General features: G+C 70.4%; 27 protein-coding genes (1 of these 27 running past the window's edge). 16 read left to right on the top strand and 11 right to left on the bottom strand.

Annotation, left to right across the window (positions count from 1 at the left end; all coding sequences use genetic code 11):
* From ABFX54_RS08595 to ABFX54_RS08580, 4 genes are all read right to left on the bottom strand, one after another.
* Positions 1-1,503, bottom strand: the 5' portion of a protein-coding gene (locus tag ABFX54_RS08595) for a CARDB domain-containing protein (protein WP_346102964.1). The gene continues 1,260 nt to the left of window position 1, outside the view; the window shows 1,503 of its 2,763 coding nt (coding positions 1-1,503); the start codon lies at positions 1,501-1,503; its stop codon lies off the left edge, out of view.
* Between the two features lie 223 nt (positions 1,504-1,726).
* Complete coding sequence (locus ABFX54_RS08590; protein WP_346102962.1) at positions 1,727-2,608, bottom strand: TIGR03854 family LLM class F420-dependent oxidoreductase; 882 nt, start codon at positions 2,606-2,608, stop codon at positions 1,727-1,729.
* A gap of 73 nt (positions 2,609-2,681) precedes the next feature.
* Positions 2,682-2,993, bottom strand: a complete 312-nt coding sequence (locus ABFX54_RS08585; protein ID WP_346102960.1) for a hypothetical protein — start codon at positions 2,991-2,993, stop codon at positions 2,682-2,684.
* A 91-nt stretch (positions 2,994-3,084) separates the two neighbouring features.
* Complete coding sequence (locus ABFX54_RS08580) at positions 3,085-12,150, bottom strand: SpvB/TcaC N-terminal domain-containing protein (RefSeq protein ID WP_346102959.1); 9,066 nt, start codon at positions 12,148-12,150, stop codon at positions 3,085-3,087.
* A gap of 698 nt (positions 12,151-12,848) precedes the next feature.
* On the opposite strand from ABFX54_RS08580, the gene ABFX54_RS08575 reads away from it, so the two are divergent.
* The 11 genes from ABFX54_RS08575 (at position 12,849) to ABFX54_RS08525 (ending at position 34,885) form a co-directional block, all read left to right on the top strand.
* Entirely contained in the window at positions 12,849-13,742 is an 894-nt protein-coding gene (locus tag ABFX54_RS08575; RefSeq protein WP_346102957.1) for a multicopper oxidase domain-containing protein, read from the top strand.
* Positions 13,743-13,878: 136 nt separating this feature from the next.
* Positions 13,879-17,865 carry a ThuA domain-containing protein gene (locus ABFX54_RS08570; RefSeq protein WP_346102955.1) on the top strand — a complete coding sequence of 1,329 codons (3,987 nt, stop codon included), beginning with the start codon at positions 13,879-13,881 and terminating at the stop codon, positions 17,863-17,865.
* 130 nt (positions 17,866-17,995) lie between these two features.
* On the top strand, positions 17,996-19,594 hold the full coding sequence (locus tag ABFX54_RS08565; RefSeq protein ID WP_346102953.1) for an OmpL47-type beta-barrel domain-containing protein: 1,599 nt from the start codon (positions 17,996-17,998) through the stop codon (positions 19,592-19,594).
* A gap of 195 nt (positions 19,595-19,789) precedes the next feature.
* The gene (gene dnaE / locus ABFX54_RS08560; RefSeq protein ID WP_346102951.1) at positions 19,790-23,341 is read left to right on the top strand and encodes a DNA polymerase III subunit alpha; all 3,552 of its coding nucleotides are present in this window, start codon (positions 19,790-19,792) and stop codon (positions 23,339-23,341) included.
* A gap of 281 nt (positions 23,342-23,622) precedes the next feature.
* On the top strand, positions 23,623-25,098 hold the full coding sequence (locus ABFX54_RS08555; RefSeq protein WP_346102949.1) for an FG-GAP-like repeat-containing protein: 1,476 nt from the start codon (positions 23,623-23,625) through the stop codon (positions 25,096-25,098).
* A gap of 69 nt (positions 25,099-25,167) precedes the next feature.
* A complete protein-coding gene (locus tag ABFX54_RS08550; RefSeq protein ID WP_346102947.1) occupies positions 25,168-26,577 on the top strand; it encodes an FG-GAP repeat domain-containing protein in 1,410 nt (469 codons plus the stop codon).
* Between the two features lie 132 nt (positions 26,578-26,709).
* Positions 26,710-29,724, top strand: a complete 3,015-nt coding sequence (locus tag ABFX54_RS08545; protein ID WP_346102946.1) for an AfsR/SARP family transcriptional regulator — start codon at positions 26,710-26,712, stop codon at positions 29,722-29,724.
* 87 nt (positions 29,725-29,811) lie between these two features.
* Positions 29,812-30,486, top strand: coding sequence for a M15 family metallopeptidase (locus tag ABFX54_RS08540; protein ID WP_346102944.1), 675 nt, complete (start codon positions 29,812-29,814; stop codon positions 30,484-30,486).
* 147 nt (positions 30,487-30,633) lie between these two features.
* Entirely contained in the window at positions 30,634-32,151 is a 1,518-nt protein-coding gene (nhaC, locus tag ABFX54_RS08535) for a Na+/H+ antiporter NhaC (protein WP_346102943.1), read from the top strand.
* Positions 32,144-33,589 carry a basic amino acid/polyamine antiporter gene (locus ABFX54_RS08530; protein WP_346102941.1) on the top strand — a complete coding sequence of 482 codons (1,446 nt, stop codon included), beginning with the start codon at positions 32,144-32,146 and terminating at the stop codon, positions 33,587-33,589. Before nhaC ends, ABFX54_RS08530 begins: the two co-directional genes overlap by 8 nt.
* Positions 33,590-33,625: 36 nt before the next feature.
* Complete coding sequence (locus ABFX54_RS08525; RefSeq protein WP_346102939.1) at positions 33,626-34,885, top strand: arginine deiminase; 1,260 nt, start codon at positions 33,626-33,628, stop codon at positions 34,883-34,885.
* Between the two features lie 27 nt (positions 34,886-34,912).
* Here ABFX54_RS08525 and ABFX54_RS08520 read toward each other — a convergent pair whose 3' ends face one another.
* Together ABFX54_RS08520 and ABFX54_RS08515 are read right to left on the bottom strand one after the other, a co-directional pair.
* Positions 34,913-35,377 (bottom strand): nuclear transport factor 2 family protein, encoded by a 465-nt coding sequence (locus ABFX54_RS08520; RefSeq protein ID WP_346102938.1) that lies wholly within the window; start codon positions 35,375-35,377, stop codon positions 34,913-34,915.
* A 14-nt stretch (positions 35,378-35,391) separates the two neighbouring features.
* Positions 35,392-36,915, bottom strand: a complete 1,524-nt coding sequence (locus tag ABFX54_RS08515; protein ID WP_346102936.1) for an FAD-dependent oxidoreductase — start codon at positions 36,913-36,915, stop codon at positions 35,392-35,394.
* 95 nt (positions 36,916-37,010) lie between these two features.
* On the opposite strand from ABFX54_RS08515, the gene ABFX54_RS08510 reads away from it, so the two are divergent.
* Positions 37,011-37,847 (top strand): TetR/AcrR family transcriptional regulator, encoded by an 837-nt coding sequence (locus ABFX54_RS08510; RefSeq protein ID WP_346102934.1) that lies wholly within the window; start codon positions 37,011-37,013, stop codon positions 37,845-37,847.
* On the opposite strand, the gene ABFX54_RS08505 is transcribed toward ABFX54_RS08510, so the two are convergent.
* Together ABFX54_RS08505 and ABFX54_RS08500 are read right to left on the bottom strand one after the other, a co-directional pair.
* Positions 37,789-38,145 (bottom strand): ArsR/SmtB family transcription factor, encoded by a 357-nt coding sequence (locus tag ABFX54_RS08505; protein WP_346102932.1) that lies wholly within the window; start codon positions 38,143-38,145, stop codon positions 37,789-37,791. The genes ABFX54_RS08510 and ABFX54_RS08505 overlap by 59 nt on opposite strands.
* Positions 38,146-38,204: 59 nt before the next feature.
* Positions 38,205-39,239 (bottom strand): cation diffusion facilitator family transporter, encoded by a 1,035-nt coding sequence (locus ABFX54_RS08500; protein ID WP_346102930.1) that lies wholly within the window; start codon positions 39,237-39,239, stop codon positions 38,205-38,207.
* Between the two features lie 547 nt (positions 39,240-39,786).
* On the opposite strand from ABFX54_RS08500, the gene ABFX54_RS08495 reads away from it, so the two are divergent.
* The gene (locus ABFX54_RS08495) at positions 39,787-45,921 is read left to right on the top strand and encodes an RHS repeat domain-containing protein (protein ID WP_346102928.1); all 6,135 of its coding nucleotides are present in this window, start codon (positions 39,787-39,789) and stop codon (positions 45,919-45,921) included.
* 394 nt (positions 45,922-46,315) lie between these two features.
* On the opposite strand, the gene ABFX54_RS08490 is transcribed toward ABFX54_RS08495, so the two are convergent.
* The 3 genes from ABFX54_RS08490 to ABFX54_RS08480 all read right to left on the bottom strand — a co-directional run bounded on the left by ABFX54_RS08490 (position 46,316) and on the right by ABFX54_RS08480 (position 49,168).
* Positions 46,316-47,278: an MBL fold metallo-hydrolase gene (locus tag ABFX54_RS08490; protein WP_346102926.1), complete on the bottom strand. Its 963-nt coding sequence runs from the start codon at positions 47,276-47,278 to the stop codon at positions 46,316-46,318.
* Positions 47,279-47,390: 112 nt separating this feature from the next.
* Positions 47,391-48,161 carry a helix-turn-helix domain-containing protein gene (locus ABFX54_RS08485; RefSeq protein ID WP_346102924.1) on the bottom strand — a complete coding sequence of 257 codons (771 nt, stop codon included), beginning with the start codon at positions 48,159-48,161 and terminating at the stop codon, positions 47,391-47,393.
* A gap of 428 nt (positions 48,162-48,589) precedes the next feature.
* Positions 48,590-49,168 carry a hypothetical protein gene (locus tag ABFX54_RS08480; RefSeq protein WP_346102922.1) on the bottom strand — a complete coding sequence of 193 codons (579 nt, stop codon included), beginning with the start codon at positions 49,166-49,168 and terminating at the stop codon, positions 48,590-48,592.
* Positions 49,169-49,664: 496 nt separating this feature from the next.
* Between ABFX54_RS08480 and ABFX54_RS08475 the strand changes: the two genes are divergently transcribed.
* The 3 genes from ABFX54_RS08475 to ABFX54_RS08465 are packed head-to-tail and all read left to right on the top strand — an operon-like array spanning position 49,665 to position 57,564.
* On the top strand, positions 49,665-51,155 hold the full coding sequence (locus tag ABFX54_RS08475) for a class I adenylate-forming enzyme family protein (RefSeq protein WP_346102921.1): 1,491 nt from the start codon (positions 49,665-49,667) through the stop codon (positions 51,153-51,155).
* Between the two features lie 26 nt (positions 51,156-51,181).
* Positions 51,182-56,863, top strand: coding sequence for an amino acid adenylation domain-containing protein (locus ABFX54_RS08470; protein ID WP_346102919.1), 5,682 nt, complete (start codon positions 51,182-51,184; stop codon positions 56,861-56,863).
* Entirely contained in the window at positions 56,785-57,564 is a 780-nt protein-coding gene (locus ABFX54_RS08465) for a phosphopantetheine-binding protein (protein ID WP_346102918.1), read from the top strand. Before ABFX54_RS08470 ends, ABFX54_RS08465 begins: the two co-directional genes overlap by 79 nt.
* Positions 57,565-57,671 lie beyond the last annotated feature (107 nt).

Raw genomic sequence — 57,671 nt, 5'->3', positions numbered from 1 at the left:
GAAGTTCAGGTGCTCCCAGTCGTTCCACGCGCGTAGCCGCTGGCCGGGGGAGGCGGGGCAGGACTCGGTGTCGCCCTTGAGCTCGATGCGGTTGACGTCGCCCGTCGCACCCTGCTCGTTCCTGCCGTCGCCGTTCCAGTCGACCGCGAGACCGCCGTCCGTGGTCTTCGGCTTGCCCCCCACGCCGTAGACGATCGTGCGGTTGCCGGCGCCGGGGACGGCGGCGCTCGTCTCGTCCAGACCCCCGTCCTCTTCGAGATGGGCGCGCTCGTGTTCCTGGTAGTCCAGCGGCCTGCCGGGGTTGTCGGCGCCGGCGAACTGGTGGGTGTAGTTCATCACGCTGAGGTAGTTCGGCTTGCAGTTGAAGCTGTCGACGCCACCGTGCTGCAGGCCCAGCGTGTGGCCGAGCTCATGCATGAAGGTCCCGGCCTCCACCGAGACCAGGCCCTCCCGATCGTTGATCTCCTTGCCGTCCCAGAGGCCCAGGGTGATCGCGAAGTCGTTGCCGCCGGGCAGCGCGATGCCGGCCAGGGTGGAGGCGTTCACCCTGTCTCGGGAGTCGTCGCCGACCTCGGCCTGCCCCGACTGGGTGCCTTCGCCGGCCAGCCCGTGCGCGGAGACGGCGTAACGGAAGACCAGCCGCTTGGCCCCGAGGATGTTCTCGCAGTTGCGTGAGATCCGGTCGAGCACGTCACCGAAGGCGCCGTCGCACGGGTAAGCCTCGGAGCCGGTCCTGATGTCGTCGAAGTCGTCCCAGGTCCCGGGAGCCTTGGCGTCGAACGAGATGCCCTCCGTCTCGGGGATCTGCTCGCTCTCGAGGACGTGCAGGGTGATGCCCCGCCAGGCGAACGCGTCGACGACCTGCCTGATCGCCGCGGCCGACAGCTCGCGCGGGCGCTTGCAGGACCTCGTCTCGCAGCGCATCCAGTCCAGCTCGACGAAGATGTCCTTGCGATCGGGGTCCGCGTTGTACGGCGCCGCGTTCAGCGCCAGGTCGACCGTGCCGTCACCGTCGTAGTCGATGCCGTCGCGCTCCCAGGAGTCCAGCAGCCCATCCTGATCGCCGTCCGGGGCCTGCCGGACGCGCAGCATCGTCGCGCAGGTCCCGATCGTCGTGTCGCCGGTCTGCGACGAGGTGATCTTCACCCGCAGCCCCGTCGTCTCGCCCGGTCCCTGGCCGTACGCCGGGGGCAGGTCGATCTCGGTCTGCACCAGCCCCGTCTCCTTGGCCAGGAGCTGGCGGTGGAAGACGGTGGATCGCCAGTAGTGGAAGTTCGCCTCCACCCTCGACTCGAACCATGCGCTCTCGTCGCTGCTGTTCAGGTACGTGATCCGGATCCGCGGTCCCTCTCCCTCTTTGACGACGGCGAGGGTGGGGTCCAGGAACGTACAGTCCGCGCCGGCCGATCCGGCGACGGCATGAGCGGCGTGTACGGCGTGGGCGGCGGGCACGCCGGATAAGCCGGCCGCGGCGATCAGAAGCAGGGCGAGGAGAGTGCGCATGACCGCGAGTGTCGGCCAGTCGGACCCGGATCGCCTGAGTAGCCCCTACTCAGATCCCACGACAGCACGGCTGGCAGACGTTCTGGTTCGAGCGGGGCGCCAAGCGTCGAATGCAGCGATTCGAGGACGAGAGCATCGCCCGCGCATCCTTCTTCGACCAGGTCACGCGACGAGCGTTCTGAGCTGGGCCATGAACGGCCGGGTCTGGCCGCCGCGGCGGTGCTCAGCTCTGCAGTGGCATGAGGTGGCCGGCGAACTCGTCGAGCCAGCGCTCGGCCGAGGGCACGGGCGCGGCGGGCCGTACGACGAACTTGGTGATCCCGGCCTCGACGAAGCGCTCGATCAGGTCGCGCGCGGCGGCCCAGCCGACTGGGACGATCTCGGCGGGGTCGGCGCCGGGGTTGCGCCTGGCGATGGCGTCGATCGCGCTGGCGGGGATCTCGGTCGCGGCCACCGCGAGGCTGGTGCCGTAGTGGTCGGCCTCGATCTCGCGGCCCGCCTCGACCGCGTGCGCCGCGATCGCCGTACGGCCGGCGGCGGCCTGGTCAGGGGTGAGGAAGCTGGCCAGCCAGCCGTCGGCGAGCCGCCCGGCCCGGCGCAGGGCGCGCTCCCCGCTGCCACCGACCCAGATGTCGAGCGGCTTGGCCGGCAGCGGGCCGACCCCGGCGTTCTCCACCGTGAAGAACTCGCCGTGGAAGGTCACCCGCTCCTGCCGCAGGAGCAGCCTGAGCAGTTCGAGCGACTCGTCGAACACCGCACCGCGCGGCCCGGGAACGGGGAACGCCTCCCGCTCGGCGGGCCTGGCCGGGGTCAGCCCGAACGCCGGCAGCACCCGCTTGGGGGCGAGCGCGGCCAGCGACGCGAGCTGCTTGGCCACCCGCACCGGGTGACGGCCCGGCAGAATCGCCACCCCCGTGCCGACCTTCAACCTGCGGGTGGCGGCCAGAGCGTAGGCCATGCCGACCATGGGCTCGACGGCCGGCCCGTGGACGATCTCCGACAGCCACAGGGAGTCGATCCCGAGCGCCTCGGCCCGCTCGGCGAGCCCGGCGAGGTGGACGGGGGTGTCTCCAGGGGGCGGCGCTATCCCGATACGTACCTTCATCCGCCCATTATCGGTTGCCCCGGGGTTCACTGCTTGTGTGAGGCGGCCGGTGCGCCGGATGAGGACCCCCAGGTCAGCGGGTGGGCAGTGTCCATGTGCCGCCGTCGCAGGCGGGTGGGCCGAAGGTGAAACGGCGTCCGCCGGCCGTGTCGGCCACGAGCACGTCCTCGGCTCCCATGCGGAGGCAACCGCCTGACACGACCGGGATCCGGGCCGACTCTCCGGCGGGAACCTGCCGGCCGTGGCTCACGTCGCCGAGCCATTTCACCGTCACGGTTTCGCCGGTGCGGTTCTGGAGCTCCACCCATCGGCTGACGGGTGGCTGGCAGGCGGGGAGGACGAGGATCGACACCGCGACTGCCGCCGACCTGGTGATCTTTTTCACGGTCCTCCAGGAGAGGGTGTTGCAATTTGTACAGCCCCGGCAGGGCCGTCGTGGGGCCTGCCGGGGCTGCGGGTTCGGTGGGTTCGGTGGGTTACTGGTTGCGGGCCAGGAAGTCCCGGGCGGCTCGCAGGTAGTCGGTCAGCTTGACGTGGTCGTCGCTCACCGCGGCCCGGTCGGCGAGGATGGGCTTGTAGTAGTTCTCGACCAGTTTCTCCAGGCCGTGTCTCTCGTTCAGGTCGTCCGTCCGGTAGAGCACCACCTGGCGCAGGTCGGGGAAGGCACGTCCGTGCTTGCCGAGCCGGTCGCGCAGGTCGGTGGCCATGCCGGTTCTGACCACCTGTCCGTTCGGGGCCACCAGGGCGTAGACGCCGCCCTTGGCGTTGGGGTCGCCGACGGTGCGCCACTCTCCTGGGGGGATTCTGTCGGGCAGGTTGAGGCAGTTGACGTTGTGGACGAGGACAGGGGTGGCGTCCGCCAGCACGTAGTAGGTGTGCAGGCCGTCGACGGTCAGGTTGTGCACGCGCCGCGGCGCGCTCCACTCGCTGACCGCGTCCACCTCGACGTAGTCGCCGGCCGAGGTGCGCAGCCACATGCCGGGCTGGAGCAGGTCGGCGTCGACCCAGCGGCCCAGGCTGGAGGCCCAGAAGGGGTGACCATCGGTCGCGGTGACATCGGCGGTCTTGTCGCCCTGGTCGCCGTCCACGTCGACGGTGACCTTCACCAGGCTCTTCTCGCCGTCGCCGGTGATGACGCCGGTGACGAGCCTGGGTTCGGTACGCCCGGTCTCCGGGTCGGTGGCCAGGACGCTGTCGCCGACGACGACCTCTTCGATCGGCTTGGCGGTGCCGTCGGCCATCAGCACCCGGGTGCCGGGGACGAAGCTGTTGAGGGTGCAGCCGCCGGGGGTGTCGGTTCTGCGGAATCTCTGGGCGACGTCGCCCGCCCGGTCGGACACCCAGTCGGCGGCTCGCCGGCCGACGCCGGTGTTGCCGACGAACTCGGCGGCGCGTTCGACCACCCTGAGCTTGCCGAGTGCGGCCTCCGCGCCCGCTTCCGCCACCGCCAGGCCGGCTTCCGCGGCGCCCTCCTGCCAGGTCTTGCGGCCCTCGGCGACGTCGCTGACCGTACTGGCCACCGCTCTGGCGCCCTGGTAGGCGCTGTACGCGGTCATGCCCCACATGACGCCCTTGCCGACCAGGATGGCCGCGGGGACGAGGAAGACCAGGTTGCCGTCGGGGTCGGAGTTCTGGACCGGGTTGTTGTAGCCGTAGCCGTACAGGTTGAGGTTGCCCGGGTTGTAGACCCCGTCGTTGCCCTCGCCGTCGAGGTAGTCGTCGATGATCGGATCAGGGGACTTCCACAGGCCCATGCGGGGGTCGTAGTAGCGCGACCCGTGGTAGTAGTAGCCGGTTTCGGGATCGAGCTCCTTGCCGGTGAACTGGTACGGGTTGAACTGGCCCGGGCTCTCCTCGACCCAGGTCTCGCCGCCGGGGAAGTAGTTGAGGTGCTCGGCGAGGCGGCCGTTGCCGTCGGTGCCGAAGGTGGTGGAGCCGATCTGGTCGCCGTGGTAGAAGAACTGGTCCTTCTCGAAGACGGACGGCGGTTTGGTGGTCTTCGTGGCGATCCGGGTGGTGCCGACGAAGACGTGCTTGAACTCGGTCTGGTTGCGGGCGGTGTAGTTCTGGTTCGGGTACAGCGTGATCTGTGAGCTGTCCTTGACCACCCGCCGGCCCTGGTCGTCGTAGGTGAAGCGGACGGTGGGCGGCTTGCGGTGGTCGTCGCAGGCCGACGGGTCCTGCGGCTGGGTGTCGTTCTTGGTCGTGTCGTGCACGCAGGCCAGCCGGTTGTCCTCGTCCCAGATGAGCTGGCGGCGGGGCCGGCCGTGCTGGTCGGACTCCTGGTTGACGAGGTTGCCGTTGGCGTCGTACTTCATCTCGTCCGGGCCGACCTCGGTCGGCGCGTGCGGGCGGGAGCCGAAGCTGTAGACGTGGGAGTAGGTGGTGTTCTGCTGCACCTGCTCGCTGCCGTTGCTGGCGACGATGGCGTGCCGCTGCTGCTTGCCGACGATGTTGTGCACGGTGTCGTACGTCAGCCGGAACGCGTAGGTGTCGGTGCGGTGGATGTCCGGCGTGTACTGGCCGGTGGCCTGGGTCAGCCGGTAGAGGTTGTCGTAGACGTAGGTCTGGGTGGACGGTCCGCCGAGCTTGGGCGTGGTGGAGCCGTCGGGGATGTCGGTGTCGTTCTGCAGCCGGGTGATGTTGCCGACGTCGTCGTAGCTGTAGCGGTAGCGCTGGAACTCGTACCCGCTGGGCAGGGTCGAGCTGAGCAGCGCGAGGCTGCGGTCGGCGGCGTCGTAGCTGAACGTGGTCGTGGTGCCGTTGCCCATCGTGATCTTGCTGCGTTGCTCGAACTTGTCGTACAGCAGGTCACGCAGGTACGGGTAGGTGTGCGCGCCCTTGACGCCGGTGGCCGAGATCACCTGGCCGCCGGAGTCGTACCCGTAGGTCAGCACCTCCCCGTCGGGATAGGTGAGCTGGAGCACCCGGCCGAAGCTGTCGTACCGGTAGCCCGTGGTGAAGGTCTTGTCGTGGTGGCCGGAGCCGGGCAGGACCTTGGTCTCGGAGACGATCTCGCCGAGCGGCCCGTACTGGCGGGTGGTCACGCCGCCGGCGTCCTCGATCTTGGTCAGCCTGCCCGCGCCGTTGTGGGCGGCACCGGGGGCGCCGTAGGTGTAGCGGACGTCGTTGTCGTGGAAGATCGGGTAGTCGATCTTCACCAGCCGGTTGAAGTCGTACTCGTAGGTGATCTTCTTGTCCCGGTCGTCCAGCTTCGCGGTGACCTTGCTGATCACGTTGCCGGCCAGGTCGTAGCCGGTGCTGGTACGCCCTGAGTCCGGGCTGGTCACGGTCGTGCGCCGGCCGAAGTCGTCGTAGGCCGAGGTGGTGTGGTTGTTCTGGTCGTCGGTGACCTTGGTGAGCTGGCTCAGCGGGTCGTAGACGTAGCTGGTCCACAGCGGCGGGCCGCCGTTGACCGGGTTCGGCTCCCGCACCGAGGTCAGCTGTTTCCGCACGTCGGTGTAGGTGACCTTGGTGTTGCCCTCGGCGTCGGTCACCGCGGTGGAGAACTGCCGGGTGCCGGAGCGGTCGTCGCCGAAGCCGTAGGCCGTGGAGCTGCCGGTGCCGTCGGGCAGCACGGTGCGCACCGTCCGGTCCAGCACGTCGAACTCGTTCGTGGTCGGGTACACCCGGTCGAAGGTGGTGTTGAGCCTGGTGTTGGCCGCGCCCTTGGCCTCGTTGACCGGGTAGTACTGCTCGGCCGCGCGGCCGAACTCGTCGTAGACGGCCCGGCCTGAGACGGTCATGCCGTCGGTGCCGTTGATCCGGGCGTCCTTCTTGGTCTGCACGACCCGGTTCAGGCCGTCGGTGAAGGTGACGGTGTCGATGGTGTCGGGTTTGACCGTTCCGTCCGCTGCCCTGTCCAGGTGGCGGGTGACCGCGTACGGGACGGTCGCCTCAGGGTGGTACTCGACGGCGATGGTCGGCCGGCCGGCCCCGTGGTCGTGCGGCCCGGTCACGGTGGCGACGCGGCCGGCGTCGTCATAGGTGTGGACCGTCCGCTGGTCGTTGATGTCGACCGTGGTCTCGGGCCGGCCGAACTTCAGGTTGTAGCCGGCGGTGGAGGTGTAGCCGTGGCTGTCCTGGATGGAGGTGACGTAGGTGCCGGTCACCTCGTCGTAGGCGTAGGTCAGCTTGAAGCGCTGCCCCTTGTGGTTGGCCGGCCCGGTCAGGGTGGCCAGCGTGCCGCCGGGGTTGTACGTCGCGTCGGTGACCGCGATCTTGTCGTCGCCCAGCTTGGCCCGGTGCCGGGTCATGTTGCCGGTGGCGCAGTCGATGTCGGCGTCGGTGCGCCGCATGACCTTGCCGCCGCCGCGCACCTCGGACCTGTCGGCCGCGTCGAGGATGTGGGTGGCGGCGCAGTCCGCGAAGCCGACCGTGGTGACCACGTCGTCGGCGCCGCCGCTCTCGCCGTGGTCGGTCGTCTTGACGATGTTGCCGTGCTTGTCGTAGACCAGCTCGACCCGGGTCTGCTTGCCCGGCTGGGCCTGGCCCTCGTACCAGCGCTCGTCGGTCCTGACCAGCATCGGGAAGATCGCCGCGGTGGTGCTGGCGGGGTCGCCGGCCGCGCCGGTGGCGACGTCGCGCAGCTCGTACGTCCGCACTTCCTCGGTGAACGGCTTGCCCGCGCCGTCCGCGGTGAGCGTACGCGTGCCCAGGCCGCGGGTGTAGTGGCTGCTGGTGTCGTACGAGGCGGTGATGGTCCGGTACACGGCCCCGTCGCGGTCCCGGCCCTGGGTCGTCACCGTGGCGTAGCCGCGGAACTCCCGCTCCAGCCGGTCGTACACGCCGCCCGCGTAACCGATGGTGGCGTGCTGGACGTCCTCGCCGTCCCCGGCCAGGCCGTCGTGGGTCTTGACCGAGCTGAGCACGAAGCGGGAGCTGGGCAGGTCGTAGGTGTTGCCGTCCCGCGCGTAGTCCAGATCGATCGTCGCGCCCAGCGGGCGTTTGACCGTCCTGAGCAGGTTGGTGCGGCCGGTCTGGTTGGCCGCCACCGTCAGCTGGTCGTCTGCGCCGGAGGAGAGGTGGTCGGCGAAGCCGTCGCCGTTGATGTCCCGCAATTGCTGCGCGGCACGCGAAGCGCCGGTCGAGGTGTCGGCGCCGGGGTTGATGATGATGAACCCGCCGATGCCGAACGCGATCGGGATCGAGATGGTGAAGTACGCCCCCGCGCCCAGCCTGGCGTTGACGTCGCCGCTCACCCCGGACAGGCTGCCGCCGAAGGGGACAGAGGCGGCGAACCCGCTGCCGGTGTTGATCGCCACCCGGATCGGGGAGCCGGCGAACACCCGGTCGGCCAGGCCGTCGCCGTTGACGTCCGCGAGCGTGGCCGAGGTGGTGCTGTCGCCCTGGTTCAGCGACGCGCCCCCGGCGAAGCCGTAGAAGTCGGTGTTGAAGCCGATGTTCACGCCGGCGTTGTCGCTGCTGCCGTCGTTCAGCGGCCCGCCCGGCCACGGCTCAGGCGCGGCGAACCGGTAGCCGAGGTTGAGCGCCGCGCGCCCGTCCTCGAACACCCGGTCGGGCAGCCCGTCGCCGTTGATGTCCAGCAGGTCGCTCTCGGCGTCTGAGGTGCCCGTCCCCAGGCTGCCGCCGATGCCGAGGGGCGGCATGTCGTTGCCGGACGACGAGGTGTTGGCCGTCGCCGTCCCGCTCGGCGCGGCGTCGCCGCGGCCGGTGGTGATGGTCCTGGCCGCGCTGCCCGCGCTGGCGTTGCCCGAGCGGTTGTCCGAGGAACGCACCGTGCCGCCCGGCGTGTCACCGCGCGTGCGGCCGAGCACTCCTGACGGGTCGGTGTACTGGATGCCGCCCGCGCCGACCACGTCGGGGAAGCCGTCGCCGTTCATGTCGAAGTAGTCCAGCTCGCCGCTGGAGGTGCCGGTGGCCACGCTGCCGCCGACACTGCCGACCCCGCCGCCGACGCTGCCGGTCACCGAGATCTGCTGGGAGCGGGACATGCGCGGCACCGCGCGTACGCCGGACACGTCGGCGGCCGTGGGCAGCCCGATCGACTGCCCGCCCAGCCGGGAACTGGTCACCGTGGCGCCGGAGACCGTCAGGTCCGCTCCCGAGGCCCAGCCGTCGCGGTCCGGCTCGGCCACGAACAGGATCGCGTTCGGCGGGGTGACGCGCGGGTCCTGCTCGAACTCAGGCCGGTCGCGGTCCACGTCCACGTCCTGGGGCAGCTCTGACTGCAGGTCCTCCATGCTGTCCAGGTCGCTCTGCCTGATCGGCCGGGTGGCGCGGTCGCCGTTGCCGTTGTAGCCGACATAGGCCCAGCCGCGGTACGGCCGCCCGTACACGCCCTCGGGCGCCGGGCTGTGCACGGTCGCGGCCTCCTCGACGCCGCCGACCAGCACGGAAGCCCCGCTCAGCAGCCCCGCGGGCGCGGTGAACTCGAAGAACAGCCTGTCGTCCGCCGTGGTCTCGACCTGCAGCGGAACCGGCTCGGCGCCCAGGGTGACGCTCTGCTTGGCCAGCAGCGCGCCCTGCTTCTTGACCGAGAAGATCACCTGGCCGGTGGCGCCGTCGGCGGCGACCGGCTGCGGCGTGACGGTGAGCGTCCCGCCGGGCGCCGTGTACGGCTGCGGCGGGGCGGTGGCGCTGGAGACGGTGTAGGTGTCGATGTCGTACGGCGCGGCGAACTCCTGCCCGAACTCGTCCGGCACGGGCGAGGTCTCGGTGTAGGCCGCCGTGGGCGTCCACTTCAGCGCGGTCACATCGATCGGCGTGTCCGTCTTGATCCGCCACGTCAGCGCCTGGCCCTTGGTGACCGGCACCGTCGCGGTCACCGGCACCTCGCCGGCGAAGGCGGCCGGGACCTGCTGCTGGAAGACCGGCGTACCGGCGCGGGTGATCAGGATCGTGAGGTCGTCGGTGGTGGCGGCGCTCTTGGTCAGCGCCCCGCCCAGCGTCAGGGTGCCGTCCCTGGGGACCGTCACGGTGGCGGCGCGCCCGGCGAGCGTGAAGTCGTCGGCCGCGGTGTAGGAGGTCAGCGGCAGGCCGTTGGCGTCGGACGTCTCAGGCAGGCCGGTGTAGGTGATCGCCGGGTTCCAGGTGACCCGGTCGGCGGCGCCGTCGTGCACCGAGCCGACCCGGAAGTACAGGTGCTGGCCCTTGCTCACCTGGACGGCGTCCACCCCCTGCGGGGTGTGCTCGTCACGGTCGCCGGCCTCGATCCTGGCCGACCACAGCTCGTCGTTCTCGTGCTGCACGGCCACCCGCACCCCGTCGGGATCGGCGAACGCCGGCAGCTCACCTTCGGGCGCGTTGAGCTTGACCGTGCCGGTCACCGCGACCGTGCCGTCGAACGGCGCGGTCCACCGGCGCAGGGTGTCGACCAGCGGGAACGACTGTTCACGCCGCTCCCGGTCTTCGGAGTAGTCGGGCAGCAGGCCGTCGGCGTCGGCCTCGCTGCCGCCGATCGGCACCGGCGTGTCGGCCGCCGCCCCGAACACCGGCACCCCGTCGGCGCCGATCCGGCCGAACAGCACGCTCTCCCCGTTGACCAGGTCGGTGATGCCGTCGGCGTTGACGTCGCTGAAGTAGCGGTTCGTGGTGCTGATCGTGTCGACGTAGTCGAGCTGCACCGCGCCGCCGCCCGGGTAGGCCTCGACGCCGACCGTACGGGAACTGGAGTCCTGGTCGAACAGGCCCGGCAGGTTGCGCAGCGGCGTGGTCTGCTCGGCGAAGCGGGGCTCGCCGCCGGGGCGCGACAGGTTCTTGCGGAAGACGTGACCGCCGCCGGCCGCGAAGACCTTGTCCGGCAGGCTGTCGCCGTCCACGTCCATCAGCGCCAGCAGGCCCTTGTCGGAGCTGCGGCTGAAGCCGGCCTTCACCCCGACCGAGTTCGACTTGCTCGGCAGCGGGCCCCAGCCGGTGTAGAGGTGGCCGCCCGCGCCGGTGGAGGTGTTGCCGTTCAGCGCGCCGGCCTCGCCCGCGCCGGGGCGGATCCCGTTGACCAGGCCGTTGGACAGGCCGTCGTCGGGTGAGGTCCATTCCACCCGCTGGAACGCGGTGTAGGCGCCGGAGGCGTCGCGGATGTCGTCGAAATAGCCCAGCTCATGGGTGTTGAACAGCTTTCCGGCGGCGTCGTACTGCTGGATCTTGGACAGCAGCGACTTGCCGAACGCGCCCTGGGCGTAGCCGAAGTCGTAGCGGCGGACCAGGTCGTCGCCCAGCCGCACCTCGACCCGGCGCAGCAGATCCGCCGTCACCTGCTTGAACCCGCCCAGCGCGCTGATCGACACGTCCGGCCGGCGCGGCTCGCCGAGCTCCCTGTCGCGCAGGAACGTCACCGAGTACGGGCCGTCGGCGTCGCCGAGCCCGGTGTAGGTGATCTTCTTCGGGTAGAGCGCGCGTCCTTCGACCGTGCCGCCGGCCACCCCGGCGTCCTCGACGGTCGTGTACTGGTAGCGCATGGTGTTGCCGTTGGGGTCACGCACCTCGCGCAGCGCCCAGGAGAAGATGTTGCCCGAGTCGTCGGCCAGCACCGCCCCTTCGCCGCCGTACAGCCAGCGGGAGCCGGACCTGTCGGTGACCTCCCAGCTGTAGTTCCCGGGCGAGTCGCCCTTGCGCAGGATGTGCGAGAACCGGCCCTCGGTCCGCTGGTGGAACACCTTGTCGGCGGTACGCGGCCGCGCCGCTCCCCGGTGCGCCACCGGGGTCAGCTGATCTCCGGCGAACGTGTACGTCTCGGTCTCGTCCTCGGCGCTGTAACGGGGCACGCCCCAGCGCGTGTCGATCGAGATCGACGGCATCGCCAGGTCCCAGCCCACGCCCATCCAGCCGTTGCCCGCCCCCGACGCGTACTCCACCGACAGCTGCGGCTGCATCTTCTCCCGGCCCGCGGGCACCTCGATCGGGTACGACAGCCGGGCCTCGCCCTGGTTGTCGGCCGTCGGCGCGGCGATCTGGTTCACTCCGGCCGACGGGTCGCCGGCCTCGATGCCCTTGATCTTCGTCGGGTCGAAGGAGACCTGCTCAGGGCCTTCGGGGGCGTTCACCGTGGCGTTGACCATGTCGGTGAAGTGGTCGGTCTTGGAGACGATCAGTCGCTGCTCGGTGTCGATCGCCACCCGCACGAGGGGCCGCCAGCAGGTGCCCTGCTCGTCGAAGAAGAAGGTCCGCACGTCCTGCGGAGTGAGCCCGGCCGCCGTCAGCTTCGCCTCGTCGTACGGCAGGCTGATCGTGATGTCCTGCTCGAACTCGAACGGCGTCGGCGTGAACCGGTAGCCGGCCCGCGGCGCCTCGGTGACGTTGTCCATCCCGGCACCGAGCACCGGCAGTTCCTCCGGGGTGAGCGGCGTGATGCCGATCTCGGCCGGCTCGTCCAGCGCCGCGCTGCCGATGTCCAGCCGGGCCTCGTCATGGGTGATCGTCTTGGCGCTCTCGCCGTCGGCGACGGTCGTGAAGGGCTTCCCCACGGCCGCCTGAGGGCCGGCGGAGGGGATCGAGGGCTGCTTCTGGAGACCTTGCGCCGGAGCCGGCGCGCCGGGGATGCATTCAGGGGCGACGGTCTCCGCGGCCGCGGGCTGGGGAGGCATCGACGCCAGCCCGGGTACCAACACGGCTAACCCTGTGATCACGCATAAGGCGCGTGAACGCATACTGATCACAATCACCACTCCAAGCTCGGGACATTGGGCTGGGGGAGAGGGGAGAGGAACGAGGGAATGCAGGTGCTGTGCATAAAGGCGGCATAAGGTGATCGGTGCCGCGCCCCATCGATAACACCCATGCTCACTCGCTGTCCAGCCACCAGTTTCGTCACGCTCCGTCACGTAGTGCGATCGGGAGGCCCGTCATCTGCTGGATCGCCGACGCGACTCGCGTCACACCGCACAAATTGGCCACACCTGGCCAAATCCCCGTGTGCGGCTGCGCTTCGGGACCGTGACAATCCGTACACGGCGGCTCGGGTGAGCACCAGGGGTGGAGACCCCAGCGCCGGTCGGAACTTTTGACTCTTTTCGATGCTAGTTATTGACATTTCGCCGAAAAAGGCGCGTACTTCGATCGAAGATCGGTCTAACTACCCCCGCAACCTCACCAATCCCGACGCGACCGGTTCAGGCCAAAACCGACGTCGCGCGCGAGCGCGTTCTCCCGAGCACCCGCAAGTCACCCTCACGCAAGCGTCACCGATTGGGGAACCATGACCGAGGTAGGCAGAGGCCTGGCGAAAAGCCTGCTCTCCCGGCGTGCCTTCACCACCTCCGCTGCGGCTGCCGCGCTGGCACCATTGGTCACAGCGAATCCGGCAGCGACGATCCAGACCGGCACGACCGGCGCGACCATGGGCGCGGTCCGCCGCATCACCCTGTATGCCGAGCGGCTGGCGGACGGCCAGCTCGGCTACGGCCTCGAGCCCGGAAAGGCGACGATCCCCGGACCGCTCATCGAGATGATCGAGGGCGACACCCTGGAGATCGAGATGGTCAACAACCTGGACGTGGCGGCGAGCCTGCACGTCCACGGGGTCGACTACGACGTGGCCAGCGACGGTACGCGCCTGAACGACGGCGTGGTCGAGCCCGGCGGCCGGCGCACCTACATCTGGCGCACCCACGCGCAGGGCCGGCGTGGCGGCGGCGCCGGCATCGAGCCCGGCAGCGCGGGCTACTGGCACTACCACGACCACGTGGTGGGCACCCCGCACGGCACGATCGGCATCCGGCAGGGCCTCTACGGCCCGCTGGTGGTCCGCCGGAAGAAGGACGTCAAGCCGGACAAGACGTTCACCGTCGTCTTCAACGACATGATGATCAACAACCGCCCCGCGCACCAGGCGCCGGAGTTCGTGGCCAAGGTGGGCGAGCGGGTGGAGTGGATCGTGATCACTCACGGCGAGTTCTACCACACGTTCCACATCCACGGGCATCGCTGGGCCGACAACCGCACCGGCCTGCTGGAGAGCCTGGAGGACCCGAGCCGGATCATCGACACCAAGATCACCGGGCCGGCCGAGTCGTTCGGCTTCCAGGTGATCGCGGGCGAGCGGGTCGGCCCGGGGGCGTGGATGTACCACTGCCACGTCCAGAGCCACTCCGACATGGGGATGGCCGGCATCTTCAAGGTGACCGACGAGAACGGGAACGTGCCAGGTCAGCCTGGTGGCGGTCACGAGGGCCACTGACGGTCGCACGCGACCGGTCCGGCCATGAGCGCCTCATGCCGTCATGCCCCACGCAGACCTCGAAACCCCGGACCGCGGATGTCCCCGAACGCGTCCGCAGCAGGTCCTGAGCCACTCTCGATCCCGAGGAGCAACGATGGGTCGAACAGACCGTTTACCGTTCCGATCACGCTTCTGGCGGCGCGTTCTGACAACGCTGTCGGTCGCCGTCCTGGTGCTCGGGCTGGCGCCCCCGGCTGTCGTGCCGGCCCTGGCCCAGGCCCCCGCCCCGGCCGCCAAGAAGGCCGCCGTCCGCGTGCTGGTCTTCAGCGGCCAGGCCGCGCAGCAGGACGACCCGGTACGGGCGGCCGCGACGGCGATCAGGGAACTGAGCAAGAAGAACGGGTTCACCGTCGAGGAGGCCCAGGACCCGGCGGTCTTCACCGCCGACAACCTGGCCCGCTTCCGCGGCGTGGTGTTCCTGTCCGCCAAGGGCGTGACCCTGGACGAGGCGCAGCTCACGGCCTTCCAGGCGTTCATCAGGGGCGGTGGCGGGTTCGTCGGCATCCGTGACGCCGCCCGCGCGCAGGTGGACTCGGCCTGGTTCACCGAGCTGATCGGCACCCGTCCCGTCGGCGCCCTCCCCATCGCGGAGAAGGTGACGGAGAGCGCGGCGAGCGCGGAGAACCCGCCGAACGAGACCAAGGACAAGCTGTTCGACGGGGACAACGACACCAAGTGGCTGGCCAGGACGCCGACCGCGTGGGTGCAGGGCAAGCTGGACAAGGCCGTCGCGGTGGCGCACTACGCGCTGACGTCGGCCAACGACTTCACTGGTCGGGACCCCAGGGACTGGACCCTCCAGGGCTCGCAGAACGGGACGACCTGGACGGATCTCGACAGGCGTACCGGGCAGACCTTCCCCCAGCGGTTCCAGACCAAGGAGTACGAGTTCGAGAACACCACGGCGTACCAGTACTACCGGCTCGACATCACCGCGAACAGCGGTGAGCCGCTGACCCAGCTCGCCGAGCTGCGGCTGTTCGGGCCCGACTCCGCGCCTCCCCCCGAGCCGAAGCCGCAGAAGGCCGTCGTGGACATCCTCGACCGTCAGCACCCGGCGAACGAGGGGCTGCCGCTCACCCTGTCGCGGACCGACAAGTGGCTGAGCTGGAACCCGAACCCGGTGGGCAAGGTCCACACGATCGCGCAGGTCGAGGAGTGGACCTACAACCCGAAGATGGACGGCAACGGCGCGTTCCATCCGGTCTCCTGGTGCCGTGACTACGACGGCGGCCGCTCCTTCTACACCGGCATGGGCGGCACCGCGGCCAGCTACACCGGCGACCCGCAGTTCCGTTCGCACCTCGCCGGCGCCATCCGGTGGGCGACCGGCATCGTCAGGGGCGACTGCCAGGCGACCATCGCGTCCAACTACGCCGTGGAACGGCTGACCACGACGAACGCGCAGGGCCAGATGGATCAGATCGGCGAGCCGCACGGCCTGACCGTCGCGCCGAACGGCAAGGTCTTCTACATCGGCAAGGCGGCCTGCGCCACCGGCCCGATCCCCGACTGGAACGACCCGAAGGTGGGCCTCGGCTGCGGCACCATCCACCAGTGGGACCCGCGGACCAAGCAGGTCAAGCTGCTGACCACGCTGCCCGTCATGGGCAACCGCGGCAGCGGCGACGAGCTGGTCAAGAACGAGGAGGGCCTGGTCGGCATCACCCTCGACCCGGACTTCGCGGAGAACGGCTGGATCTACGTGTACTGGATGCCGCACGCGTCGATCGACAAGAACCGGCGCATCGGCAAGCGTACGGTCTCCCGGTTCGACTACGACTCGCGGACCCAGACGATCGACCTGAGCAGCCGCAAGGACCTGCTGCAGTGGGACACCCAGATCCACAGCTGCTGCCACGCGGGCGGAGGCATGACCTTCGACGAGTCCGGCAACCTCTACATCGGCTCCGGTGACAGCAACTCCTCCGGCGGATCCAGCGGCTACTCCGGCAACAACTGGACCCAGGACTACAAGGGCACCTCGTTCCAGGACGCCCGCCGTACCGCCGGGAACACCAACGACCTCAACGGCAAGATCCTGCGCATCCACCCGGAGCCCGACGGGACCTACACGATCCCCGAGGGCAACCTGTTCACCGGCAAGGAGGAGGGCGGCGGCAAGACCCGCCCGGAGATCTGGGTGATGGGCGTGCGCAACATCGCCCGGCTGCAGTGGGACAAGAAGAACGACTGGATCACGGCCGGCTGGGTCGGTCCCGACGCCTTCGGCCCGAGCGAGACGTGGGGACCGGCGAAGTACGAGACCGTGACGGTGCTCACCTCGGCCGGAAACCAGGGCTGGCCGTACTGCATGGGCGACCAGCAGCCGTACCGCGACCGCAGCAACACCGACGCCACCCAGCCCGCCGGCTGGTACGACTGCGACAACCTGAAGAACACCTCGCCGCGCAACACCGGCCTGGTCGACATCCCGCCGGCGCGCAAGAACATGATCTGGTACTCGCCGCAGGGCGGCGGCCCGGTCTACCCGAAGCGGTCCGACGACAGCGGTCTCCCGACGTACAAGCAGGGCGAGGAGACCTTCACCATGCCCTACCTCAAGGGCGGCAACCAGGCGGTCATGTCGGGCCCGACCTACCACCGTTCCCAGGCCGACACGGAGAGCGGTGTCGCCTGGCCGGAGTACTGGGACAACAAGTGGCTCATCGGTGACGAGGGCAACAGCAACAACCGCATCGCCGTGACCGTGAACCCGGAGACCGCCAGGGAGGCGGGCCGGCCGGCGTTCGCCGAGGACCTGCGCAACATCATCCCCGGCGGCGTCGGCGCCAACCAGATCCAGTCGTGGATGGACGCCAAGTTCGGCCCCGACGGCGCGCTCTACCTGCTCGACTACGGCAACGGCTTCTTCAGCCTGCACGCCAACCAGAAGCTGGTCCGCGTCACCTACAAGGGCGGCCCGGCAACGCCGGACCCGGCCGCGGCCGTGGCGCGTCCCGCCCAGCAGAACGCCGACCCGAGGACGATGGCGTTCTCCAGCGCCCAGGCCGGCGGCGTGGCGTGGGAGTGGAACTTCGGCGACGGCAGCGAGGTGTCGACGGATCCCGCCCCGACCCACACCTACCCCGGTTTCGGCACCTACCAGGCGACGCTGAAGGTCACCTACGCCGACGGCGAGCAGGCGACCGGGAAGATCGTCGTCACGGTCGGCTGCGGCGCGCCCGACGCCCGGCCGACGGTGCAGTTCCTCGACACCCTCACCGGCGTACGCAACAAGGTCGCCGCCGGCGGCTGCACGATCAACGACCTGATCGACGACGAGCGCGCCTGGAAGAACCACAACCAGTTCGTCAAGCACGTGCGGACCGTCACGGACCAGCTCCTGGCGGACGGCGTCATCACCGCCCAGGAGGCGGAGGCCCTGCGCACCGCCGCCCGCCAGTCGGAGGTCGGGAACGTGAGCGGGTACGAGTCCATCTTCGACGGCACGGCGTCGTCGCTGCTGGGCTGGAGCCAGGCGCCGTCCGGGCGGTTCGACCTCCGGCCGGACGGCACGATCCGCAGCTCGGGTGGTCTGGGCATGTTGTGGTACTCCGACAAGGCGTACGCCGACTTCTCGGTCCGCCTGCAGTTCCGCGACAGCTCGCCCGACCCGACCCGCGCCAACAGCGGCGTCCTCGTCCGGTTCCCGGACCCGAGGACCCCGCTGGAGCAGCGTCCCGCCGGAAGTTGCGGCACGGTCGGCTCGGCGCGCACGTCGGCCGCGTGGGTCGCGATCTACTGCGGCCACGAGATCCAGATCTACGACGGCGACACGGGCGAGCCGCAGAAGACGGGCTCCATCTACAACTTCTCACCCAACGGCCTGGGCCGGGCCGGGGCGACCCCGAAGGGCCAGTGGAACGACTACGAGGTCCGGGTGGTCGGCCAGCACTACACGATCATCCGCAACGGCACGGTGATCAACGAGTTCGACAACACGCCGGGCAAGGAGTCGTCTCGCGCCGGTGACCCGCCCACGGACCTGCGCCAGTTCATCAGCGGGTTCGTCGGGCTGCAGAACCACGGCAACAGCGACGTGATCGACTTCCGCAACATCCGCGTGCGCGAACTCTAGGCCGGGTGCCGGGCGGGGGAGCGATCCCCGCGCCCGGCACCCCACCCAGCTCGGAAAGGTGCATCGACACATGCATGCCGAATCTCTCCCCTCTCTCGTGATCAGGGCCTTACGTCGAGCGTCCGGAGCGGTGACGGCGCCGCGCCTGGCCGTGGTGCTGCTCGCCGTGGCGCTGCCCGCTCTCTTCCTGTCCTCGGTCCAGGCCGCCACGCAGCCCCGCACGTCTGGTACGCAGGCCACCGCCGCACAGGTCGCCGGCGCGCGGGCCGCGGACCAGGTGCTCACCTGGACCGCCGACGACAGCATGACCGCGTACAAGTCGGTGCCGGAGTCGGCGACGGCGGGCCCCGCCACCATCGTCTTCGAGAACAGCACGGCCACCGGCAACACCAGCGGCATGACGCACACGCTGACGTTCGACACCTCCACCCCCGGCTACAACCACGACGTCACCCTCAACATCATCGCCAGCCCCTTCGACGCCGACGGCGGCCGGCACACCGCCCAGGTCAACCTCACCCCCGGCAAGTACCGCTTCTCCTGCGTGATCCCCGGCCACGGCCAGATGGTCGGCGAACTCGTCGTCACCGAAGGCGGGGAGGAGGACACGACCGCGCCGCAGGTCTCCGCGCAGGTGGCGGGCGACCAGGACGAGAACGGCGCCTACGTGGGCGCGGCGACGGTCACGATCTCGGCGAGCGACACCGAGTCCGGGGTGGACACGGTCGAGTACGCGCTCGACGGCGGGCAGTTCGCGCCCTACACGGCCCCGGTGTCGGTCAACCAGCCCGGCGCGCACACGGTGACCTTCCGGGCCACCGACAAGGCGGGCAACACCTCGCCGGTGGGCTCGGTGGCGTTCACGGTGGTGGCGCCGCAGGAGGAGGACACCACGCCGCCCGAGGTCACCGGCCAGGTGACCGGCGACAGGAACGCGGAGGGCGAGTACGTGGGCGCGGCCACGGTCACGCTCACGGCGACCGACGCCGGCTCCGGCGTGGACACCGTGGAGTACTCGCTCGACGGCCAGCCGTACGCGGTCTACACGGAGCCCCTCTCGGTCGACCAGCCCGGCGCGCACACGCTGTCGTACCGGGCCACCGACAAGGCCGGCAACACCTCGCCGGTGGGCACGGCGACGTTCACGGTGGCGCCCACGCAAGGAGGGGACACCACCCCGCCGCAGGTCTCGGCGGTGCTGTCGGGCCAGCAGGACTCGGCGGGCAACTACGTCGGCTCGGCGACCGTGATGCTCTCGGTGAACGACACCGAGTCGGGGGTCGACACCCTGGAGTACTCGCTCGACGGCGGGCCCTACACCGAGTATCCGTCCCCGGTGTCCGTCACCCAGGCGGGCGCGCACACCTTCTCATACCGGGCCACCGACAAGGCGGGCAACACCTCGCCGGTGGCGACGCTGAGGTTCACCGTGGTGCGTCCTGAGGACGACACCACGCTGCCGCAGGTGTCGGCCGCGCTCACGGGCAACATGGACTGGGCGTGGAACTACGTCGGCTCGGCCACGGTCAAGCTGACGGCGAGCGACGTCGGCTCGGGGCTGGACACGGTGGAGTACTCACTCGACGGCCAGCCGTTCGCGGCGTACACGAAGCCGCTGACGGTGGACCAGCCGGGCGAGCACACGCTGGCGTACCGGGCCACCGACAAGGCGGGGAACATGGCGGTAGGCACGGCCACCTTCATGATCGTGGAACCCGGCGGCGAGTAACGCTCGCCGCCCCGAGATGACGCAGGGCGGCCATCGCCCGGCCAGACGGCGCAGGTCACTGCGGCCGGGCCCGGACGGCGATGGCCGCCCTGAATTTCGCAAGCATGCCGCCGGGCGGCGCAACGCCCCAACTGCCCCACTAGACGGAATAGGCTCGTGCGGTAAGTCTGCCGGGGCGAGCGTTAAGGGGACCGGGTGAGCAAGTCGTTCGTGCATCTGCACGTGCACACCGAGTACAGCATGCTGGACGGTGCGGCCAAGCTGAAGCCGCTGTTCAAGGAGGCCGAGCGGCTGGAGATGCCGGCGATCGCGATGAGCGATCACGGCAACATGTTCGGTGCGTACGAGTTCCAGAAGGTCGCGGCGGGTTCCCCGGTCAAGCCGATCATCGGGATCGAGGCGTACGTGGCGCCGCACAGCCGGTTCGTGAAGAAGCCGGTGTTCTGGGGGCAGCGCGCGGAGACCGGGGTGGCGGACGGCGAGGGTGGCAAGGACGTCTCCGGTGGCGGCCGGTTCACCCATATGACGATGTGGGCCAAGGATGCCGACGGGCTGCGCAACCTGTTCCGGCTGTCGTCGCTGGCCTCGTTCGAGGGTTACTACTCCAAGCCCCGCATGGACCAGGACCTGGTCTCGCAGCACGCGTCCGGGATCATCGCGACGACCGGGTGCCCGTCCGGCGCGGTGCAGACCAGGATCCGGCTCGGCCAGTACGACGAGGCCGTCAAGGTGGCCGGCGAATACCAGGAGATCTTCGGCAAGGAGAACTACTTCCTGGAGCTGATGGACCACGGCATCGACATCGAGCGTGACGTACGCGAGGACCTGCTCCGGCTGGCCAAGCAGCTCGACATCCCGCTGCTCGCCACCAACGACTCCCACTACGTGACCGAGGACCAGGCCGACGCGCACGACAGCCTCCTGTGCGTCGGCGTGGGCAAGAACAAGGACGACCCCAACCGGTTCCGGTTCAACGGGTCCGGCTACTACCTCAAGTCCGCCGACGACATGTACCGCCTGTTCCCCGAGCTGCCGCAGGCGTGCGACAACACGCTGCTCGTGGCCGAGATGATCGGCGACTACGGCGACGTGTTCAAGCAGGTGGACCGGATGCCGGACTACCCGGACGTGCCCGAGGGGGAGACGCAGGAGTCCTGGCTGCGCAAGGAGTGCGAGGCCGGACTGGCGATGCGGTACGGCACCCCGATCCCCGCCGAGGTGATGGAGCGCTACGAGACCGAGATGAAGGTCATCGGCCCGATGGGGTTCTCCTCCTACTTCCTCGTGGTCGCCGACATCTGCAAGTACGCCCGCGACAACGGCATCCCGGTCGGCCCTGGACGAGGGTCGGCGACCGGCAGCATCGTGGCGTACGCCACCCGCATCACCGAGCTGGACCCGCTGGAGCACGGCCTGCTGTTCGAGCGGTTCCTCAACCCCGAGCGGATCAACCCGCCCGACGTCGACCTCGACTTCGACGACCGCCAGCGCGACCGCATGGTGGCCTACGTCACCGAGAAGTACGGCAGCGCGTTCACCGCGCAGGTGAACACGTTCGGCACCATCAAGGCCAAGGCCGCCGTCAAGGACGCCAGCCGGATCCTCGGCTACCCGTTCGCGATGGGCGACAAGATCACCAAGGCGATGCCGCCGGACGTCATGGGCAAGGGCGTCCCGCTCGCGGACATGTTCAACGAGGACCACCCGCGCTACAACGAGGGCACCGAGCTGCGCGCCCTGTACGAGAACGACCCCGACGTGCGCAAGGTCATCGACACCGGTCGCGGCATCGAGGGGCTGATCCGCGGCACCGGCGTGCACGCCGCCGCCGTCATCCTGTCCTCCACCCCGCTGCTCGACCTGATCCCCATGCACAAGCGGGACAAGGACGGCGTCGTCATCACCGGGTTCGACTACCCGTCGTGTGAGGACATGGGCCTGGTCAAGATGGACTTCCTGGGCCTGCGCAACCTGGGCATCATCGACCACGCCATCAAGATCATCAAGCAGAACCGGGGCGTCGAGCTCGACACCCTGACGATGGCGCTCGACGACGTCAAGACGTACCAGCTGCTGGCCCGCGGCGATACGCTCGGCGTGTTCCAGCTCGACGGCGGCCCCATGCGCTCGCTGCTGAAGCTGATGGAGCCGACCCGGTTCGAGGACATCGCCGCCGTGCTCGCCCTCTACCGGCCCGGCCCGATGGCGGCCAACGCGCACACCAACTACGCCCACCGCAAGAACGGCCGCCAGGACATCGAGCCGATCCATCCGGAGCTGAAGGAGGCGCTGGAGCCGATCCTCGGGCCGACCTTCCACCTGCTCGTCTACCAGGAGCAGATCATGGCGGTCGCCCGTGAGCTGGCCGGCTACTCGCTCGGCGGCGCCGACCTGCTGCGCCGCGCCATGGGCAAGAAGAAGCCCGAGATCCTGGCCAAGGAGTTCGCCAACTTCCAGGCCGGCATGCGCGGCAACGGCTACAGCGACGAGGCCATCCAGGCGCTGTGGGACGTCATGCTGCCCTTCTCCGGGTACGCGTTCAACAAGTCCCACACCGCCGGCTACGGACTCGTCGCCTACTGGACCGCCTACCTGAAGGCCAACTACCCGGCCGAGTACATGGCCGCCCTGCTCACCTCCGTGGGTGACGACAAGGACAAGGCGGCCGTCTACCTGGCCGAGTGCCGCAAGATGGGCATCCAGGTGCTCCCGCCGGACGTCAACGACTCCCAGCTCGACTTCGTCGCGGTCGGCGACACGCAGGTGCGGTTCGGGATGGGCGCGGTCCGCAACGTCGGTGAGAACGTCGTGGACGGCATCGTGAAGGCCCGCACGGAGAAGGGCCGCTTCACCGACTTCAACGACTTCCTCGCCAAGGTGCCGCTCACGGCCTGCAACAAGCGCGTCATCGAGTCGCTGATCAAGGCGGGCGCGTACGACTCCATGTCCCACCCGCGCAAGGGCGTGCTCATGATCCACGAGCAGGCCGTCGAGTCCGTCATCGACATCAAGAAGAACGAGGCCCACGGCCAGGACTCGCTGTTCGGCGGGATGGACGACGCCGGCGACGACGCGGCGTTCACGATCGCCATCCCCGACATGGAGTGGGACAAGAAGACGAAGCTCGACTTCGAGCGGGAGATGCTCGGCCTGTACGTGTCGGACCACCCGCTGGCCGGCACCGAACGGCTGCTCGCCCGCAACCGGGACACCACGATCGTCGACCTGCTCGACTCCGGGCGCGACGACCGCGGCGATGTGCGCGTGGCCGGACTGGTCACGAAGGTGGACCGGCGGGTGAACAAGGCGGGCAACACGTGGGCCATCCTCACGGTGGAGGACATGGACGCCGCCGTCGAATGCCTGTTCTTCCCCCGCGCCTACGAGCTGTACGGGCCGGAGCTGCGGCCGGACATCGTGGTGTCGGTCGGCGGCCAGATCAACAACCGCGACGGCGCCATCAGCATCTTCGCGAACGAGATGACCATCATCGACGTGTCCGGCGTCAGCGAGTCCGGCGCTCCGATCACCCTGCTGCTGCGCGAGGAACGCATCACGCCGACCCTGCTGGACGAGCTGCGGCAGGTGCTGAAGATGCACCAGGGCCAGGTACCGCTGCAGGTCAACCTGCGCCGGCCGGCCGGCAAGGTCATGGTGATGGCGCTGCCGGAATGGCCGGTCAACGCCGAGCCGAGCTTCGCCGCCGACATCAAGGCGCTGCTCGGGCCGGAGGCGCTGTCCCTGTGAACCGGCGGATGGGAGAAGGTCGCCCACGCCGCTGGAAAATCGCTGTAACCGGCGTCCAATGAGGCGTTGAGGTGGAAGGGCCGCCGCCCTGCGCGGCAGCACCGGAAGGGCCGCCGCCCTCCGTGGCAGCACCGGCGCCGCCCGTGGCGCCGGTGCTGACGGCCGAACGGCCGGTGGGAACGGTGCGTGACAGGGCGGCGGTCTCCACGGGCCGGGTGCGGGAAAAGACGTTCAAGCGCGTTTGAACCGGGTTTGCAGAAGCCCGGCGCAGGCTTCGCAGCATGAAACAGCACACCGCGTTCTTATCCCGCGCCCTCCGTTCGATGCTGGCGGTTCCCATCGTCGCCCTGGGCGTGGTCGCGCTCTCCGCGACGCAGGCGTCGGCGGTCTCCCGCCCGGCCATCGTCGCCGCGGCCCAGGACCAGCTCGGCAACTCGTCGCGCAATCACGAATCGCCGATGGGCAGCGGCTGCAACTACTACACCGGCTATTTCCGTACGTGGAAGCCCGCCGGCGGCTGCCCGTCGAGTGACGGCGTCCAGTGGCGCGACAGCGACTGGTGCGCCGACTTCGCCAAATACGTCTGGCAGCGGGCTCGCGTTCCGCACGCCAATGTGCCCGAGACCGGCGGCGGCATACTCACGGGATGGGCGTCGTCGTTCAAGGACTACGGCGTCAAGTACGGAACGTGGCACACCCGCGGCAGCGGCTACACCCCCCAGCCCGGTGACTCCATCGTCTTCGACTGGGACCAGAGCGGCGACATCGACCACGTCGGCATCGTGAGCTCGGCGAACGGGAGCACGGTCTACACGATCGAGGGCAACAGCGGCGACCGGATCAAGGCCAACTCCTACAGCCGCTCCAACATCGACATCGTCGGCTACAGCGCTCCCGTCGGAGGGACCGCCGAGGAGCCGAGGGACGGCAACAGCGTGACGGGCGACCCGTACGCCGACCTGCTCACCGTGGACACCGCCGGCAAGCTGATGCTCTACAGCAACAACTTCGTCCGGGATAACGGTCAGCCGTATACCGGTAGTGAGCCTCGCGAGGTCGGCCACGGGTGGGGCGGCTTCGCCAGGACCATTCCCGCCGATGTCACCGGCGACGGGTACACGGATCTGCTGGCGGTGAATTCCGCCGGGAAGCTGATGCTCTACAGCAACAACATCGTTCGCGACAATGGCCAGCCGTACACGGGCAGCGAGCCTCGGGAAGTCGGCCATGGCTGGGGCGGTTTCTCGAACGTCATTCCCGCCGACGTCACCGGCGACGGGTTCACGGATCTGCTCACCGTGGACACCGCCGGGAAGCTGATGCTCTACAGCAACAACATCGTCCGCGACAATGGCCAGCCGTTCACCGGCAGCGAGCCTCGCGAGGTCGGCCATGGCTGGGGCGGTTTCTCGAAGGTCATTCCTGCCGATGTCACCGGGGATGGCTTCACGGATCTGCTGGCGCTGGATTCGGCCGGGAAGCTGATGCTGTACAGCAACAACTTCGTCCGCGACGACGGCCAGCCGTTCACCGGTAGCGAGCCTCGGGAAGTCGGTCACGGGTGGGGCGGCTTCTCGAAGGTCGTCCCCGCTGACGTCACCGGGGACGGTTTCACGGACCTGCTCGCGGTGAATTCGGCCGGGAAGCTGATGCTGTACAGCAACAACTTCGTCCGCGACAACGGCCAGCCGTTCACCGGCAGCGAGCCTCGCGAGGTCGGCCACGGCTGGGGCGGCTTCGCCCAGATCCTGGCCTGACCGCGTCCCCGCCCGTGCCGGCCCAGGCGGCCGGCACGGGGCCCCTCCTCATCACTCGTGGAGCAACCCATGCGACCTGCCCTCATCCGATCCCTTCTTCTCTCCCTGTGTCTCTCGGTGCCCGTCGCCCTGATGACTTCGGCTCCCGCGCAGGCCGCGGACACCGTGCCCTGCGACAGGAACGGAACCACTTCGGCCGACGCCAGCATGGCGACCCGGTTGAACAGAGAATTACCCGGTGACCTGCGCGGCTCGATGACGGCTTACCGGGTGTCCTGCGCCCGCGTCATCATCGCCACCGTGAAGAGCAGGGGCCTGCCGGTCCGGGCCGCGCAGATCGCCATCACCACCACCATCGTCGAATCGGGCATCCGCAACCTGACCTACGGCGCCGACGACAGCGTCGGGCTTTTCCAGCAGCGTCCCTCGCAGGGCTGGGGAACGGTCGACCAGATCCTGAATCCGGTCTACGCGACGAACAAATTCCTCAGCAAGATGCTCCGGTTCGACTGGCGCAACGATCCCATCGGCAAGGTCTGCCAGCAGGTGCAGGTCTCCGCCTATCCCAACAGATACACGGAAGAGACGCCGGACGGCGTGGCCATCGCGAACGCGGTGTGGTCGATGTCGGAGCCCGTGGAGCTGCCCGGCAACAGTGTGACGGGTGACCCGTACGCCGACCTGCTCACCGTGGACCCGGCCGGGAAGCTGATGCTCTACAGCAACAACTTCGTCCGGGACAATGGTCAGCCGTACACGGGGAGTGAGCCCCGGGAGGTCGGTCACGGGTGGGGTGGTTTCGCCAGGACCATTCCCGCGGATGTCACTGGAGACGGTTTCACGGATGTGCTCGTGGTTGATTCCGCCGGCAAGTTGATGCTCTACAGCAACAACATCGTCCGCGACAACGGCCAGCCGTACACGGGGAGTGAGCCTCGGGAAGTGGGTCACGGCTGGGGCGGTTTCTCGAACGTCGTTCCCGCCGATGTCACCGGCGACGGGTTCACGGATCTGCTGGCGGTGAATTCGGCCGGGAAGTTGATGCTGTACAGCAACAACTTCGTCCGCGACAACGGCCGGCCGTTCACCGGCAGTGAGCCTCGGGAGGTCGGTCACGGGTGGGGTGGTTTCGCCAAAATCATTCCTGCGGATGTGACCGGGGATGGGTTCACGGATCTGCTGGCGCTGGATTCCGCCGGGAAGCTGATGCTCTACAGCAACAACTTCGTCCGGGATAACGGCCGGCCGTATACGGGCAGTGAGCCTCGTGAGGTCGGTCACGGGTGGGGCGGTTTCTCGAAGGTCGTTCCCGCCGATGTCACCGGCGACGGGTTCACGGATCTGCTGGCGGTGAATTCGGCCGGGAAGTTGATGCTGTACAGCAACAACTTCGTCCGCGACGACGGCCAGCCGTATACGGGCAGTGAGCCTCGCGAGGTCGGCCACGGCTGGGGCGGCTTCGCGCAGATCATGGCCTGACCGTAAAGAAGGACGCGAGGACCCGGCACAGTCCGGGTCCTTCGCGCTGTCCGGCGGCGCCTCTGGAAAGCCTCACCGCCGTGCCCATAGTGTTTGGTTCAAGGTCCGCCGAACCCTGTGGGGGGGAAACCGATGGAGTTGCGGCTCCTGGGTCCGGTCGAGGTGTGGCACAACGGGCGGCAGGTCGCTCTCGGGGGCCCCAAGCCGCGTGCCCTGCTCGCCACCCTCCTCCTCGACGCCGGCCGGGCGGTCGGCGTCGAGCGGCTGATGGAGGCGATCTGGCAGCAGAACCCGCCGCCGACCGCCCGTGGCGTGCTGCAGACCTATGTCGCCTCGCTGCGCCGGGCCTTCGACGGCGCGGGCCTGCCGGAGATCATCGCCTCGCATCGCGTGGGCTACCTGGCGAAGATCCCACCCGACGCCCTGGACAAGGACGTCTTCGAGCGGCTCGTGGAGCGGGGACGGCAGGCGGCGCGCACGGGAGGCCACCAGGAGGCGGTCGGCCTCTTCCGTACGGCGCTGGCCCTGTGGCGGGGCCCGGCCCTGGGCGGGACCGGTGACACCGGCCTGCGCCCGGACGCCATCAGGCTGGAGGAACTGCGGCTCGCGGTGCTCGAAGAGCGGATCGCGGCCGACCTGGCGGCCGGCGGGGTCGAGGGGCTGATCGACGAGCTCACCCGGCTGGTCGCGGTCCATCCCATCCGGGAGCGGCTGCGCCGGGACCTCATGGTGGCGCTCTACCGGGCCGGCCGGCAGGCGGACGCGCTCACGATCTACCAGCAGGGCCGGCGGGCGCTGATCGAGGAGCTGGGCATCGAGCCGGGGCCTGACCTGCGGCGTACGTACGAGGCGATCCTGCACTCCGATCCCGCGCTGCTGGGCGCGGCCAGAACCGTCGCGCCCCGGCAACTGCCCTCCGCGCCCCCCGACTTCACCGCGCGCGAGGAGGAGCTGGCCGCCTTACGCGACCGGCTCACCAGGCCGAACACCACGCCGGTCTGCGTGATCTGCGGGCAGGGCGGCATCGGCAAGTCCGCCCTGGCGCTGCGTGCCGGACACGAGCTCGCGCGCTTCTACCCCGACGGCCAGCTCCACGTGCAACTACGCGGTACGACGCACACCCCGGCCAACCCGGCGGAGATCCTGGGCCGCCTGCTGCGCGAGCTCCAGCCGCCCGGCACGCAGCTCCCCTCCACCCTGGAAGAACGCGTCAACCACTACCGGACCCTGCTGGCCGGCCGGCGCAAGCTGATCGTGCTGGACGACGCCGGCTCCGAGGCGCAGGTACGGCCCCTGCTGCCCAGCGGTCCCGGCTGCGGCGTGATCATCACCTCCCGCAACCGCCTGGCGGGACTGGACGGCGCCACCCTCATCGACCTGGGCGTCCTGCCTCCCGAGGACAGCGTCGAGCTGCTGGCCCAGATCGCCGGCCAGGAGCGGATCACCGTCGACCTCGACGCGGCCAGGCACATCGTCGTGCGCTGCGGTGGCCTGCCCCTCGCCCTGCGCATCGCCGGCGCCCGGCTGGCCTCACGACGTCAGTGGTCGGCGCGGCGCCTGGCCGACCGGCTGGAAGACGAACAGCACCGGCTCGACGAACTGGCCGCCGGGGACCAGGAAGTGCGGGCCAGCATCGCGCTCAGCTACGCCATGCTGCCCGACGCGGAGAAGACGGCCCTGCGCCGCCTCGGGCTGCTCGGCCTGCCCGGCTTCCCGCTCTGGGTCGCCGCGACGGCGCTGAAGACCGGCCCGCGCCAGGCCGAGCAGCTGCTGGAGCATCTCGTGGACGCCTCACTCCTGGAGGAGGCGGACGTTGACGCGGCCGGCCAGGCCCGCTATCGGCTGCACGACCTGATCCGGCTCTTCGCCACCGAACGCGCGCACGCGGAGGAGCCGGCGGAGGAGCTGACGGCCACGGTCAGCAGGGTCCTGGGCGGCTGGTTGTGGCTGATCGAGCGGCTGAGCCAGGCCGCCCCCACCGGGGCTATCCCCATGCGCGCCGCGCCCGGCCTGGCCCGTCCGGTGGACGACGAGGCCACCAGGCCGGCGCTGGCCGATCCGCACGCCTGGTTCCGCAGCGAGGAGGAGGCCCTGATCGCCAGCGTGGAGCTGGCGGCGGCCATGGAACTGGACGAACTGGCCATCCAGCTCGCCTGCGCCGTCTCGGCGGCGGCGTTCGAAGGCAGCCAGTACATCTTCGACGACCCGTTCGCGGCCTGGCGCCGGATGAACGACGCGGCGCTCTCGGTCGCCCGGCGGATGGACAACGTCCCGGGCGAGGCGGCCCTGCTGGCCGGTCTGGGCCACCTCTACTACGCGCGCGACTCCTTCGCCGAATCCCGCCAGTATCTCGGTCAGGCGCTGTCGCTGTTCCGTACGGCCAAGGACGTCCGGGGTGAGGCGACCACCCTCGCCGGGCTCGGCGAGGCCTGCCGCGAGCAGGGATATCTCGCCGAGTCGCTGCACTTCCTCGGCCAGGCAGGGACGCTCCTGCACGACCTCGCCGACACGGCGGCCCTGGCCCATGTCAAACGGCTGTCGGGCACGGTACGCCTGGAACGCGGGGACTATCCTGCGGCCTGGGCGGATCTGACCGCCTCGCTGGAGCTCTACCAGCAGGTGGGCAATCGCCGCGGCGCCGGGCTGACCCTGCGCAGCATCTCCCTGTACCACCGGGCCAGGGGCGAGCACGACAAGGCCGCTGAGCTGTGCGAGCAGGCGCTGGAGATCTTCCGCCCGCTCGGCGACCGGCTGATGGTGGCCTACTGCACCCGTTCGCTGGCCAAGGCGTGGCTCCGGCTCGGCAAGCACGACCAGGCGCGGCAACCGCTGGAAGACGTGCTCGCCACCATGCGCGCCCTGCAGGACCGCTGGGGCGAGGCCTGCACCCTGCGCACGCTCGGCGAGCTCGACCTGGCCGAGGGGCGGCTGTACGAGGCCAAGAGCCGGCTGGAGGAGTCACTGGGGCTGTGGGAGACGCTGCGGATCCGCCCCTTCAAGGCCCGTACCCAGCGTGACCTGGCGCTGGTGCACCGGGCGTTCGGCGACGACGTCACCGCCGAGGCCATCTGGTCGCAGGCGCTGGAGACGTTCCGATTACACGGCTGCCGTGAGTACGACGAGCTGCTGAAGGACAAGCCCTTCTGATCGTTTGCAGAGTTTTTGGAGCAGGCCGCCGCACCATGGCGTTGACGTCTCAGGTCAGAGCGTCCATGGCCGGCAACGGAGGGCTCCATGCGGGAGATCGTGTTCCTGTCCGATTCGCGGATCGCCGAGGTCCCCGTCAAGGAATGCGCGGAACCACTGGTGGATCTGCGTACCTTGGAGGCCGTCCGGGTGGATCCGCGCCTCGCCGACGAGGCGAGTGCGTACGCGCACGTCCGGCAGAGCGTGGCCGACCGCCTGGTCGTCGCGCAGACGAGGCTGCCGCGCGAACTGCGCTTCCTGATCATCGAGGGCTTCCGCCCCGCCGCCCTGCAGCGGCGCTACTTCGCCTCCGCCGTCACCCGCCAGCGGGCCGCGCATCCGGACTTGGACGACGCCAGCGCCCGGATCGAGGCGAGCAGGTACGTCTCCCCGCCCGAAGTCGCCCCCCACTCCACCGGCGGCGCGGTCGATCTGACCCTGCGCTCTTCCGGCGGCGTCGAGCTGGACATGGGCACGGCGGTCAACGCCACACCTCCGGAGAGCGACGAGAACTGCTACACCGACGCGCCCGACATTTCACCTGAGGCCAGGAACAACCGCCGCATCATGGGCGACGCCCTGATCTCCGCCGGCTTCGTCAACTACCCCACGGAGTGGTGGCACTGGTCCTTCGGCGAGCGCTACTGGGCCTTCATCACGCAGGCCCGCTACGCCCGCTACGGCATCGTCGAGGACCTGACGGCCGACATAGCACGAACTTGACCCGCCGCGAACCTTGCCGCCACGGCCGACGGGGTAGATCACCCCCCATGTCCCACGGTGTCCCCGTGGACACGATCGGTGAACGCACCACCCGGGTGAGACCGGACGGCGAGAGGCGAGGGCGGCGGGCACGCCGCCGACGAGGCGATGAGCGACAGCACAGAAGGCGATACGCGGCAGGACACGGGCAGGTCGGTGCGCCCGCCGTCGGCGGCCGATCTGGTGATCGTGCTGGGCGCGCTGGTGGTGCTGATCGGCGGGTCGCTGGCGCTGTTCGGCCTGGACGCGCTCAACGGGCCGATCCAGGTGGCGCTGGTGCTGTGCGCGATGGTCGCGATGCTGGTGGTGCTGAAGAACGGCAACCGCTGGGAGGAGGTCGAGGCCAGCGGGCAGCGCGCGCTGTCGTCGATCACCAGCGCGGTCTTCATCCTGCTGGCGGTGGGCGCGCTGATCGGCACGTGGAACATGTCAGGGACGATCCCGACGCTGGTGTACTACGGAATCCTGGTGCTGTCGCCGGGCTGGTACTACGCCGCCGCCGCGCTGCTCTGCGGCATCGTGGCGATGTCGATCGGCAGCTCGTGGACCACGGCCGCGACGATCGGCGTCGGGCTGGTGGGCATCGCGACCATGCTGGGAGTGTCGGCGCCGATCACCGCCGGCGCGGTGATCTCGGGCGCGTACCTGGGGGACAAACTGTCCCCGTTGTCGGAGACCACGGTGCTGACCGCGCAGATGGTCCGGGTCGACGTCTATGAGCACATCAAGCGGCAGGCCTGGACCTCGATCCCGGCGTTCCTGATCGGCTTCGTGCTGTTCCTGCTGATCGGCTGGATGTGGGGGCCGGCCGCGACCGACCTGGGCGACACCGGCAGCGAGCTGAACGCCCTGGGCGACATCTACTGGATCACGCCGCTGAACCTGCTGCCGCTGGTGTTGCTGGTCGTACTGTCGGCGCGCAAGGTGCCGCCGGCGCTGGCGCTGATGGCGGCGGCGGTCTTCGCCGGGATCATGGGGATCCTCACCCAGCCCGCGGTGATCCGCGCGTTCGTCGGCGAGCCCGGGCTGAATCCGGTCGTGGCCGGGATCAAGGCGATCTGGCGGGCGATGGCCAACGGTTACGAGAAGAGCTCCGGCCTGGCGGACGTGGACCGGCTGCTGTCACGCGGCGGGATGGACAGCATGCTGCCGACGCTGTGGCTGATCATCGGCGCGGTCACGTTCGGCACTCTGCTGGAGGAGTTCGGGCTGCTCAACCGGCTGATCGACCCGATGGTGCGGGCGGCCAAGGGCACCGGACGGCTGTTCGTGGCGGTGTTCGCCAGCGCGTTCGGGCTCAACATCATCGCCGGTGACCAGTACATCGCGCTGGTGCTGCCGTCGCGGGTCTACCGGGCCGAGTTCGCCAAGCGCGGCCTGGCGCCGACGAACCTGTCGCGGCTGACCGCCGACAGCGGCACGGTCACCTCACCGCTGGTGCCGTGGAACTCCTGCGGCGCGTTCATGGGCGCGGTGCTGGGCGTGCCGACGCTGGCCTACCTGCCGTTCTGCTTCTTCAACATCGCCAGTCCACTGCTCAGCGTCGTGTACGGGTTCACCGGCTTCAGGATCGAACACGGACCTCCGGAAGGCCGGCGCGAGGACGGGAGGCCGCACCGTGGATGAGACCGCGACGAAGACCGGCGCCACGCGCGCGGTGTCGCTGCCCGTCCTGACCGCGATGGTGGTCGGGTCCATGGTCGGCGCCGGCGTGTTCTCGCTGCCGCGCAACTTCGCCCAGGCGACCGGGGTGCTGGGCGCGGTCGTCGCCTGGGCGATCGCCGGGGTGGGCATGCTGATGCTGGCCTTCGTGTTCCAGACCCTGGCGGTGCGCAAGCCCGACCTCAACGCCGGCGTGTACGCCTATGCCAAGGAGGGCTTCGGCCAGTACCCCGGGTTCTTCTCCGCCTTCGGCTACTGGGCCAGCGCCTGCGTCGGCAACGTCACCTACTGGGTGCTGATCAAGTCCACCCTCGGCCTGGTGGTGCCGGCCTTCGGCGAAGGCGCGACGATCGCGGCGGTGGTGATCTCCACGGCCGGAGTGTGGGCCTTCCACTTCGTCATCCTGCGCGGCGTACGGGAGGCGGCCAAGATCAACCAGATCGTCACGGTCGCCAAGCTCATCCCGATCCTGCTGTTCGTCGTGATCGTGGCCGTCGCGCTGCGCGCGGACGTCTTCGGCGCGAACCTGTGGGGCGGCGCCGGGGACTCCGCGGGCACCCTGTTCGACCAGATCCGGGCGACGATGCTGGTCACCGTCTTCGTGTTCCTGGGCGTGGAGGGGGCCAGCGTCTACTCGCGCTACGCCCGCAAGCGCTCCGACGTCGGCCGGGCCACCGTGCTGGGCTTCCTGGCCGTGCTGGCGCTGTTCGCCTCGGTGAGCCTCCTGTCGTACGGCGTGCTGCCCAAGGGCGACCTGGCCGGGCTGCGTCAGCCCTCCATGGGCGGTGTGCTGGAGTCCGTGGTCGGCGCCTGGGGCGCGGGGCTCATCGGGGTCGGGCTGATCGTGTCGGTGCTGGGCGCGTACCTGGCCTGGACGCTGATGGCGGCCGAGGTGCTGTTCGTGGCCGCCAAGGACGACGACATGCCGGCCTTCCTCACCCGCGAGAACGACCGGAACACGCCGGTCGCGGCCCTGGTGATGACCAGCGCGCTCATCACCGCCGTGCTGTTCATCACCCTGTTCTCCGACGACGCCTTCACCTTCACCCTGGAGCTGACCAGCGCGTTGTCGTTGATCCCTTACCTGCTGGCGGCCGGGTACGCGCTGCGCCTGACGCTGAGCGGCGAGACGTACGACGCCGAGCCGGGCGGACGGGGCAAGGACCTGGCGGTCGCGGCGCTGGCCACCTTCTACACCGCCTTCCTCATCGTCGCGGCCGGGCTGAAGTTCCTGCTGCTGTCGTGCATCGTCTACGCCCCCGGCACCATCCTGTTCGTCCTCACCCGCAGGGAACGCGGCCTGCGTCCCTTCTCCCGTCCCGAACTGCTCCTGTTCGCCGTCGTCACCGCCGGAGCCGTGCTCGGCATCGCCGGCCTGGTCACCGGCCGCATCACGATCTAGACCCGCCCGCAGCACAGCAAGGAAGGATGAGCGACCGTGACCGATCAGCCCTACGGGGTGCACTCCGAGGTGGGCACCCTGCGCAAGGTCATCGTCCACCGGCCGGACCTGAGCCTGCGCCGGCTCACCCCGTCCAACAACGACGAGCTGCTCTTCGACGACATCCTGTGGGTGGAGCAGGCGCAGGCCGAGCACGACGCCTTCGTGCAGGTGATGCGCGAGCGCGGGGTCGAGGTCTACTACCACCACGAGCTGCTCGCCCAGGCCCTGGACGCCGGTTTCGAGGCCAAGCAGCACGCCATCGAGCACGCCGTCACCCATCTCACCGTCGGCCCGGCCCTCGTGGACAGCGTGCGCGAGACCCTGGCCGGGTGGCGGGGGGACAAGCTGGCCAGGCACCTCATCGGCGGCCTGACCAAGGAGGAGTTCGGGGTGGCCGAGCTGGACGGCCACTCGCTGGTGGCCGCCTCCTGCCACCCGCGCGAGTTCATCCTGCCCGCGCTGCCCAACTCGCTCTACCAGCGCGACCCCGCGGCCTGGCTGTACGGCGGCGTGTCGCTCAACCCGATGTACTTCCACGTCCGGCTGCTGGAGACGATGAACCAGTCCACCATCTACCACCACCATCCCATGTTCGCCGGCGAGGACTTCGCCTACTGGTACCCGTACGCGGGCGAGGACGACCGCTTCGACGAGGAGTCCTACGGCAACGCCGCCATGGAGGGCGGCGACATGATGCCCATCGGCAACGCCACCGTGGCGATCGGGATCAGCGAGCGCACCAACCCGCGCACCATCGAGCACCTGGCCCTGTCGCTCTTCGCCGCGGGGGCCGCCGAGCGGGTGATCGCCATCGAGGTGCCCAAGGCCCGCTCGTACATGCACCTGGACACCGTCTTCACCTTCCTGGACGCCGACAAGGCCAGCGCCTACCCGCCGTTCCTGGAGGCCGCGGTCGCCTTCAGCCTGCGGCCGGGCGACAAGAGCGGCACCCTGGACGTCCACCGGGAGCCCGGCCTGCGCCAGGCCCTTCAGGACGCGCTGCGTATCTCACGCCTGGACATCGTGCCCACGGGCGGTGACGACTACCAGCAGGCCCGCGAGCAGTGGGACTCGGGCAACAACTTCTTCGCCCTGGCCCCGGGCGTGGTCGTCGGCTACCACAAGAACCAGTTCACCAACCGCAAGCTGCGCGAGCACGGGGTGGAGGTCATCGAGATCGAGGGCTTCGAACTCGGCAAGGGCCGCGGCGGCACCCACTGCATGACGTGCCCCATCCAGCGGGACGCCGTCTGAACGCCGCGGCCGATCATCACGCTTCGATCAGGTTTCTGAGGTCTTCTGTGCCAGTGCCGCCTCGCGTTCGAGCGAGATGTCGCGAAGAAGTGCGGTGTCCTGGTAGAACGAGCGCTTCTTGGTGATCTTGCCATTGGTCACGTCGACCAGTTCGAGCACGGTCATCCGCCACGGGTTGCCGTGCAGGTCGGTGCCGCTGTTCGTGGCCACCACGACGACGCGGGCGGGGCCGTCGGCGACGAGTTCGTCGATGGTGATGGCTGAGAGGTCCAGCCCGGTCAGCTCGTGCATCCGGCGCCGGGCCGGGCCGATGGCGGCTCCCCGGTGGACGCCGCTGTCGGGGTGACCCCAGTTGAGCTCGACCTCCTGCTCGTCGGTCAACTCCTTGATCGTGGCGAAGTCGGGGCCGCCGGGTGTCCGGAGAACGGCCGCGTAGAAGCGGCGGACCACTTCCTTGTTGAGTTCGGGCCGGGTCGGGGTGTCGTTCGGCATGAGAGTTCCGCGTGTCAGGGGGTCGGGGCGCCGAGCCAGCGGGTCGCTACTTCCCGGAAGGCTTCGAGGTCGGGGGAGTGGTCGGCGGTCCAGGCGACGATGCCGTCGGGGCGGATCAGCAGCGCGCCGAAGCCGAGGTCGTCGTTCGCCGGTCCGGAGGCGTACCGGAGCCGGTCCTTCCAGCTCAGCGCGGTGTCGTGCAGGCGCCGGTCGGTGGTGAAGTCGAGGGCGACGCCGTGTCCCTCGCGCAGCAGGTCGCCGAGGCGGATGCCGTCGGTGAGGCGGAAGTCGGGGGCGGTACGGCCGACGACGGGACGGTCGCTGCCCAGGTCGTAGCGGTGGAAGAGGCCCGAGGTGCTGCGGAAGACGTGGGTGGTGCCCTCACGGGTGGCGAGCAGGTGGTGCAGCAACTGCCGCAGGGCCGGGGCGTTGGGGCCGGGGTTCATGGTCGCGACCTGGGCGCGGGACCAGTCGAGGATGGCGGCGCCGACGGGGTGGCGTTCGGCGGTGTAGGTGTCGAGCAGGCCGTCCGGTGCGGTGCCGTGGACGGTGGCGGCGAGTTTCCAGCCGAGGTTCATGGCGTCGCCGAGACCGAGGTTGAGGCCCTGGCCGCCGAGCGGGGAGTGGATGTGGGCGGCGTCGCCGGCGAGCAGGACGCGGCCGTCGCGGTAGGTGGTGGCCTGCATCGCGCGGTCGGTGAAGCTGGAGGCCAGATGGACCTCGGTGATTGTCGCGTCGGTGCCGGAGATCCGGCGCAGGACCGTCTGCAGGTGCTCACGGGTCAGCGGCTGTGAGCGGTCGAACGTGCCCCCGTCGAAGTCCATCATGCCCAGGTGGCCTTCGAACGGCGTGCGCAGGTACATGCCGGTCGGCGTCAGGTTGAAGCCCTGGCTCAGTTTGCGCGGATCGGCCAAGGTGACCTGGGCGGCGTAGCCGGTGAAGAGCGGGTCGGTGCCGGTGAAGGGGAAACCCGCCAGCTCGCGTACGGTGCTGCGTCCGCCGTCGCAGCCCACCAGCCAGCGCGCCCGGTGCTCGCGCCCGCCGGCCCGGGTGACGACGGTGTCGCCGTCCTGGGTCACGGCCTCGACGGCGGCACCCCGCAGGATCTGTACGCCGAGCGCGGCCGCCCGCTCGGCCAGGACCGTCTCGACCGCGTCGAGGCTGGTCATGATGCCCTCCATGGCCGGGCCGGGCAGCCGGTACGGGAGGGCGGCGGTGTCGATGGCGGCCGGGTCGAGCCGCATGCCCGCGAAATGGCTCACCTCGCGAGGCGCGGGCGGCTCCTGCGCGCCGGGGGCCGCGCCGACCTTGTCCGGGTTCGCGCCTGAGGCTTTGAGCAGGGCCTCCAGCAGCCCGCGGCGGTAGAACGTCTCCAGCGAGCCGGCGTTCAGGCCCCGCATCCCCAGCGGGAGCGCCTTCCACGGTGAGGTCCGCTCCTGCTCGCGTTCCAGCACCAGGACCGAGCAGCGTGCCAGTGCCAGCTCGCCGGCGAGGAACAGGCCCACCGGGCCGGCACCCGCGATCACCACGTCGTACACGTCGCGCCTCCTTCGACGTCTTATGGAGCATTGCTCCATAAATGGAACGGTACTCCATAGTGGATCGCTGCTCCAAACCTGCCAGAATGGCAGCCATGGCCCCACGGACACGTCAGGCGGAACGGCGCAGGCAGGTGCTCACCCGCGAGCGCATCATCGAGACCGCGGTCGAGCTGCTGGACGCGGAGGGAGAGGACGCGCTGACGGTCCGCGCGCTGACCGGCCGGCTGGCCACCGGTTCCGGCGCGATCTACTGGCACATCGGCAACATGAGCGAGCTGCTGGAAGCCGCGACCGACGCCGTCGTCGCCGCCGCCCTGGACCCGCGGCCCGCCGGCGCCGGCCGGGCGCGCGACACCGATCGGGCGCCCGAAACCGGCCGGGCGCGCGGAGCCGTCGGGGCGCTTGAGGCCGCGGGCACGCCTCAGGACGACATCCGCGCCGTCGCGCTCGGCCTCTTCGACGCGGTCACCGCACACCCATGGCTCGCCGGCCAGCTCGCGATCCAGTTCACCCGCAACCCCTGGGGGCCGGTGACCTTGCGGATCTTCGAGAGCATCGGCCGACCGGTCCGCGCGCTCGGCGTACCGCAGACGGACTGGTTCACCACGGCCTCGGCGCTGGTCCACTACTTGCTCGGCGCCACCACCCAGACCCGCCGGCACGCCGGCGACGACACCGCCCCCGCCTCAGAGGCGGAGCGCGCCGCGTTCCTCGACACCGCGTCCAGCGCCTGGCAGGAGCTCGACCCCGGCGACTACCCGTTCATCCGGGCCATCGCGGAGCAGATGCGCGAGCACGACGACCGCGAACAGTTCCTCGCCGGCATCGACCTCGTCCTCACGGGCATCACCACCCTCCACGCGGGATCGCTCAGTCGTGGCGCGGAAGGCCCGACACCTCGTGGTCGGCGTGGAAGAGGATCTCCTTGACGAGGGAACGGACGTGGGCGTCGCGGGCCCGATACACCACGCGGCGTCCCTCCCTGCGCGTCTGAACCAGTCCGCCGGAACGGAGCTTCGCCAGGTGCTGGGAGACGGAGGGGCGGGCCACGCCCAAGGTCGCGGTGAGGGTGCCGACGTCGTACTCACCGTGGGACAACAACCACATCAGCCGCAGCCGCGTGCCGTCGCTGAGCAGGCGGGACGCCTCCACCGCCGCGCTGATCTGCGCGTCGGTGGGCTGCTCGGGCGCGACGCCGGGATGGGAGTCGTCGTCGGGTGCGTACATGACTACATATGCTCTCCCGCCGAGCCGCACCGGGCAAACAGAGCGTGCCCCCGGGCGGGTCACCGGTGGGTGAGCAAGGGTGCGTGGTGGTCGATACCGTCCGGGCCGTCGGGGTCGGCGTGCACGGTGGCGGCCTTCAGCCTGGGCAGGTCGTGGATCAGCCGGTGCTCGGCCGCCACGGCCACGGCGTGCGCCTCGACCAGCGACAGCTCGTGGCTGACCTGGATGTCGACCTCGGCGCGCAGGGCGTGGCCGATCCAGCGCAGCCGTACCGTGCCCACGTGCCGGACGCCGGGCACGTCGGCGAGGATCCGCTCGGCCCGCTCGACCAGCTTGGGGTCCACCGCGTCCATGAGGCGGTGGTAGATCTCGCGGGCGGCGTCGCGCAGCACGAACAGGATGGCGACGGTGATCAGCAGGCCCACGATCGGGTCGGCGACGGGGAAGCCGAGCGCGGCTCCGCCCGCGCCGAGAAGCACGGCCAGGGAGGTGAAGCCGTCGGTACGGGCGTGCAGGCCGTCGGCGACGAGGGCGGCGGAGCCGATCTCGCGGCCCACCTTGATCCGGTAGCGGGCGACGAGTTCGTTGCCCAGGAAGCCTACGAAGCCGGCGCCGGCCACCCAGGCGAGTGCTTCGACGTTCTGCGGGTCGATGAGGCGTTTGACCGCTTCGTAGCCCGCGAGCCCGGCCGAGGCGGCGATGAGCAGCACGATGACGATGCCCGCCAGGTCCTCGGCCCGGCCGTAGCCGTAGGTGAAGCGGCGGGTGGCGACCCGGCGGCCGATCCAGAACGCGATGGCCAGCGGGACGGCGGTCAGCGCGTCGGCGAAGTTGTGCAGAGTGTCGCCGAGCAGCGCCACCGAGCCCGAGTAGGCGACGATGACAGCCTGCGCCGTGGCGGTGACCATGAGCGCCGCGAAGGAGATGGCCAGCACGCGCATGCCGCGGGCGCTGGACTCCAGGGCCGCGTCCGTCTTGCCGGCGCTGTCGTGGCTGTGCGGGGTGAGGACATGCTTGATCCCGCTCCACGCCCGCCTGATGCCACGGCCATGCCCGTGCCCGTGCCCATGTCCGTGCCCGTGCTGATCCGACATATCCGCCCTTCCTGTCCGAATCGGACGATGGGTGGAGTATATGTAGTCATGTGCGCACGCGACAACGAATCAGGTGCCACTCCTGCGCACCAGCACATGCCATGAACATGCAGGTCGGAATGACTCTCGCTTCTGACAGAATCCTCGCGCCCATGGTGCGGTCATGAAGAAAACTTTGAGCAGAATGATCAGAACGCTGACCTGCGGACACCTCGGAGTGAGAATCCGATCGTCAACACAAGATCGCGGGAGGTCAAGGCGGCTTTCCCGCCCGGGGCGCAATCCCTGCTCGGCATGAGTGAGGCGCGGACGCGGAGCGTCTTCCCATCGTGCCACCGGCCGGGATCGCGAACAACCATCCGTACCTCCGACAGCGCCCCGACGACGCCGAGCAGCTAGTTGGCACACCCAGTAAGTTCCCCACCCTCACTGGGAGAGGTTCATGGACCCGCAGGATGAGTTCGATCTGCCGGAAGCCCGCTGGAATCGTTTACCAGAACCCGACACACCAGACCTTCCGGATGCGTCGTGGAACGTCTTCCGGGACGTGCCCAGACCCGAATCCCCGTGGCCGCGCCGCCTGGCGGTCGCTCTGTCGGTGGCCCTCGTGCTGCCCCTGGTCAACGCCATGCCCGCGGCGGCCGAGTCCCGATCGGCCCCGGCGGTGCAGAAGGAGACCCCGGTCAAGGGCACGAGCGTGCCGGTGCAACCGCCGCAGCCGGATCTCGTCGCCGAGCGGGCGTGGCAGGCGGCGCCGGCCGTCACCTGGCCCAAGCCGCAGAAGGCGGAGCTGAGCAGGAGCAAGGCCCCGGCCGGGTTCCCCGTGCAGGTGGCCGCGGAGAAGAGCGGCAGCGACCCGGTGAGCGTGGAGCTGCTCGACACCGACCGTCTCGGCCTGGCGATGCGGGTGTCGCCGGGCCAGGGCGTCGCGGCGACCGCGAAGGCGGGGGACAAGAAGACCGAGCTGAAGATCGACTACTCCGGTTTCCGCTACGCCTACGGCGGCGACTACGGCGCCCGCCTCGGCGTGGTCAAGCTGGAGGAGTGCGCGCTCAAGTCGGCCACCGCCACGGCCGAGTGCCCGCAGCCGGAGCCGGTCAAGAGCAGCAACGACCCGAAGGCCGGCACGCTGAGCGCCGAGGTCGAGACCGGAGCCGTGTACGCGCTGGCCGCCGCCCCCTCGGGCCAGTCCGGCGACCACTCCGCCACCTCGCTCGGCCCCTCGGCCGAGTGGAGCGTCGGCACGCAGACCGGCGACTTCTCGTGGAGCTACGACCTGCGCACGCCCCCGTCGCTGGGTGGCGAGGAGCCGAGCCTGTCGATCGGCTACTCCTCGCAGAGCGTGGACGGTCGTACCGCCTCCACCAACAACCAGGCCTCCTGGGTGGGCGAGGGTTTCGAGCTCGACCCGGGCGGCTACATCGAGCGCCGCTACAAGTCCTGCATGATCGACGGTAAGAAGACCGGCGACCTGTGCTGGGACCAGGACAACGCCGTCCTGTCACTCAACGGCTCGTCGATCGAGCTGATCAAGGACGGCACGTCCAAGCAGTGGCGGCCCAAGCGTGACGACGGCACCCGCATCGAAGCCCTCACCGGCGCCACCAATGGCGACAACAACGGTGAGTACTGGCGGGTCACCACGGCCGACGGCACCCAGTACACCTTCGGCCAGAACCGCCTGCCCGGCTGGGCCAGCGGCAAGGCCGAGACGAAGTCGGTGCAGACGGTGCCGGTGTTCGGCAACAACAGCGGTGAGCCGTGCTACAGCAGCACCCCGGCCAACGCCTGGTGCCAGCAGGGCTACCGGTGGAACCTCGACTACGAGGTGGACACGCACGGCAACGCCACCACGTACTGGTACGCCCAGGAGAAGAACTACTACGGCCGCAACAGCAAGCCCGAGCAGGGCACCGTGTACGACCGCTCCGCGTACCTGACCCGCATCGACTACGGCTACCTGGGCACCGAGCTGTTCACCAAGAACCCCGCGGTCCGGGTGCTTTTCGAGACGGCCGAGCGCTGCCTGCCCAGCGGCACCGTCACCTGCGCGGCCGCCGAGCTGAAGAAGGAGACCGCGAGCCACTGGCCGGACGTGCCCTTCGACCAGATCTGCGACTCGGGCGTGAAGTGCACCGACCGGCTGGCGCCGACGTTCTTCACCCGCAAGCGGCTGACCAAGGTCACCACCCAGGTGCTCAACGCCGCGGGCCAGTACTACCCGGTGGACTCCTGGGCGCTGGCGCACCAGTTCCCCGCCACGGGTGACGGGCTGAGCCCGTCGCTGTGGCTGGCCTCCATCCAGCAGACCGGTCACGTGGGGGGCACCCTCACGCTGCCGAAGACCACGTTCAAGGGTGTGCAGCTGCCCAACCGGGTGGACGCCACCGAGGGCCGCGCGCCGCTGGTCAAGTGGCGGGTCCAGTCCGTCGACAACGGCACGGGCGGCGAGCTGAGGGTCAACTACAAGGCCGCCGGGTGCACGGCCGGCGCGCTGCCCGCCGCCGACAAGAACACCAAGCTCTGCTTCCCGCAGCGCTGGGCCCCGCCGAACGAAGGGGAGGTGACCGACTGGTTCCACAAGTACGTGGTCTCGCAGACGGTCGAGGTCGACCGGGTGGCCGCCTCCCCGCACGTGGTCACCGACTACGAGTACCTGGACGGCGCCGCCTGGCGCTACGCCGAGAACATCCTGGTCAAGCCCGAGCACCGCACGTGGTCGGACTTCCGCGGGTTCGGCAGGGTGCGGGTGCGTCAGGGCGACGGGCAGGACACCAAGCGCACGCTGACGGAGTACCGCTACTTCCGCGGCATGCACGGTGACAAGCAGGCCGACGGCTCCAAGCGCAACGTGCAGGTCGAGGACTCCGAGGGCGTCAAGCTGGACGACCTCGACCAGTACTCGGGCTTCGAGCGCGAGGAGATGCTGTACGACGGCGACGGCGGCGCCCTGCTGAAGGCCGTCGTCGAGACGCCGTGGTCGCTCAAGACCGCCGAGTCCACCCAGGGCGGCGTCACCAAGGCCGCGTACGTGGTCGAGCCCGAGTCCATGGTCAGCCGCACCGCGCTGCCCGGCGGCAAGTGGCGGCGCACCGGCGAGGCGCGCACGTACGACGCCAAGGGCCTGCTCACGACGGTCGAGGAGAAGGGCGACCTGGCCACCACGGGCGACGACAAGTGCACCCGCTACACCTACGCCCGCAACGACACGAGCTGGATGCTCGACTACACCAGCCGGGTCCAGAAGGTGGCCGCTCCCTGCACCACGTCCATGGCCAAGCTCGCCGATGAGGCGCTGATCTCCGACGAGAAGGTCCAGTACGACGGAAAGCCCTTCGGTCAGGCGCCGAGCAAGGGTGACGTGACCGCGGTGCAGCAGGTCGTCAACGCCGACGGCACCACGATCACCGACACCGCGCACACGTACGACGTCTACGGCCGCGAGACCAGCGAGACCGACACGGTCGGCACCAAGTCCGTGACCAGCTACACCCCGGCCACGGGCGCCCTGGCGACCGAGATCAAGGAGACCAACGACCTCGGCCACGTCGATCGCACGTTCATCGAGCCGGCCTGGGGCGAGCCCGTCGCCGAGATCGACACCAACAACCGCCGCGTCGACATGGAGCACGACGCGCTCGGCCGTCTGACCAAGGTCTGGCAGGCAGACCGGAACAAGGCCGGCGGGCAGTCGCCCAGCACCGAGTTCTCCTACACGATGCGGGCCGACGGCCCCAGCGTCGTCACCACGAGGACGCTGCGCGCCGACGGCGGTTACACCGAGAGTTACGAGCTGTACGACGGTCTGATGCGCCAGCGTCAGACCCAGGAGCCGGCGCCGACGGACGATCAGACTCAGGACCCCGCCCTGCGTGACGGTCGTACGATCACCGACACCTTCTACAACTCCCAGGGGGAGGACTACAAGCAGAACACCGGCTACTTCGCCACGGGCGCGCCGTCCACCGCCCTGCTCGCGGTGGCGGACGCGGATGTGCCGAACCAGGTCGTGACGCTGTTCGACGGCGTGGGCGACGCCCAGGCCCAGCTGCTCAAGGCCAAGGGCGTGGAGAAGTACCGCGTCAGCTCCAAGGACGAGGGCGACCGGGTGCACGTGACGCCGCCGCCCGGCGGCACGGCCACCACCCGCATCGGCGACGCCGAGGACCGGCTGATCGAGCTGCGCCAGTACAAGGGCGCCACCCCGACCGGCGAGTACGAGGCCACCAAGTACACCTACGACCACGCGGGACGCCTGTCCACGGTCACCGACCCGGCGGGCAACGTCTGGAAGCACCACTACGACTTCCGCGGCCGGGAGATCAGGACCGAGGACCCCGACAAGGGCGTCACGACGATGACGTACAACGACGCCGACGAGCTGGTCTCCACGACCGACTCGCGCGGCAAGACCCTCTGGTACGTCTACGACGCCCTGGGTCGTAAGACCGAGATGCGCGAAGGGTCGGCGACCGGCCCGCTGCTGGCCGAGTGGAAGTACGACGCGCTGGCCAAGGGCCACCAGAACGCCAGCATCCGGTACGTGGACGGGCAGGCGTACAAGGCGGAGATCAACGCCATCGACGCCGACTACCGTCCGCTGCGCGAGACCGTCACCATCCCGGCGCGGGAGGGCAAGCTGGCGGGCTCCTACCAGCTCAACACCCGCTACACGCTCGACGGCCAGGTGCAGTCGGTCAGCTTCCCCGCCGCCGGCGGGCTGGCCGAGGAGCAGGTCGTCTACAGCTACGACGGGCTGAGCCAGCCGGTCAAGGTCACCGGCCTGTCCACGTACGTGAACACGGCCCGCTACTCCAAGATGGGTGAGACCCTCCAGTACGAGCTGGGCGACAACGGCAAGAAGACCTGGCTCACCTTCACCCACGACGAGTCCACCCGCAGGCTGACCAGCATGCGGCTGGACCGCGAGAACACGACCAAGACCGACCTGGACGTCAACTACAGCTACGACGCCGTCGGCAACATCACCAGGATCAACGACCGGGCGAACCAGGACACGCAGTGCTTCACCTATGACCACCTGCGCCGGCTGACCTCGGCGTGGACGGCCACGGACGACTGCGCCAGCGGCTCACCCCAGTCCGGCACGATCGGCGGCGTGGCCCCGTACGCGGTCAGCTACGCCTACGACGTCACCGGCAACCGGACCAAGGAGACCAGGCACGCCTGGGGCGGCACCGCCGGTCAGGTGCGCGACTACACCTATCCCGCGGCGGGCGGCAAGCAGCCGCATGCGCTGAAGACCGTCGGGCAGGACCTGTTCGAGTACGACGCGGCGGGCAACACGACCAGGCGTAAGATCGGCGCCTCCGACCAGAGTCTGGTGTGGGACGCCGAGGGCAACCTGGAGTCGGTGACCGAGGCCGGCAAGACCACCTCGTTCATCTACGACGCCGAGGGCGACCGGCTGATCCGCAAGACGCCGACCGACGCCACGCTCTACATCGACGACATGGAGCTGCGCCTCGACTACGCCAAGGACACCGTCGAGCAGACCCGCTACTACACCATCGGCGACGACCCCATCGCGGTCCGCACCCCGGACGACCAGGTCTACTTCATGGCCAACGACCACCAGGGCACCGCGCAGGCCGCGGTGAACGCCGGCACCGGCGACCTGGCCGTCCGCAGGCAGACCCCGTTCGGCGAGGATCGCGGCGCCGCGCCACCCTGGTGGCCGGGGCAGCGCGGGTTCGTCGGCGGCACGAAAGACGCCTCGACCGGGCTCGTCAACCTGGGCGCCCGCGAGTACGACCCGAAGCTCGGCCGGTTCCTGTCGGTGGACCCGATCATCGACGACACCGATCCGCAGCAGCTCAACGCCTACGCCTACGCCAACAACAGCCCCGTCAGCATGAGTGACCCCGACGGGCAGTGGGTGTGGGTCGTGGTCGGCATCGGCGTCCGCGTCGGCGTCAAGTGGTGGCTGAAGAAGCAGGCCAAGAAGAAGGCGCGCGAACTCGCGCTCAGGAAGGCCAGGGAGCTGGCCAGGAAGAAGGCACTGGAGGAGGCCAAGAGGAAGGCCAGAGAGGAGGCCAAGAGGAAGGCCAGGGAGCTGGCCAGGAAGCGCGCGGCCGCCGAGGCCAGGCGCAAGCGGCTGGAGGCGGCCAAGAGACGCGCGGCAGAGGCGAAGAAGCGGGCCCGCGAGGCCGTGCAGCGGCGCCGGGCGGCGGCCAAGGCCCGCCGGGAGGCGCGGAAGGCCGAACGCGAGGCGGCGGCCAAGCGCCGCGCCGCCAAGGCCGCCCAGCGGCGCAACCACCGGGCCGGCCGGCTCCCGGCCGGCATCAGGGAGGCGCGCTCGCGTCCCGCCAGGCGGCCCACGAGCCACCGCTCCACCCAGCGGCAGTCACCGCCCAAGGCGAGCAGGCAGCCGGCACAGCCACGGCCGAGCCAGGTCTACCGCAACGACGGCAGCGTGCAGCCGACCCAGTCGTACACCGTGTACGGCAACGGCCGGATGTACCCGCAGGGCAGGCCACCGTCGAACCTGCCGAACGGCGGCGGCAGCGGCCAGGCCAACCGGCAGATCACCCAGGCCGACGACTTCGAGATGGAGGTCAACACCAGGCGAGGGGCCGTGGCTCACCTGGGGATGCGTGGCGGGAAGCTGGGCGATGACATCGCCGACTTCTTCGACATCTTCCTGGGCGGCCTCGGCTGATCCCGATCTCGGAGCGACCGGCGCGGGACCTTCACGGTCCCGCGCCGGTGGCGCGTTATGAGCAGGCCCCGGCCTCCGGCGCTTCCTGAGCGGCTCCCTTCCTCTAGCCGCGCTTCGTCCGCATCGAGAAGGCCCTGATCACGGTCGGCGGTTTCGAGCGGACCCCCGGCAGCAAGGGCGTGGTGGTCCGCTGGAGCAAGAACGGCGCCACCTTCATCCGCCGGTACGACCCTCAACGGCACCGTCAAGCGCACCTGGAAGGTACGCGGTCGCCCGGTCGGCCACGGGCTCGGGACGTTCTCCCCGTCCGGCCGCCGCTTCGTCACCGCGTGCACCTCACGGGAGCGGGCAGCCTGCGTCTGGGGCACCGCCACCGGCAAGGCCGTCACCCGGATCAAGGTGGCCGACCGGCTCCCGGTGCTCGGCCGCACACCGACCTGATCACGAACCCAAGATCGACATGAAACCCGGCGCCGGGCGAGCCCGAGGCGATCAGCGGGATCGCGTCGGAGGGGAGCACGTACAGGTGTTCGTCCGCGGCCCAGCCGAGCAGCCTGCGGCGAGTGGCGCGGGCCTGCGCCGGGTCCTGGCAGAAGCAGCTGTTGTGCTCCGGGTACGTCAGTTGCAGCGGGGTGTGCAGGATGTCACCGGCGAACAGGGCCCGGTCGTCGCCGGACGCCAGCTTGACCACGCTGGAGCCGGGAGTGTGGCCGGGGGCCGCCTCCAGGCACAGATTCGCGTCGATGGTGTGGCTGTGCTCCCATAGCCGTACCTGGCCGGCGGCGTGCACGGGGGCGATGCCGGCTTCGAAGACGTTCTCGTTGACACCGCCGGCGATCGACGGGTTGTTCGCGGGGTCGAAGAACGCGAAGTCCGCCTTGGGCATCAGGTAGGTGGCGTTGGGGAAGGTGGGCACCCATTCACCGTCGGCCAGGCGGGTGTTCCAGCCGACATGGTCGACGTGCAGGTGGGTGTTGATCACCAGGTCGACGTCCTCGGGCCGGACCCCGGCGCCGGCCAGGTGGCCGAGGTAGCCGAGTTTCAGATTGCTCCAGTACGCGGCGCCCGGGAGGGTCTTGTCGTTGCCGATGCCGGTGGCGATCAGGATGACCCGGCCCTCGCTGCGCAGCAGCCAGGTCTGGAAGGCGCTGTTGACCATGGTGCTCCCGCCGTCCAGATGGTCGGGCTCCAGGCCCGCACGGTGCTCCTGCCAGGCATCGGCGGGCAGGTCGGGGAAGAACTGGTCGGTGGACATCACCGGACCGTGCATCTCCTCGATCCGGACAGTGGTGACATCGCCGAGCTTGAGCTCGTTCATGAGCGGGTCCTTCTTGCCGTCGTGTCGGGTAAGCAGCATGTGCGGATACGCCGTGTTTTCGGATGTGCCCTGGTTTCGGGCATGCCGAAGGCACGTGTGTCGTGTGGTGGAGAGAGAAGAGGCGAACGCCGGGAACGGGAGCGCGGACCGGCTACTCGGGCAGCGCCGGCAGCCGCGGTTGCTCAGCCGGTGCCTGAGCGCCGCGCCATTGGGTGGCCGCGGTGTGCGCCAGCAGCGTCATCGCGGCCTGCGATGGCGAGCCGGCCTCGGTGGTCGCGATGACGACCACCTGGCCGCTCTCGGTGCGCAGCGCCGCGATCGCCGGATCGTGCGGGAACCGCCCGGAGGCGGCCCGTAGCGTGCCCACCACGGTGCGGGCCTTGGTCGGCCGGTCCTCGTACAGCTCGCGGGTGTGCTCGTCCAGGAACACCAGGCGCGCCATGTTCGGCCGCCGCCCTGGGCGATCGGGGCCGTCCGGGTCCAGGTGCCCGGCGAACAACGCGTGCCCGGCCGGGCTCCACGCGAGTACGTCGCTGCTGCGGCCCAGCATCACGGCCGGTACGTCCGCGAGGGTTCGCATCAGTTGCCGGGCCGCCTCGCCCGCCCGTTCCGGCGCCGCCCGCCGCCCTGCCGGACGGCCTCGGGAGCCGGCGGCCAGCCGGTGCAGGTGACGGCGTCCGGCCTCGTTCAGCCGCAGCGCGGGGGCGATCGCCTCCAGGACCTGCGGTGAGGCGTTGACCGACAGGCCCTGCTCCAGCCGCGCGTAGTACGACGCGCTCACCCCGGCCAGCATGGCCAGCTCCTCGCGCCGCAGCCCCGGCACCCGGCGCTGGTCACCGCACGTCCGCACACCGAGTTCCTCGGGGCTCACCTGCGCGCGCCGGGTCCGCAGGAACTCGCCGAGCTGCCGTCGTCCGTCCATGACCTCCAGTATTCGCCTTCACCGCGTCCCCGGCCGCACCCTGCCAGTGTCAGGCACGATTCCGGCCTGGTCGAAGAGGTGGTGGACGCGTCCTGCTCAGGCGGCGCTCGTGACCGGCGCCGACCGAGGGCTGGGCCGCCATTTCGCCCGCCGGCTCCTGGAACGCCGCGCGGCGCGGGTTTACGCGACCGCCCGGTGACTGCAGCGCGGGCTACGACGGGCCCAAGGGCGACCCGGGCGTCGCCGTACGGCCGGCCTGGACGGGGTCGAGGCAGGCGAGGTCGAGGTGATCGCCGACGCGTGGAGCGCCCACGTCAAGCGGGCGCCGGCCGACCACCCCACCCGGCTGAGCGACGAGATCCGCGCCGGCATCGTCTGATCAGGACGTGCGGAGCCGGCGAAAGCACACATCGGATGACGGACGGGCGCTAGTTGAGCCTGGCTCCGTCAGGACCTGAGGCGTCATCGTGCGACGGCGTTGACGCGGGGTCGTAGGCGGGGGGAGTGTCGGACTGCCACCAGGAGTTCCTGCGGGTGCTCACCGTGTAGCCCTCTCCGCCGTACAGAGATTCGTAGCGGACTTCCAGATCCATCCGCCGCGTGATGAGTTCCAGGAACGCGTTGTTCGCGGCCGGGTTGTAGTCGTCCACGGTCAGCAGGTAGTCGGTGTATCCGGGTGGGACGCCCATGCCGTCGGAGAGCGCTGACGCGCGTGGTTGAGGAGCGATGTCCCTGCGTACGTGCCTCGACGTCTCCCTGTTCCACGACCCCAGTTCTTTGCCGTCCAGCCAGACGCGGGTGCCGGTGATGATGGCGGGGCCGAGGCCGGTGTTCACCATCCAGATGCCCGCTCGCTGCCCCGCCGAGATCTTCAGCCGCAGCTGGAGGAGGGGGCGCAGCGTGTGCCGGTTGTGCAGGCGGGTGGCGCGCACCTGGTAGGCGGACACCACGAGCGAGGCGATGGCGATGACGACGGCGCTCAGGGCTATGACCGTCTGTGAGTCCATGCTGGCTCCTGCTGTGAAACCGCCGCGGACACAGTGCTGAACCGATCACCTTGTCAACTCCCGGCTGAACCCCGAAAGTTCCGGTGACCGGCACGCGGTCCCCGCCTTCTGCGAGAAGGCGGGGACCGCGTCGGGTGCGTCATCGGCCCACCCCGAGCGCGACCAGCCGTGGGTAGGGGGTACTCATGACGTGCTGTGCCCAGGACGAAGTGGCTGTGGGGACCGCGCCGCCGGACAGGATCGAACCGGGGGAGAAGGTGAGCCGGCGCGCCGAGTCGTGCGACCTGTCGATCAGCATGGGAACCGAGGGCGAGGTCGCGCACCGGCGACTCCGAAAGTTTCGGGAAAATACTTAAATGTTTCTCTGTCGCAGACGGCCCGGATTGCCTATTGTTTCGAACAGACGCGTTACGGGGCGGCCGTATCAGGCCCATCTGATGCTGCTGCGAGTCTGGGAGTAGGTCATGCCCACGAAACATTTCGGTATCCGGCCGTGGTGAACGGTGACGCCCGGCTGACGCTTCCCGACCTGCTCGCACGTCGCGCCCAGGAACAGCCGGACAGCCCGGCCCTCGTGGTGGCCGAGGTCGGGACGCTCTCGTTCGGCGCATGGGACCGGCGCTCCAACGCGGTCGCCCGCGCGCTGATCGATCGCGGCCTGCCGTCCGGCCACCGGGTCGGGCTGCTGTTCGACGAGCGGGACTGGATCGACCTCGCCGTCGCCTGGTGCGCGGTCATGCGGGCCGGTTGCGTCGCCGTGCCGCTGTCCGGCCGGCTGGCCCCCGCCGAGGTACGCCACGCGCTGACCGACTGCTCCGTGAGCGCCGTGCTGCACGGGGCCAGCGTCGATCCGCCGGACGTGAACGCCTGGCGGGCGACACCGGCGGAACTGGATCGGGGGGACGAGGGCCCCGTGCGGCGGGACGTCTTCCCCGGCGGGCTGGCGCAGATCATCTACACGTCCGGCACCACGGGCCGGGCCAAGGGGGTCGGCGCCACCCATGCCAACCTCGCCTACGGCGTCTCCGCCGAGCCCCGGCGCCGCACGCTCCTGCACTCCCGGCATTTCCTGCATGCCTTCCCCATCGGCAGCAACGCCGGACAGACCATGCTGGTCAACTCCCTGGGCGCCCGCCCGGCCGCGCTGACCCTGCCGCGCTTCACGCCCGCCCGCTTCGCCCGGCTGATCGAGTCGTACGGGGCGGGGACGGTCTTCGTGGTGCCCGCCATGGCCATCGAGCTGCTCAACGCCCGCGTCCAGGAACGCCACGACCTGTCGAGCGTACGGCTGCTCGGCTCCACCGCGGCCAGCCTGCCGCCCGCCGTGGCGGCCGGGATGGCCAAGGCGTTCCCGAAGGCGACGATCGTCAACTACTACACCTCGACCGAGGCGGCTCCGGCGCAGACCGTGATGATCGTGGACCCCGCGCGGCCCGCGTCGGTCGGACGGCCCTCCTCGGGCGGCGATCTCAAGATCGTCGCGGCGGACGGGCGGCGCGCGAAGGCCGGGGAGCGGGGGGAGGTCTGGCTGCGCTCGCCCGCCGGGACCCGCTCCTACTACCGCGACCGGCGGTTGAGCGACGACATCTTCCGTGACGGCTGGGTGCGCATGGGCGACGTCGGCTACCTCGACGAGGACGGCTACCTCTACCTCGTCGACCGCGAGAGCGACGTCATCAAGTCGGGCGCGCACAAGGTGTCCACCCTGCAGGTGGAGGCCGCGTTGTACGAGCATCCGTCGGTCGCCGAGGCCGCCGTGGTCGGGGTGCCGCATCCGGTGCTCGGCCGGGTCACCGCGGCCGCCGTCGTGACCCGCTCCCCGGTCACCACCGCCGACCTCCGGACGTTCCTGATGGACCGGCTCGCCAGGCACGAGTTGCCGAGCCGGTTGCTGTTCGTGCCCGAGCTGCCGAAGAACCACCTCGGCAAGGTGGTGAAGTCGCGGCTGCGCGACCTGCTCGTGCCGCCGGCGGACGGCTCCACGTGACCACTGTGAAGACAGAAAGAACGCACATGACGCACTGCCAGGAGAGCATTCCGGCCTCGTTCGTTCAGCAGGACATGTGGGTCGGCGAACGCATGGGGGCGGGGCTGACGTACCACATGCCGCTCGCCCTGTGGTTCGACGGCGCTCTCGACGTGTCCGCGCTGCTCGGCGCGTGCGCCGGGGTGGTCGCCCGGCATCCGGTGCTCGCCACCGCCGTCGCGGAGAGCCGCGACGGGCTTCGGCTGGTCCCCGCCGCCGAACCGGCCGTGACGATCGCCCACCTGCCCGATCCCGCGCCCGACGCCCTCCAGCGGTTGATCGGGCAGGAGAGCGCGCGGGAGTTCGACCTGGAGAAGGGGCCGCTGGCCAGGTTCACGCTCGTGCCGGCCGGATCCGGGCGGCACCTGCTGCTGTTCGTCGCCCACCATCTGGTCTTCGACGGCATGTCCAAGGACATCCTGGTACGTGACCTCGCCCAGCTCTACGCGTCCGGCTCGGGCGGGGCGGTCGAGCCGTTGCCGTTCGCCTGGCGGGAGCCGGAGCCGGAGGTGCTGGACGCGGCGCGGGAGTTCTGGGCCGGGCGCTGGACGGAGCCGGCCGAGATCGTGCTGCCGGGGCAGCGGCGTACCGGCAGACGGTACGGGCCCGGTGCGCAGATCGACGCCGGGCTCGACCACGAGCTGAGCCGCTCCGCCGCCAAGGCCGCGGCGGCGACCGGCGCGTCGGTCTTCGAGGTGCTGCTCGCCGGGGTGCACGCGCTGCTGTTCAGGTACGGCACGGAGAACGTGGCGGTCGCGATCGACGTGACCACGCGCGGTACCGGGACGCGTGACCACATCGGCCCGTTCGTCGGCGAGCTGCCCGTGCTGTCGCGGCCCGAGTCCGGTCAGGCGTTCCGCGCGTTCGTCCGGGGACTGCGCGACGAGCTGCGTGCGGTGTACAGGTTCCGTGAGGTGCCGCCCGGGCGGATGCTGGGCCAGGGGGCCCGGGGCGCCGCCGTCCCCGTGTCGATCAGTTACCGCAGGCGGGAGGCCGACCCCGTCTTTCCCGGCGTGAACGTCACCGTGGACCGCATGATGTTCGGCGGAGGCGCGCGGAACCCGCTGCACCTGCAGGTCCTGGACGGTCCCGACGGGCTGGCCCTGTGCGTCCGGTACGACCCGGCGGCGGTGGACCGGGACGTCGCGGCCCGGTTCGCCGACGGTCTGCGTGCCCTGCTGCGCCACGCCGCCGACGACCCCGAGGCCCGGCTGGGCGAGCTCGACGTCATGCCCGAGGCGGAGTCGCGGCGGATGCTCGTCGAGTGGAACGACACCGAGGTCGCCCATCCCGCCGGGGCGACCTTGCCGGCTCTGTTCGCCGAGCAGGTGCGGGCCCGTCCTGACGCGTGCGCCGTCACGTTCGGGGAGCGGTCGCTCACCTACGCGGAGCTGGACGCGGCGGCCGCACGGCTGGCCGTCAGGATCCGGCGCGCCGGGGTCGGGCGCGGGGAGCTGGTCGCCGTGCACCTGCGGCGATCCGACCTGCTGCTGGTCTGCCTGCTCGCCGTGCACAAGGCGGGGGCCGCGTATCTGCCGCTCGATCCCGACCATCCCGCGGAACGGCTCGCCATGATCGTGGCCGACGCCCGTCCCGCGCTGCTGCTGTCCGAGACCGCCGCGCCGGACGGGTTGCCCGGGCCCGTGCTGCTGGTGGATCCCGCGCTCCCGGCCGACGGGGCACCGGCCGCGAGCCCGGCGCCGGAGGAGCCGGTCGCGGGTCTGGTGGCGGAGGAGCCGGTACGGCCGGCGTCGCCGGAAGAGACGGCCTACGTCATCTACACCTCCGGATCGACGGGACGGCCCAAGGGGGTCGAGGTCGATCACGGCAACCTGGCCAACCTGCTGCTCGCCATGCGCGACCGGCTCGGGTCCGCGCCCGGTGACACCTGGCTCGCGCTCACCTCGCCCGCGTTCGACATCAGCGCCCTTGAGCTGTACCTGCCGCTGATCGTGGCCGGCCGGGTCGTCGTCGCGCCCCACGACGCGGTGCGGCGGCCGGAGGCGCTGGCCCGGCTGGTCGCCGCGCAGGGCGTCACGCACGTGCAGGCCACGCCGTCGGTGTGGCGGCTGCTGCTGCCTGGCGGCCTGGCCGGGGTGACCGCGCTGGCCGGGGGAGAGGCGCTGCCGCTTCAGCTCGCGCGGGAGTTACGCGCCCGCTGCGACCGCGTCGTCAACGTGTACGGCCCGACCGAGACCACCATCTGGAGCACGTACGGCGAGCCGGGCGAACCCGATGCGCCGATCACCATCGGCCGCCCCCTCGCCAACACCCGGATCTACCTGCTCGACGCGGCCATGCGGCCGGTGCCGATCGGGGTGCCGGGCGAGCTGTGCATCGGCGGGGCAGGGGTGGCGCGGGGCTACCGGGGCAGGCCCGCGCGGACGGCCGAGCGATTCGTCCCCGATCCCTTCGGTCCTCCCGGGGGACGGCTGTACCGTACCGGCGATCTGGCCCGCTACCGGCCCGACGGCGAGATCGAGTTCCTCGGCCGCCAGGACGGGCAGGTCAAGCTGCTCGGCCATCGGGTCGAGCTCGGCGAGATCGAGACCCGGCTGCGGGAGCACCCCCAGGTCGGCGAGACAGCGGTGGTCGTCCGTGGTGGGGACACGGACGACCACCGCCTGATCGCGTACGTCGTCCCCGCGCCGGGCCGGGCCGCCCCCGACGCCGGCGCCCTGGCCGCCCACCTGGCCAGGACCCTGCCCGCCGCCACGGTGCCGAGCGCCTACGTGGTGCTGGACGCCCTGCCGCTGAACCCGATCGGCAAGCTGGACCGCGCCGCCCTCCCCGACCCCTCCGCCGCCACGGGCCGAAACCCGGACTCGAACTCGAACTCGGACTCGAACTCGGACCCGGACCCGGACCTGGACCCGGACCGTGGGGAGAGGCTGGTCGAGGAGGTGCGGCGGATCTGGTGCGAGGTGCTGGAGCTGGACGACGTCGGCCCCGACGACGACCTGTTCGACCTCGGCGGGCACTCGCTCACCATCACGCAGATCTCGGCCAGGATCAGGGACGGCATCGGCGTGGACGTGTCGCTGGACGCCTTCTTCGACGATCCGACCATCACCGGGGTCGTCGAGGAGATCGTCCGGCTCCGCGGGGCCGGGACGGACGAAGGGGACGCCCGGCCGGCGGAGATCCTGCCTCGCCCGGACGGGGTCGATCCGCCGCTGTCGTTCGTCCAGGAACGGCTGTGGTTCCTGCAGCGGTTCGACCCGGACGACGCCTCGTACAACATGTACCTGGTGTTGCGGCTGCGCGGCGAGCTGGACATCGGTGCGCTGGATGCGGCGCTGCATGCGGTGGTCGCCAGGCACGAGAGCCTGCGCACGTCGTTCGCCGACGTGGACGGCGAGCCGATCACGGTCGTCCATCCGCCCGGTCCCGTGGCCTGCGAACGCCTCGACCTGTCGGGCTCGCCCGACCCGGAGGAGCGGGCGCTGCGGCTGGTCGCCGACCGGACGAACCAGCCGTTCGACCTGGCCGGGGTGCCGCCGCTGCGGATCAGCCTGCTCCGGCTCGGGCCGCTCGACCACGTGCTGTGCTTCGTGCTGCACCACATCATCGCGGACGGGACCTCGCTCGGGGTCCTGTTCGATGACCTGTTCGCCCTCTACCAGGCGCGGACGCGGGGCGAGGAGGCGGATCTCGTGCCGCTCCGGGTCCAGTACGGCGACATCGCGTTGTGGCAGCGGGAACGGGACTCGGGCGAGGCCGCCGCGGAGTCGCTGGCCTACTGGCGCGAACAGCTCGCCGGCCCGCCCGTGCTCGACCTGCCCGCCGACCTGCCCGGCGGGGAGCGGCCCGAGGGCGCGTTCCACTCCTTCCCGGTGCCCGCCGAGCTGGTGTCCCGGCTGGAGCGGCTGGCGCAGGAGCACAACGCGTCGCTGTTCATGGTGCTGGTCGCCGCCTACCAGGTGCTGCTGGCCCGGCACACGGGGCAGGACGACATCCTGGTCGGCACGCCGTGGGCGACCAGGGACCGGACGGAGCTGGAGCCGGTCATCGGGTACCTCACCGACACGCTGGTCCTGCGCGGCGACCTCGCGGGGGATCCGGTCTTCTCCGACCTGCTCGACGCGACCCGCCGCACCGTGCTCGACGCGCACGCGCACCGGACCGTGCCGTTCGAACGGCTCATCGGCGAGCTGGGCGTGCCGCGCGACCTCCATCGCAATCCGCTGCTGGCCACCATGATCATTCTGCACAGCCAGGCGGGGGAGGGGACGCCGCCGGAACGGGTCGGCGACCTCGGGGTGGAGCTGTTCGACGGCGGGTATCGCCAGGCGAAGTTCGATCTGTCCCTGGAGACCTGGCGTAACGAGCAGGGGCTGCTCGCGGTGCTCGGCTACGACGCCACCCGGTATCGCGCGGCCACCGTGGAGGGGCTGGCCGCGCGGTTCGAGGTGCTGCTCCAGGGCATCGCGGACGCCCCCGGCACCCCGATCTCGCGGCTGCCCATGCTGACGGAAGCCGACGCGGCCGTCCTGGCGAACTCCGGCGCGGACGCCCTGGCGGGCTCTGGGGCGGCTGTCCTGGACGCCTCGGCGCGGGGTGACGTGGAGGCCCGTCGCGGCGTCGCGGAGACGGTGCCCGCGCTCATCGAGCGGGCCGTCGCCGCCACCCCCGATGCCACGGCGCTGCTGTGGGACGGCGAGACGATGAGCTACGCCCGACTCGACGCCAGAGTGGCGCGGCTCGCGGCGGACCTGCGGCGGCGTGGCGTCGCGGGCGGGTGCGTGGTCGGGGTCTGCCTGCGGCGCTCGGCCGAGGCCGTCGTGGCGTTGCTGGCCGTGTGGCGGGCCGGGGGCGCGTACCTGCCGCTCGATCCGGACTATCCCGACGAACGGCTCGCCTTCCTGATCGCGGACAGCACCGCACGCCTGGTGGTGACCGACGCCGATCTCGCGCCGAGGTTGCCGGCGGAGACGGTCGTGCTCGTTTCCGGCGGCGAGCCAGGGTCCGGCGGCGAGCCGGGGCCCGGCGACGACCGGTGGGCCGGCGGCCGGCAGCCGGTCGAGCCGGACGACCCGGCGTACGTGATCTACACCTCCGGATCGACGGGCCGGCCGAAGGGGGTGCTGGTCGAGCACGGCAGCCTGGCAGGACGTGTGCGCTGGATGCGGGAGGCGTACGGCATCGGGCCGGACGACCGGGTCGCGCAGTTCGCCTCGCTCAGCTTCGACGCCCACGCCGAGGAGCTGTACCCGGCGCTGACGGCCGGCGCGGGCGTGCTGCTCCTGCCCGACGGCGCCGCGTCACTGCCGGACGTGCTGCGGACCGCGGCCGGTGGCCGGGTCACCGTGCTGGACCTGCCCACCGCCTACTGGCACCGCCTCACCGAGGCGCTCGACGACGTGACCTGGCCGCAGCCGCTGCGGCTGGTGATACTCGGCGGCGAACAGGCGCACGCGGCGGCGGTGGCCAGGTGGCGCGACAGGTTCGGCGACCGGGTACGGCTGGTCAACACGTACGGGCCCACGGAGGCCACCGTCATCGCCACGGCCACCGACCTCGGTGAGGCGGACACCGCCGGCCGATCGGCGGTACGACGGCGCACGTCCTCGGCCCGTACGGCGAGCCCGTGCCGCCGGGCTTCCCCGGCGAGCTGTGCCTGGGCGGGGAGGGGCTGGCGCGGGGCTATCCGGGACATCCGGGGCTGACGGCCGAGCGGTTCGTCCCCGATCCGTACGGCCCGCCGGGGTCCAGGCTCTACCGGACGGGCGACCGGGTGCGCCGGCGGCCGGACGGGACGCTGGAGTTCCTGGGCCGGTTCGACGCCCAGGTGAAGGTCCGCGGCTTCCGGGTGGAGCCGGGTGAGGTGGAGACCGCCCTGCTGGCCCATCCGGGTGTCCGCCAGGCGGTGGTGACGGCGGACGGGGAACGGCTGGCCGCGTACGTGGTCGGGCCGGCCGGGCCGGACGAGCTGCGTACGAGTCTGGCCGCGACCCTGCCGGCCCATCTGGTGCCCACGGCCTGGGTGAGCCTGGCGGAGCTGCCGCTCACGATCACCGGAAAGGTGGACGTGGCCGCCCTGCCCGCGCCGGGGCCCGGCCCCGTCGCGGAGTTCGTGCCGCCGCGCACGGACGCCGAAGTGCTCGTGGCCGGGATCTGGGGTGAGCTGCTGGGTGTCGAGGCGGTCGGCGTCAACGACGACTTCTTCGCCCTCGGCGGGCATTCCCTGCTGGCGACCCGGGTCGCGGCCCTGCTGCGGAACGCACTCGACACGGAGGTGCCGATCCGCACGGTGTTCGACCATCCGACGGTCGCCGGGCTCGCGGCGGCGGTCGAGAGGCTGGTGATCGAGGAGCTCGCCGCGCTCACCGACGCCGAGGTCGCGGATCTGCTGGAGGTGGGGGAGTGACCGACTCGGAGACCTCGCCGGAGGCATCGTCCGGGGCTCTGTCGGCGGCCAAGCAGGCGTTGCTGGCGCAGCGGGGGGGGGGCGGGGCGGGGGGGGGGGGGGGGCGC

It is taken from the genome of Nonomuraea maheshkhaliensis (assembly GCF_039529435.1).
In the GTDB taxonomy this organism is placed as follows: domain Bacteria; phylum Actinomycetota; class Actinomycetes; order Streptosporangiales; family Streptosporangiaceae; genus Nonomuraea; species Nonomuraea maheshkhaliensis.
This window is presented reverse-complemented; position numbering and strand designations above follow the sequence as displayed.

What these genes read in the sequence shown, in the direction of transcription:
- ABFX54_RS08590 (WP_346102962.1), bottom strand. Translation starts at nt 2,608, where the DNA reads ATGAAGGTACGTATCGGGATAGCGCCGCCCCCTGGAGACACCCCCGTC.
- ABFX54_RS08580 (WP_346102959.1), bottom strand. Translation starts at nt 12,150, where the DNA reads ATGCCTCCCCAGCCCGCGGCCGCGGAGACCGTCGCCCCTGAATGCATC.
- ABFX54_RS08570 (WP_346102955.1), top strand. Translation starts at nt 13,879, where the DNA reads ATGGGTCGAACAGACCGTTTACCGTTCCGATCACGCTTCTGGCGGCGC.
- ABFX54_RS08555 (WP_346102949.1), top strand. Translation starts at nt 23,623, where the DNA reads ATGAAACAGCACACCGCGTTCTTATCCCGCGCCCTCCGTTCGATGCTG.
- ABFX54_RS08550 (WP_346102947.1), top strand. Translation starts at nt 25,168, where the DNA reads ATGCGACCTGCCCTCATCCGATCCCTTCTTCTCTCCCTGTGTCTCTCG.
- ABFX54_RS08545 (WP_346102946.1), top strand. Translation starts at nt 26,710, where the DNA reads ATGGAGTTGCGGCTCCTGGGTCCGGTCGAGGTGTGGCACAACGGGCGG.
- ABFX54_RS08540 (WP_346102944.1), top strand. Translation starts at nt 29,812, where the DNA reads ATGCGGGAGATCGTGTTCCTGTCCGATTCGCGGATCGCCGAGGTCCCC.
- nhaC (WP_346102943.1), top strand. Translation starts at nt 30,634, where the DNA reads ATGAGCGACAGCACAGAAGGCGATACGCGGCAGGACACGGGCAGGTCG.
- ABFX54_RS08520 (WP_346102938.1), bottom strand. Translation starts at nt 35,377, where the DNA reads ATGCCGAACGACACCCCGACCCGGCCCGAACTCAACAAGGAAGTGGTC.
- ABFX54_RS08510 (WP_346102934.1), top strand. Translation starts at nt 37,011, where the DNA reads ATGGCCCCACGGACACGTCAGGCGGAACGGCGCAGGCAGGTGCTCACC.
- ABFX54_RS08505 (WP_346102932.1), bottom strand. Translation starts at nt 38,145, where the DNA reads ATGTACGCACCCGACGACGACTCCCATCCCGGCGTCGCGCCCGAGCAG.
- ABFX54_RS08500 (WP_346102930.1), bottom strand. Translation starts at nt 39,239, where the DNA reads ATGTCGGATCAGCACGGGCACGGACATGGGCACGGGCACGGGCATGGC.
- ABFX54_RS08490 (WP_346102926.1), bottom strand. Translation starts at nt 47,278, where the DNA reads ATGCTGCTTACCCGACACGACGGCAAGAAGGACCCGCTCATGAACGAG.
- ABFX54_RS08485 (WP_346102924.1), bottom strand. Translation starts at nt 48,161, where the DNA reads ATGGACGGACGACGGCAGCTCGGCGAGTTCCTGCGGACCCGGCGCGCG.
- ABFX54_RS08480 (WP_346102922.1), bottom strand. Translation starts at nt 49,168, where the DNA reads ATGGACTCACAGACGGTCATAGCCCTGAGCGCCGTCGTCATCGCCATC.
- ABFX54_RS08470 (WP_346102919.1), top strand. Translation starts at nt 51,182, where the DNA reads ATGACGCACTGCCAGGAGAGCATTCCGGCCTCGTTCGTTCAGCAGGAC.